Genomic DNA, 52,299 nt, shown 5'->3' with positions numbered 1-52,299 from the left:
GGGGCGGCGCCGGTGCTCCGGGGGGGGGGGGGGGGGGGGGTGGGGTGGGGGGGGGGGGGGGGGGGGGGGGGGGCCGGCGCCGGGGGGGCGCCCCCCCCCCGGCCGGGATCCACGAGCGGGGGCGCGGGGCCCTCCGCTCAGCTCCGGAAGGCGATCAGGCCTTCACGACGCCGGAGTCGGCGACCTTGATGGAGGCCTTGGTGGTGCCGGAGGCGGAGCCGAGGCCCTCGATCTTCTTGACCAGGTCCTGGCCCTCGACGACCTCGCCGAAGACGACGTGCTTGCCGTCGAGCCAGTCGGTGGCGATCGTGGTGATGAAGAACTGCGAGCCGTTGGTGTTCTTGCCGGCGTTGGCCATCGAGAGCAGGAACGGACGGTCGTGCTTCAGCTGGAAGTTCTCGTCCTCGAACTTCTCGCCGTAGATGCTCTTGCCGCCGGTGCCGTTGCCGCGGGTGAAGTCGCCGCCCTGGAGCATGAAGTTCGGGATGACGCGGTGGAACGGGGAACCGGCGTAACCGAAGCCGTGCTGGCCGGTGGCGAGCTCGCGGAAGTTCTGCGCGGTCTTCGGCACGACGTCGTCGAACAGCTGGAAGACGATGCGGCCCGCGGGCTCGTCGTTGATGGAGATGTCGAAGTAAACGTTGTCGCTCATGGGGACATCCTGTCATTACTCGCGCACCGGGTGCGCACGGGCTGCCTCCGGCCGTGTCACGGCACGCCGGTGCCCCGCCGCCCGTGGGGGCGCGGGGCACGGTCCGTGCCGTCGGGCACGGGGCGGAACGGGGTCGGCTAGAGCAGTCCGCCGGTCTCCGGGGACTGGAGGCCGCCCCCGGCGCCCTGGACGGTGTCCTGGACGACGCTCCCGACGCCGTGGTCCGGCTGGAGGAGGCCGAGGGGGCTGCCGATGGGGTTGTCGCCGACGACGGCGTTCGCCTGCGGCGGAGGCGTGACGAGGGCGGTGACGACACCGGCGGCGAGGGAGGCGATGGCGAGCATGCTGCGCTTCTTCATGCCCTGGTCAACTGCTGAACGCCCGAGGGGTTACGGGCTTCCCCTGATCGGGCGCGGATCGGGCCCCGCCCGGCCGCGCACCCAGACGAGCAGCAGCAGGGAGGCGACGGCGGCGAGGGCGCACCAGGTGGAGACGAACTCGGTGGTCCACAGGAGGGCGCAGAGGACGGCTCCGACCCCGGTCAGGAGCCCGAGGAGCCGCAGGAGCCGGTCACGGGCGAGGAGCAGGGCACCGACGGTGGCGAGGAGGTACGCGGCGAGGAGCAGCGGCGCGTACGGCAGGTCGACGACGTAGCCGAGGGTGCGGCCGCGGACCTCGGCGGTGACGGGCCGGGTGGCGAGCCGGTACGCGAGGACGCCGGCGGTCACGAGACCGGCGACGAGCGGTACGAGCAGGCGCGGCCGGTCGGCGGGGCGGGCGGCCGCCAGGACGCCGACGGGGAGCCAGAGCGGCAGCAGGGGCAGGGCGATGACGGCCCAGGCGAGGGTGGCGGGTCCGGCTCCGCCTCCGGAGTGCCAGACGGCGGCCTCGACGACCTGGTGGGCGCCGAGGAGCAGGGGCAGCGCGGCGAGCGGCGCGTCCCCGAGGCGGCGTACGGAGGCGAGAGAGGCCACGCCCACGGCGCCGATCCCGAGGCCCGCCCAGAGGTCGGCCGTCGCACTCCAGCACATAGCGCACTTTTACCGCATACCGCGTGGAACGTACGGCCATGGCGGGTGTCTCCTCCAGTGTCACCGCCGGTCCTGAGGCGTGCCGCAAGCGGGACCGTCCGTCCGGACGGTCCCGTCGGGTACGGACGGTTCCGTCGGGTACGGATACTGTCCCGATGCGGGACAAATACTCCGAGGCCGTCAGAGCCGCCCCTTCCGAGGGAGGCAGTCAGTACTCCCCGGGGCCGGCCTCCAGGTAGACAGGGGTTCCGGTCCTGCGAGCGCGGTCGATCGCCGCGAGGCGGCCGAACTCGGCCGGGTCCATCTCCCGCTCCCACTCCTCCAGCGTGCGCAGGCTGTACTCGCTGTGCTCCTCGGGATCGAGGACGACGGCGGCGATCTGCTCGTCCGTCAGCTCACCGCCGTCGAAGACGAAGCCGATGTGGTTGGCGGGCCAGTCGTCGCCCCGGTCGGTCGTGAAATGGGTGCCGAGCAGCCGGGGCTCTCCGGTGAAGACGATCCCGGTCTCCTCGCGGCACTCGCGCACCGCCGTCTCCCAGGGGGTCTCCCCCGGGTCCATGTTGCCGCCGGGCCACTGCCACGCTCCGGAGTGGTAGGTGGCGCGCATCTGGAAGGGGCGGCCCCCGGTGTCGGTGAAGTAGAGGCAGGCGTAGGCCGTCGCTCTCGGGAGGGTCGCTACATATTCGACGGACGGCAGCCAGGTGTTCGCCATGGGGCGGTTCTCTCTCGACGGGCCGATGGGATCGCCTCCATCCAAGCGGTCCGCGAGGCGCGGCCCGGCCGCTCGCCGGTGGATCACCGGATCGTGTGACCACGTCCTTTCCAAAGGCTCCCGTGCCGGGTCAGGAGGCGGAGACCAGGCCCGACTCGTACGCGATGATGACGAGTTGCACGCGGTCGCGGGCGTCCAGTTTGGCGAGCAGTCGGGTGACGTAGGTCTTCGCGGTGGCGATGCTGATGTGGAGTGCGCCGGCGAGCTCGGTGTTGGAGAGGCCGCGGCCGACGAGGGTGAGGACCTCGCGCTCGCGGTCGGTGATCCCCTCGATCCGGGGGTGCGGGACGACCGGGACGGGGCGGGGCCGGTCGGTGAAGTCCTTGATGAGGCGCCGGGTGACACCGGGGGCGATGAGGGCGTCGCCGGAAGCGACGACACGGACGGCGGTGAGGATGTCGTCCAGGGCCATGTCCTTGACGAGGAAGCCGGACGCGCCCGCGTGCAGGGCCCCGTACACGTGGTCGTCGTCGTCGAAGGTGGTGAGGACGACGACCCGGGCGCCGGTGGGGCCCTCGGTGATGAGCCGGGTGGCCTCGATGCCGTCGGTGCCGGGCATGCGCAGGTCCATGACGACGACGTCGGCTCCGGTCTCTTCCACGAGCCGGACGGCCTCGGCTCCGTCGGCGGCTTCGCCGGTCACCACGAGGTCGGTGGTCTCGGCGATGACCATGCTCAGGGCGGTGCGCACGAGGGGCTGGTCGTCGGCGAGGACGATACGAACGGGCCGTGTGGGGACCGTGGCGGTGCTGCTGCTCATGCGGAGGTGACTCCTGAGGGGAGGGGAAGGCGGGCGGCGACGCGGAACCCGCCGCCCGGGCGGGGCCCGGCGGTGAAGTCCCCGTGCAGCAGTCCGACGCGCTCCCGCATGCCGGGGAGGCCGTACCCGGAACCCCCGCCGGACCGCTCGCGCTCCCGGCCGGGAGCGGGGCCGAGGTCTTCGACGGTGAGGGCGAGGGCCTCGGGGTCGCTGTGGTCGACGGTGACCGTGCAGCGGTCGGCGCCGGAGTGCCGTACGACATTGGTGACGGACTCCTGTACGAGCCGGAAGGCGGAGAGGTCGATGTCCGGGGGCAGCGGCCGGGGCGCGCCCGTCCAGCGGACGGCGACCCGGACCCCGGCGGCCGCGGTCGTCTCGGCGAGCCGGTCGAGGGCGGCGAGACCGGGCATCTCGGGAAGCACGGACGGCTTGGGGACCACGGGCGGCTTGGTGAGTGCGGCTCCCTTGGGGAGCGGAGACGTTCCGGAGGGAGCGGGCGCCCCTGAGGTGGCGTGGGTGGTTCTGTGGTCGGTCGTGGGGGCGGTTCTGTGGTCGGTCGCGGAGCCACGGGAGCCGTTTTCCTTGGCTCCGTTCCCCTCTTCGTCGGCGGTGCGCAGGGCGCCGAGCATGCGGCGCAGCCCGGCCAGGGTTTCACGGCTGGCGGTCTCGATGGCGGCGAGGGCTTCGCGGGCCTGGTCGGGGCGGTTGTCGATGACCCGGCGTGCGGCGCCGGCCTGGAGGGCGACGATGCCGATGCTGTGGGCCACGGTGTCGTGCATCTCCCGGGCGATCCGCAACCGTTCGGCTGTGACGGCCTGCTCGGCGATCCTGAGCCGGGTCTGCTCGGCGTGCTCGCGGGTCTGTCTCTGCGCACGGCCGAGGAGCCAGGCGACCGCGGCGGTGAGGCCCACGGCGAGGGCGGTGGTGGTGCCGACGTTCCAGCCGCACGCGAGGCGGACGGCGAGGTAGCCGGCGACGGTGCCGAGGCCGAGGAACACCGCCCGGTCGGACTCGTGGTGCGGGCGGGTCACGGCGATCGCGTAGAGGGCCACGTCCACCGCGAGGTACTGGGCGAGGGGGATGGCGGTGACGCCGAGAGGCAGGGAGCCGACGACGGCCGAGCCGAGCAGATGTCCCAGGGCGGTGCCCGGGCGGCGGGTCAGGAGGAGGCTGCCGCGCAGGGCGAGCAGGGTGGCGAGGGCCAGCATGGTGAGGCCGTCCCAGCGGAGGATCACCACACCGGCGAGGACCTCCGCCTTCTCCTGACCGGGGAGACGGACCCGGAGCAGGACGGTGAAGAGGAGGCCCGCGAGCCAGGCGAGTGCGGCCCACCCGCCGGGGGTGATCTTCCTGAGGAACGGTGCTGCCTGTGCGGCTGACATGCCGGTGATCGTAGGACGGAAGGCGCCGACGGGGCATCAACCCGTGGTTGTAAGACCTGGGGTGACAAGCGGGGGCGCCGATTGTCGGCGCTGGTCCGATGCCCGGCGGAGGGCCGGGACGGCACGGTGGTGCACATGATCGAAGTCATGGAACTCACCAAGCGCTACGGCGCCACGACCGCTGTCGACGGGCTGACGTTCACCGTGCGGCCGGGCCGGGTCACCGGCTTCCTCGGGCCGAACGGAGCGGGTAAGAGCACCACGCTGCGGATGGTCCTGGGCCTGCACGCGCCGACGGGCGGGACCGTCACGGTCGACGGCCGGCCGTTCCGGGACCGGCCGCGCGGCCTGCGGCACGTCGGCGCCCTGCTGGACGCGGGGGACGTGCACGGCGGCCGGACCGGCCGGGCACACCTGAGGATGCTCGCGCGCGGCAACCGCGTCCCGTTCGCGAGAGTCGACGAGGTGCTGGAGGAGGTCGGGCTCTCGGAGGCGGCGAAGCGGCGGGTGGGCGGCTATTCGCTGGGGATGCGGCAGCGCCTCGGCATCGCGGGCGCGCTCCTGGGCGATCCGCCCGTGCTGCTCTTCGACGAGCCGCTCAACGGTCTCGACCCGGCGGGGGTGAAGTGGGTGCGGGGGCTGTTCCGACGGCTGGCCGCCGAGGGCCGCACGGTCTTCGTCTCCAGCCATCTGATGAGCGAGATGGAGCACACCGCCGACGAACTGGTGGTCGTCGGGAAGGGCACGCTGATCGCGGCGGAGAGCCTGACGGCCTTCGCAGCGCGCGGTACCGGGGAGAGCGTGACCGTCGGCACGCCCGACCGGGCGGCTCTCAGGTCCCTGCTGCTCGCGGCGGGGGCGGAGGTCCGCGAGGAGTCGGGGCTGTTGACCGTGACGGGGCTTCCGGCCGGCCGAATCGGCGCGATGGCCCTGGAGCACCTGATACCGCTCGACTGCTTGACCCCCCGTACCCCCTCTCTGGAGGAAGCCTTCATGGAACTGACCGCCGGCAGCGTCGAGTACAGGGCGGGAGGTGCCCGATGACCACTCACCACCTTCTCCCGGCCGCCGCGGGTGGGACGCCCTCCGTGACGGAACCCCGTGCGCGCTTCTGCGACCTGGTGGGGTCGGAGTGGCTGAAGCTGTGGTCACTGCGGTCGACGGTCTGGTCGCTGCTGCTGAGCGCACTGGTCGTGGTCGGCTTCAACCTCAGGACCGCCTGGGACCACTACCGCTACTGGTTCCAGTACGACGCGGCGGGCCGGGCCGAGTTCGTGGCGAGCGAGCTGGCGCTGTGGGACGCGTTCACGGGCAACGCCTCCATGGTCATGGTCCTCTGCGCCGCCGCGACGGGGGTGGTGGCGGTGGCCGGCGAGTACGGCACGGGGCTCGTCCGTACGACGTTCGCGGCGGTGCCGGCACGCGGCACGCTGATGGCGGCGAAGCTGCTGGTCATAGCCGGTGTCCAGGCCGTGTTCGGGGCCGTCGTCGCGGGACTTTCGTTCTGGTCGACGCAGGCGGTGCTCGCGGAGCGGGGCGTCGGGCTGCCCCTCACGCATCCCGGGGCGCTGCGGATCGTCGTGGCGTCCGCTCTGCTCGCGCCGGTCTGCGCGCTGGCCGGGGCGGCTCTCGGCACGGTGTTGCGACAGAGCGCGCTCTCGGTGGTCTGCTCGGTGGTACTGCTCCTGCTGGTGCCGTCGGTTCTCAGTGACGAGCGGCACCTCTCGGCGGTGTTCGCCCACGCGACACCGCTCCATGCCTGGCAGCGGCTGGTGGCCGTGGGGACGCACGGGGAGCCGTATCCGTGGACGCCGGGAGGCGCCTGGCTGGTGTATGCGCTGTGGGCACTAGGCGCGACGACGATCGCGGTGGTGGCGGTGCGGCGGAGGGACCTGTAGTCCCGTGCCCGTCCGGGCGGCCACGGGCCGCGCGAGGAGTACGCAGGGTACGGAAAGTGCGGGGTCAGACGCTGCTCGGCCGGAAACGGCGCAGGCGGCGACGGACGAGGTGTTCGTGGACGAGGCGGCCGACGAGGGCGCCCCCGTAGACGACGAAGCCGACGCCGACGAGCCAGGACTGGAGGACGAGGACGGTGCCGAATTGGCCGTAGGTCACCGCGTTCGAGGCGATGAGGGGGGAGAAGACGAGTTGGGAGAAGATCCGCAGTCCGAGGAGGCCGAGCGAGGTGAGGACGGCTCCGGGGAGGAGGGCGCGCCAGCGGATGCGCCCGCAGAGCAGGAGGCGCTGGGACCACCAGAAGAAGAGGAAGGTGCCGAGGGTGTCTCCAAGGGCGACGGCGGCGGTGGTGAGGGCAGGGGCGTCCTCGGGGGCGGGGAAGGCGACGAAGGCGAGGAGGGCCCCGACGAGGACGGCGAGCCAGACGACGTGTCGCCACATGGTGTGCCAGCGGGCCGTGGGGAGGTCCCAGACCCGTTCGTATCCGGTCTGTACGGCGGATCCGAAGGTGACACCGAAGGCGGCGAGGGCGGCGAGGCCGAAGGCGGTGGTGCGTTGCAGGGCCTGCCCCGGCCGGCCGAAGAGCTGCTCGACCTCCTCCTGGGAGACCTCGGTGACGCCGAGGCCCTGGACGAGCCAACGGGCGAAGCCCTGTCCTCTGGCGAGGTCGGCCGCCGCGACGACGATGAGGAGGGGGACGAGGGTGAGCAGGCTGAGCGCCGCGAAGCCCATGGCGCGGTGCATGAGTTCCATGGCCCGGCCGCGATTCCACGCGAGGCCGACGGAGGAGGCGGCGACGCGGTCGTGGAGCCGCCGGAACCAGTGGCCGTGTTCGGTGGGGGCACCGTCGTGCGGCGGACCGGATGTGGAGGGCATGCCTCGTGAGGTACCCGGCCCGACGGTGCGGCATCGCGGAGTGCCGCCGAACGGGTGGGGCCGGTCTTCGGAGGAGCCGGCCGGGAGTCGGGTCCCGGGAGTGCGAAAGCTTGGAAGGTGAGCGCCGGGGGTGGGTGCGTGAGTGCGGAGTTCAGTCGCCGGGAGAGCGTGTTCCTGAAGCCGGGGCGGGTTCTTGGAGCGGGGAGAGGCTCGCTGAAACGAGGACGGGCTCCTGGAGCAAGGAGAGGTTCGCTGAAGCGAGGGCGGGTTACTGGGGCGAGGAGAAGCTACTGAAGCGAGGACGGGCTCTTGGAGCGGGGTCAGGTGTGGAGGCGGCGGGCGCCGGGGCCCGGGCGGACGGCGACGTCGCGGACGGAGAGGGTGGCCCGCTCCTCGCCCTCGCACTGGACGACCACTCGGACGGGGGCTCCGCAGTCGGTGTGGCGGATGTCGAGGACGGGGCCCTCGGGGACGTCCGCATGGGTGTCGCCCCACTGCTTGAGCGCGAGGAGCACGGGCCAGAGGTCGATGCCCTTGGGGGTGAGCCGGTATTCGTACCGTGTTCGGGCGCCGGGTTCGCGGTAGGGCACGGCGCGCAGGATCTGCGCCGCGACGAGCTTGCGGAGGCGGTCGGCGAGGACGGCCTCGGAGAGTCCGAGGTGCCGGCGGAACTCGTCGTACCGGCGTATGCCGTTGAACGCGTCCCGCAGGATCAGCAGGGTCCACTTCTCGCCGACCAGGTCCAGGGTGCGCCGGACCGAGCAGTTCTGCGTGTCCGTCTCCAGCCACTTCATCTTCATACTCTAGCCACCTGCCTGCGTCGTTGACAGTCAGCTTTCAGGACGGCTAGCTTCGACATAAAGAGTCAGCTGGTCGAGTCGGGTGGAGAGTGGTCATGGGGCGGACGCGCACGGTCGAGTGGGAGGATCCCGCGGCCTCCGCGCGGGCCGCGGGAACGATGGCGGGGCTGGACTTCCTACGGGAGATCGCCGCCGGGCGGCTGCCCGGGCCACCGATCGCCGCGCTCCTCGGCTTCGACCTCGAAGAGGTGGAGGAAGGGCGGGTGGTGTTCTCCTTCGAGCCGGCCGAGGAGCACTACAACCCGATCGGGAGCGTGCACGGCGGTGTGTACGCGACGCTGCTCGACTCGGCGGCCGGGTGTGCGGTGCACTCCACGCTCCCCCGGGGCACGGCGTACACCTCACTCGACCTGTCGACCCGTTTCCTCCGTCCGATCACGACCGCCACCGGCAAGGTCAGGGCGGTCGGCACGGTGCTGACCCGGGGACGCCGCACGGCGCTCGCGGAGGCGGGGCTGTACGACGCGGAGGACCGGCTGCTCGGTCACGCGACCAGTACGTGCATGCTGTTCCCGATCCCGGTGTAGACGGCCCTCCGCGCCGCGCGGGCGCGACGCCTTCCGGCGTGGTTCGGCGGAGTCGGGCTCAGCGGATGCCGGGGACCGGGCGAGTGCGGGTGCAGCCGTCCGGGACGGTGTCGGGGACACCGCTGGCCTGGAGGGCGGCGCTCACCAGGGTGGCGAGGAGGTCGATGTCGGACCCCATGTCCAGACGGACCGTCACCCACCCGGATCCGGCGCGCAGACGGACGGCGCTCGATCCGAGGAGGGCCGGGCGCAGTTTGGCGATCATGGCGCGGGTGAGATGGACGTCGGCCTCGTGCTCACCGTGGAAGTGCACGATCTCCTGCGTCGCGGTGCCCAGTCCGACCTCGGCGCCGCAGTGGGTACGGCCGGGGGTCAGCGAGGGCCAGCTCATCAGACGTTCACTGGCATGCCTGGCCGTGTTCATACGAGGAGCGTGCCGGGCGCCGGGTCCGCGCACAAGCGTCCTGCCGAAAGAATCCGGCCGACATGCGGAACAGGCCATCGGGGAGGTCCTCGCGATCGTGCGGCGCGGCGGCGCGTGGGAGGGAAGTGACTCTGTGTCACGGTGCGGGGAGGGTGTGATCGGGTGTGGTCCGGCCCTCGGCCCCGTCCCACGGGGCGGGCGGCTTCGGGGCGCTCCCGGTTGTACGGCGGGCGGGTCGCCGAACTAGCGTGACCTCCATGGAACTCTTGGGAGAGATCACGGGCGACCGCCCCCTGCTGGTACTCGCCGTCAAAGAAGAGGCTCAGTTCCTCGACACGGGGCTTCCGGTGCTGCTCACCGGCATGGGCAAGGTGAACGCCGCGACCGCGCTGGCGACCGTGCTCGGCCGGGGGCCCCGGCCGTCCGGGATCGTGAACCTGGGAACCGCCGGAGCGCTGCGGCCGGGCCTGATCGGGACGCACGTCGTCGGCACCGTGGTGCAGCACGACTTCGACGGCCGGCTGCTCGCGATGCTGACGGGCGAGTCGTACGGGGCGCCGCTGACGCTGCCGGACGGCGGTGACATGGTCCTGGCCACCGGCGACACCTTCATCTCGGACGAGGTCGCCCGTGCCCGGCTCGCGGAGCAGGCGGCCCTCGTCGACATGGAGGGGTACGCCCTCGCCCACGTCGCCGCGGTCGCCGGGGTGCCGCTGCGCCTCGTGAAGCACGTCAGCGACGAGGCGGGCGAGGGCGCCGCGCGCACCTGGCGCGAATCGGTCGCCGGGTGCGCGCGGGTGCTGGCCGACTGGGCGGCGGCGAACGTTCCGTACCACTCCTGAAAACGCCGCCGCCCTTCGTACCGTCCGGTCAGGGGTTCTGGAAGTGCGCCTCCGGGTCGGCCGTGGACGGGCCGTCCAGGACCGGTCGCGCGAGACCGCGCAGGTGCCGGTCGAAGAAGGCGGAGACGTACGTCCGGGTGAGGGCGACGGCCCGGTCGGCGGGCAGCTCCGTCTCGGGCAGGCCGAAGTGACGTGAGATCACGGGGCCGTCCGAGAAGGAGAAGTGGTCCGATCCGGTCAGTGTGATCCAGCGCTTCCAGCCGTCGAGCGCGGACCACGTCCGGTCCCAGCTGGCGTCGGTCCCGCCGGGCAGGTGGGTCTCGTCGTGGGTGCCGAGCATCATGAACGGACGGCCCCGCAGTCCCTCCGCAGGAAGGTCCTCCCAGAAGGCGCCGTCCATGTTGATCCCGGCGTCGATGCGCCGGTCGGCCACCATCGCGGTGGCCGCGCTCGCCCCTCCGATGGAGTGGCCCGCCATGCCGATCCGGCGCGCGTCGATCACGTCGGCGTACCGCCAGACGGACCGGGGGCCGACGAGCCGGTCCAGGACGTATTTCATGTCGGCGGCGCGGGTCGAGGTGACCACGCTTCCGTGCACCCCGCCCTCGTCGAGGGCCGTGCAGGCGACGCAGGTGAGGGTGCGGCCCCCGGGGAGGCTGATCCCGTACGACTCGTAGGCGTGGTCGACGGAGGCGACGACGTAGCCGCGCGAGGCGAGGTCCTCGGCGAGAGCGGTGAGTGTCCAGCGGGAGACGCTGAAGCCCGGGGACAGCAGCACCAGGGGGTGGCGGCCCGGTGCCGGCCGGGCGTCGGCCCCGCTGTGGGTGCGCGTCCGGGCGAGCACGTCGCCGGAGACGCCGGGCCCGAGCTGCTCGGCGAGCAGCCGTGCCTCCTCCCGGGTGGCGTACGGGGCGGGGCCGCCGCCGGAGCGCGCGGCCGGGTAGTGGAGCGTGACCATGAGCGCCCGCCCGTCGGCGGTGGGCACCCAGGGGTCGGTACGGGACCGGTCGACCAGCGGTAGGACCGTACTGCCGACGGTGTGCGGTCCGGTGGGCGCGGGGAGGACGGCGGGCCGTGCCGGCTGCGCGACCGCCGTGCGCGCGCCGGGGGCGGGGACGTCGGGAACGGCCGCGGTGGCGACTCCGGCCGTCAAGGCCAGGGAACAGGTGAGAACGGTGGCCGCGACGGCCCTGGTGAGTCGAGTCATGCGGGAACGGTAGGCGCCGGGGACGGCGCCGCACGTCCGTCCGTGGGCTCACTTTCGATCAACCTCGGGTCTGAGACGGGACCCGTCCCGTCACCCACGAGTATCCGTGCCGCCGCCCGCCGGTTCCCGTGCCGCCGCCGACGGGTGCCGGTGTCCGGTGCACACGGGTCCCGGTCTCCGACGACCTCTCAACTCCCCTCCCCCGACTCCGTCCTGGCGCGCCGGCCGACCGGGGGATCCGTGCGGCGAGACGACCTTGACAGCGCGGAAGGGCGCCTGCCTAAGGTGAGGAGTCCCCGCCCGCGTCCGGGCGGGACCGGGACCCGGGGGAGGCGCGCGTGCTCACAGCGACCACGGCGCCGTACGCCCCGGCCCGGGTGGGTGCCCGGCTCGTCTGCCGTCGGCACGTCGACTTCTGCCGCACCGCGTCCGCCATCTGTCCTTCGCCGCGCGTCTGACCCCGCTCCACGGGCCCGCGCGTCCCGTCGCCCACCCGGCGAGGGACGTCGCGGTGGTCCCGTCGCGCCCGGGTCCGCGCGTCCCGTGACGCTCCGTCGCCCGGTCCCACGCAGCCGTGCCCCGCGCCGCTGCCGTGCCGCCGTGCGTCCCCGCCGTTCGGAAGGACTCCCATGCCCCGCCCCGCCCTGCACCTGGCCGTCGAGATCGACGGCGACGGTGCCCATCCCGCCGCATGGCGCCGCGCCGCGCACACCCCCGGCGAGCTGCTGAGCCCGCGCCGGCTCGCCCGGACCGCCGCCGCCGCCGAGAACGCCGGGTTCACCCTGATCACCCTGGAGGACTCGATCCTGCCGCCCGGTTCCGCCGACGGCACCGGCCCGGTGGGCCGGATCGGGGCGGTGGAACGGGCCGCGTTCGCGGCCGCGTCGACGAGCGTCCTCGGCATCGCCCCCGTCCTGGCGACCACGTACGCCGAGCCGTTCCACGTCTCCTCGCAGATCGCCTCGCTCGACCACGTCTCGGCCGGCCGGGCCGGCTGGGTGGTGGGGACCGAGGAGGACCCGGCCGCCGCGCGCGCCTGGGGACGGCCGGCCGTCGAGGGTGCCGACGCGATCGCCCGTGAGGCCCGTGACGGCCTCCGGGTCGTACGGGACCTGTGGGACTCGTGGGAGGACGACGCGGTGATCCGGTCGGTGGCCACCAGCCGCTACCTGGACCGGTCCCGGCTGCACTACGTGGACTTCGCGGGCGAGACGTACTCCGTGAAGGGCCCGTCGATCGTGCCGCGCCCGCCGCAGGGCCGGCCCGTGGTCCTGGCCCCCGCCGGTCTCGTCCCGGCGGAGCTGACCGACGTGGCCCTCGTCGGCGGTTCCACCCCGGCCGAGGCGGGCGCGGCGGCCTCGGCGGCCGGCGCGCCGCTCGTCTTCGCCGAGGTCGAGCTGGCCCTCGACACCCCGCGCGAGACGGCGCGGGAGCGGATCGCCGACCTGGAGCGGTACGCGCCGTGGGAGAACCGTGCCGGCCGGCTGCGGTACACCGGTCCGGCCGCCGGTCTGGTGGAACTGCTCACGGAACTCGGCCGGTACGTCGACGGGGTGCGGCTGCGTCCGCTCGTCCTCGACGAGGACCTCGACGTGCTCTCCCGGTTCGTCCTGCCCGAGCTGTTCGTGCGGCGGCTCGCGGCCCGGCCTCTGCCGGGCGCCACCCTCCGCACCTCGCTGGGCCTCCCCCGGCCCCTCAGCCGCTTCTCGACCGCCGGCGCCACCGCCACGCCCGTTCCGGAGGAGACCCGATGACCCGCACCGACCCGAACGACGTCCCGCGCCCGGACGCGCAGCTGCACTTCGGGGTGTTCTTCCAGGGGGTCAACCACTGGACGATCTGGTCGGACCCGTCCAGCGGCTCCCAGATCGACCCGGCCTCCTTCCTGCGGGTGGCCAGGGCCGCCGAACGCGGTTTGTTCGACGCCTTCTTCCTCGGCGACGGACTGCGGCTGCGCGAGTCGGAGGGAGGCGTCCACGAGCTGGACGTGGCGGGCCGGCCCGACTCGATCACCCAGTTGTCGGCGCTCGCCGCCGCGACCGAGCGGATCGGGCTCGTCTCCACCTCCAACACCACCTTCAACGAGCCGGGCGACCTCGCCCGGCGGCTCGCCGGCCTCGATCTGCTCTCCGGCGGCCGGGCCGGCTGGAACGTGGTGACCACGCACAACGCCTGGACCGGTGAGAACTTCCGCCGCGGCGGGTTCCTCGACCACGCGGACCGCTACCGGCGCGCCGAGGAGTTCCTGTCCGTCGCGCGCGCCGTGTGGAACGGCTGGACGGAGGACGCGGTGGCGGACTCCGCCGAGGCCCGCTCCTGGTCGGTGCCGGGGGCGGTGGGGCGCGTACGGACGGAGGGCGCCCACTTCGACGTCGACCTGGCGCCGACCCTGCCGCGCAGTGCCCAGGGCCATCCGGTGATCTTCCAGGCAGGCGACTCGGGGGACGGCCGGGACTTCGCGGCCCGCAACGCGGACGTCATCTTCTCGGCCCACGGTACGGACTTCGACGACGCCTTCGCCTTCGCCGAGGACATCCGGCGGCGGCTGCGGGCGGCGGGCCGGGCCGAGGACGCGCTGCGGATCCTGCCGGGCACGGAGATCGTCATCGGGGCGACCGAGAAGGAGGCGGAGGAGAAGGCCCGCTGGGTGCGCCTCGAACAGGTCACGCCGGCGGTGGCGCTGGGGATCGCGAGCCGGCTGTGGGGCTTCGACCTGTCCGGGCGGGACGCCGACGGGCCGCTGCCCGCCGAGGAGCCGGTGGTCGCCGAGTACCAGGGGAAGTTCGGGACGCGCTGGGTGGACGATCCCCGGGCGGTGGTGGCCGAGTGGCGGGCGAAGGCCGATGCCAACGGCTGGTCGCTGCGCGAGACGGTGATCGAGCTGGGCCCGCAGCGCGGGCACGTCGGCACTCCGGCCGGGCTCGCGGAGAAGTTCGCGCGGTTCGTGCGGCACGGGGCGCTGGACGGTTTCAACGTCTCGCCGTACCTGGTGCCGGACGGCCTCGACGACATCGTGGAGCTGCTCGTTCCGGAGCTCCAGGAACGGGGCGTGTACCGGACCGCGTACACGGGGACGACGCTCCGGGAGCACCTGGGACTCGCCCCGGTGGCGTGACGCCGGACCCCCGGGGAGTCTGTCCGGCGCTCAAGGGGCGTCGGCGGGGCGGACCACCAGGAGGGCGGCCACGTCGTCGCCGAGGCCTCCGGCGCTGTGGGCGGCGAGGTCACGGTGGAGACGGGCCAGGAACTCCGGGGCGGGTTCGCCGCTCCACTCCCGCATGCGGGTCTCCACCGGGTAGAAGACGCCGTTCCGGTCGCGGGCCTCGCTGACGCCGTCGGTGTAGAGGAGCATCCGGTCCCCTGGGCCGAAGAGAACCTCCTCGATCCGGTGGCGGCTGTCGGCGAGGCCCGTGAGGTTGACGGGCAGCGAGGGTGCGGCGAAGCGCACGCCCCTCACCTCGTTCCCGTGCTGGAGCAACGGGGTGGGGTGGCCGAGGCTGAGGAACCGTGCGACGTCCCGGTCGTCGGGGAGTTCCACGAGGACGACGGTGGCGAAGCGTTCCGCCGCGTCGGAGGCGGGGTCGCGGGGGTCGTGGCGGGCGAGGCCCTCGTCGAGCCGGTCCGCGAGGGCGGCGAGGTCCGGGGCGTCGTGGACGGCGGCGCGGAACGCGCCGAGCAGGACGGAGGCGGTCTCGACGGCGCCGAGGCCCATGCCCTGGACGTCTCCGAGCATGACGCGCACGGCCCCGGGGATCCGGGCGGCCTCGTAGAAGTCGCCGCCGACCTGCGCCTTGGCCGCGGCCGCCACGTACAGCAGGTGGAGTTCGAACCGGCCGAGGCGGTGGGGCAGGGGGCGCAGCACGACCCGCTGGACGACCTCGGCGACGGCGGTGAGTTCGCGCAGGTCCTGTTCGCGGCGGGTGCGGACCCTGCTGGCCCAGGCCGAGGCGGCGGTCACGACGGCGAGGACGGTCTCGCTGGCGAAGGACTCCGACAGGGGGTCCCCGCCCCGGTCGAAGGCGAGCAGCACGCGGACCGCCATCGCGAGCAGCCCGATGCCGATCGTCCCGCGCACGCCCCAGGTGACGGCGGCGAGCGGGGGCGCGGCGACCAGGAGGCGGTCGAAGCGCTCCTGGTCGGGAGTGAGCAGATCGGCGAGGGCCGTCAGGAGCAGGACCAGGAAGGGCAGGGTCCGGCCGATGACGAACTGGGCGCGTGCCGCCGTGCCTGTACGGCTTCGGGAACCGGCTGTGGGCATTTCATGATCGTACGCAGGACCGTCGACCGGGCCGGGGCGGCCGGGGCTCCGGGCGTGTCCCCCGGCGGGCGGTGCCGGGCAGGGCGAGGGCGGCGGGCAGCGCGAGGGCGGCGACCACCGTCAGGGCCGGGAGCGCGGCGCCCCGGGCCGGTACGAATCCTCCGTCCGGTACGAGGGCGAGCAGGAGGGCCGCGGTGGCGACGCCGAGCGCCGGGCCGACGTTCATCGCGGTCTGCTGGAGGCCTCCGGCGACTCCGGCGTGGGTTTCGGGGGCGCGGTGCACGACGACGGAGGTGGCGGTGACCATGAGCGTGACGAAGCCTGCGCCGAGGAGGGCGGAACAGCCGCCGACGGAGAGGGCGCCGGCCGTGGTGTCCAGGCGGGAGAAGAACAGGACGCCGAGCGTGAGCAGGACGGCGCCGGCCGTCGCCGTGCGGCGGGGGCCGAAACGGCGCTGGAGAGGTGGGCAGAGGGGTGCGCCGAGCACCATGAGGAGGGCGAGCGGCAGGACGCGCAGCGCACAGGCGAGGGGGTCGAGTCGCTGGACGTCCTGGAGGAAGTACGTCGCCACGAACAGCGAGCCGAAGAGGGCCGCCGAGGCGGCGAGGAGCGCGGCGACCCCCGCGACGACGGGCACGTTCCGGAGCAGCTCCGGGGGCAGCAGGGGGCGTGCGGCGCGGCGTTCGTGCCGGGCGAGGGCGACCGCGGCGACGGCCGCCCCGGCACACGCGAGCGCGCCGGGCCCGGCACCGCCGGGGCGGGCGGTCTCGGCGAGCCCGTGGACCAGCAGCCCGAGGGACACGGCGAGCAGCAGGGCGCCGAGGGGATCGAGCGCGACGGGGCCGGAGGCTGTCGGGTCATGGGGTGTCCGGTCGCGGGCTGCCTGGCCGTGGATCGCCCGGCGGTGAACCGCCCGGTCGCGGGTTTCGGCTTCCGCCTCCTCGGAGCGCGGCTCCCGGGTCGCGAGGGCGAGGAGGCCGATGGCGAGGGTCGGCGGGACGCTCAGGAGGAAGACGGAGCGCCAGCCGTACGCGGAGACCAGCGCGCCGCCCACGAGCGGTCCGGCGGCGGCCGCGAGACCGATCACGGCGGTGCGGACGGCGATCGGGGCCGCGAGCCGGTCGGGCGGGAAGGCCGTGCGCAGCATGCCGAGGGTGGCGGGTTGGAGCAGCGCCCCGGACACCCCCTGGAGCACGCGCAGTGCGATCACGGCTTCGATCCCTGGAGCCAGGGCGACACCGGCGGAGGCCGCGGCGAAGCCGAGGGCGCCGACGGCGAAGACCCGGCGGTGACCGTAGCGGTCGCCGAGGCGGCCCGCGAAGACCAGGAGGCTCGCGACGGCCACGAGGTAGCCGGTGCTGGTCCACTGGACCTGGCCGACGTCGGCGTGCAGGTCGCGCTGGAGGGCGGGTTGGGCCACGGTCAGGACCGTGCCGTCGAGGGCGACGACGGCGGCTCCGACGACGCTGCACGCGAGGACGAGAACGGGGACGGGAGCGCGGGTGAGGACGGGGGCAGGGGTGGGAACGGGAGCGCGCCGCCGGTTCACGCGGTCGGCCCCGCGGGTCCGAGGTGGGCGTCGAGGGCGGCCGCGAGCAGCGGGGCGGGGTCGGCGCTCCCGGTCGCGAGCCGGAGGCTGCCCCAGTGCCGGAGCTGGGCGATGCCGTGCAGATTGGCCCACAGGGCGCCCGCGACGACGACGGGGTCGGCGCCGGGGCGGACGCGGGCGACCAGTTCGGTGAGCCGGGCGAAGAGCGGCAGGCTCGTCTCGCGCAGTCCGAGCCTCCCGCTCTCCAGCAGGTCGTGCCGGAACATCAGCTCGTACATGCCGCGCCGCGACCCGGCGTAGTCGAGGTAGACGCGGGCGAGGAGCGTGATCCGCTCGCGCGGCCCGGCGTTCTCGCGGTCCTCGGCGGCGACACGGGCGGCCAGTTCGGCGAAGCCCTGTCGGGCGATGGCCGACAAGAGGTCGAGGTGGGTGGGGAAGTGGCGGCGGGGAGCGCCGTGGGAGACGCCGGCGCGGCGGGCGATCTCGCGCAACGAGAGGGCCTGGGCGCCCTCGGCGTCGACGAGCTCGACGCCGACCCGGACGAGCCGCCCGCGCAGCCCGCCGTCCTCGCGACCGTCGCGCGGCCCGTCATCCGTACCGCCGCCGCGCTGCCCACCGGCCGTTTCGCCGTCGCCCGCGCGGTCGTCGCGCGGTCCGCCGTCTCCCCGGCCGCGTTCCTCGTCACCCTCGTGGTCCTTGTGCATGGACGCTGTCTACCAGGGTTCAGTAGACACTGTCTACCAACTCTGACATCCGGGTCCGTTACACTGGGCCGCAGCGAAGGGGAGTAGCCCTGAGAACCGGTCGTCGACACACTGGAACCCCCGGGTTCCCGGTGGCCGGGTCCACGGACGACGTGGACGGGCGAGACCTTCGGCCAGGCATCAACCGCGTCCGCGCATCCGTGGGCGTGGTCCGTCATGCCGGGCCGAGTGGTCCTCCCGCCGCCCACCGAGGTGTCGTGCGGGGCCCGGAGGCCCGGACCGAGCAGAGAGCCCCGGTATGCACCTCGACCCCTTGGCGATCCTCACCGCCTTCGGGCTGATCTTCCTCGCCGAGCTTCCCGACAAGACGATGTTCGCGTCCCTCGCCATGGGCACGCGCATGCGTCCCCTGTACGTGTGGATCGGCACCTCCACCGCCTTCCTGGCACACGTCGCCATCGCGGTGGGCGCCGGCAGCCTGCTCGGGCTGCTCCCGGGCTGGATCGTCAAACTCGTCTCGGCGCTCCTGTTCGCCTTCGGCGCCTTCATGCTGCTGCGCGGCGGGGACGACGACGAGGACGACGACACGGGCGGCCGTACGGTCACCGGCTTCTGGCCCGTCTTCTCGACCGCCTTCACGGCCGTGTTCATCAGCGAGTGGGGCGACCTGACCCAGATCACCACCGCCAACCTGGCCGCCACCAACGGCACCTGGTCGACGGCGATCGGCGCGTTCGCCGCCCTGACGAGCGTCTCCGCCCTCGCCCTGGTCGCGGGCCGCTTCATCGCGAAGCGCGTCCCCCTCAAGACCGTCCAGCGCGTCGGCGGCGTGTGCATGGCGGGGCTCGCGATCTGGTCCCTGACCGAGGTCTTCACCGGCTGACGCCGTCCCGCCGCCCCGGCCCCACTGCCCCGCCGTCCTCCGGAGGACGGCGGGGCAGTCCGTTCGTCGGCGCCCGTCCGGACCCTTGATGAAGCAGTGAATCACTGCTTCACTCCTTCCATGCCCTACCGCCGCACCCCCGCCGTCCAGGCCCGGCTCGACGCCCAGCGCGCCTCCGTCGTCGAGGCGGCCCTCGGACTGCTCGCCGAGCAGGGCTACGCGGGGTGCACCGTGGCGGCCGTCGCCGCCCGGGCGGGGATCGCCACGGGCAGTGTGTACCGCCACTTCGACGGCAAGTCCGAGCTCGCCGTCGAGCTCTTCCGGACCGTGGTGGGCCGGGAGGTCGCGGCCGTCTCCGAGGCGGCCGGGCACCCCGGACACCGTTCGGCCGCCGAGCGGGTGGTCGCCGTCGTCGAGACCTTCGCCCTGCGCGCCCTGAAGTCGCCGCGCCTCGCCTACGCGCTGCTCGCCGAGCCCGTCGACCCGGCCGTGGACGCGGAGCGGCTCGTCTTCCGGCGCGCGTTCCGGGACGTGTTCGCCGCCCGCGTCGAGGAGGGCGTCCGCTCGGGCGAGCTGCCGCCCCAGGACCCCGTCCTGACGGCCTCGGCGCTGGTCGGGGCGGGCGCCGAGGCACTCGTCGGTCCGCTGGCGGAGGGGTCCGTCGGACCCGGCACCGTACCCGCACTCGTCACCTTCACCCTGCGAGCACTGGGAGTCCCCGATGCCGACCACGCATGAGGTCACCAACCAGGTCCCCCCGCTGACCGGTCACGACGTCTCCGCCGACCCCGCCCTCCTGGAGGCGCTGCACCGGGAGGGCGCCGGCTGGGCCGAGACGGAGGTCCGCGAGCTGGGCGTACGGGCGGGCGGCGCCGAGGCCCAGGAGTGGGGGCGGCTCGCCGAGCGCCACTCCCCCGTCCTGCACACGCACGACCGGCACGGCCACCGCGTCGACGAGGTCGAGTTCCACCCGTACTGGCACTCCCTGATGGACGTGGCCGTGCGGCACGGGCTGCACGGCGCGCCCTGGCGCGACGAGCGGCCCGGCGCCCATGTGGCGCGCGCGGCGAAGGTGTTCGTGTGGGGGCAGGCCGACGCCGGACATCTGTGCCCGGTCTCGATGACGTACGCCGCCGTGCCCGCGCTGCGCGTCCAGCCGGACCTTGCCGAGGTGTACGAGCCGCTGCTCACCTCCCCGTCGTACGACTTCGGCCTGCGGGTGCCGACGGAGAAGCGCGGGATCATCGCCGGGATGTCGATGACCGAGAAGCAGGGCGGTTCGGACGTCCGGGCGAACACGACCCGGGCGGTCCCGGCGGGCGAGCCCGGTCTGTACGCGCTGACCGGTCACAAGTGGTTCACCTCGGCCCCCATGTCCGACGTCTTCCTCACCCTCGCGCAGGCGCCCGGCGGGCTCTCCTGCTTCCTGGTGCCGCGCGTCCTGCCCGACGGCACCCGCAACGAGATCCGCCTCCAGCGCCTGAAGGACAAGCTGGGCAACCGGTCGAACGCCTCCTCCGAGATCGAGTACGAGGGCGCCCTCGGCAGGCTGGTCGGCGAGGAGGGGCGCGGGGTGGCGACCATCATCCGGATGGTCAACATGACGCGGCTCGACTGCGCGATCAGCTCGGCGGCCGGGATGCGCCTCGGGCTCGTGCACGCCGTCCACCACGCCACGCACCGCCGGGCGTTCGGGGCGCGGCTCGTCGACCAGCCGCTGATGCGGAACGTCCTGGCCGACCTGGCGGTGGAGGCGGAAGCGGCCACGCTGGCGGCGCTGCGGCTCGCCGGGGCGGTGGACCGGGCGGCGCGCGGCGACGCGGAGGAGGAGCAGCTGCGGCGGCTCGGGCTCGCGGTCACCAAGTACTGGGTGTGCAAGCGGGCGCCCGCGCACGCGGCCGAGGCCCTGGAGTGCCTGGGCGGCAACGGCTACGTGGAGGACTCGGGCCTGCCGAGGCTCTACCGGGAGTCGCCGCTGCCCTCGATCTGGGAGGGGTCGGGGAACGTGGCCGCGCTCGACGTGCTGCGGGCGATGGCCCGTCAGCCGCAGGCGGTGGAGGCGTTCTTCGCGGAGGTCGACCGGGGCGCGGGCGCCGACCGGCGCCTGGACGCGGCGGTCGCCGGGCTCCGCAAGGAGCTGGCGGGGCTCGGGGACCCGGACGCGGCGGCGTACGGGGCGCGGCGGCTCGTGGAGCGGCTCGCGCTCGTGCTCCAGGGCTCGCTGCTGGTCCGGCACGGGAATCCGGCGGTGGCGGACGCGTTCTGCGCCTCGCGGCTCGACGGCGACCGGGGCCTGGCCTTCGGCACGCTCCCGGCGGGCCTGGACACGGCGTCGATCATCGGACGGAGCGGCCCGGACGCGGCGGTCTGACGCGCCGGTCGGACCGGCTCCCCCGCCGTGCTCCCCCGGCCTCCCGGTGACAGGCTGGGGGAGCACGGTTTCCCGGAGGGCGACGGCCGGGCCACGGCGTTCGCCACAGCGAGAGGGAGGCGTCCCCTTGGACAGCGAGGCGGTGCACGGCGAACTGGACGCGCGGGCGGCCGGGGTCGAGGAGCGGGTGGTGGCCTGGCGGCGCCGTCTGCACCGGCACCCGGAGCTGTCCAACCGGGAGGTGAACACGGCCCGTCTGGTGGCGGACCACCTGCGCGCCCTCGGTCTCGACGAGGTCCGTACGGGCGTCGCGGGCCACGGGGTCGTGGGAGTCCTGCGCGGTGGAGCGGCGGGCGGGCGGGTCGTGGCGCTGCGGGCGGACATGGACGCCCTGCCGGTGCGGGACCTGTGCGGGGCGGACTTCGCCTCCGAGGTGGTGGACGCCGACTATCCGGGCGGCCCGTTCCCGGTGTCGCACGCCTGCGGCCACGACTGCCACACGGCGATGCTGCTCGGCGCGGCGACGGTCCTCTCCGAGGTCCGCGACCGGTTGCCGGGGACCGTCCTGTTCGTCTTCCAGCCCGCCGAGGAGGGGCCGCCGGTGACCGAGGAGGGCGGGGCGCGGGCGATGGTCGAGGCGGGCGCCTTCGCCGATCCGGTGCCGACGATGGTCTTCGGGCTGCACGTGACGCCGTACCCGGTGGGGTACGTGGGGTACAGGGTCGGCAACCAGTACGGCGCGTCCACGCTCGTCCGGATCGTCGTCACCGGTCGGCAGACGCACGGCTCCACGCCCTGGCAGGGCGTCGATCCGATGCCGGCGGCCGGTGCGATCCTGACGGGCATCGGGCAGCTGTACCGGCAGGTCTCGGCCTTCGACCCGGTCACGGTCTCCATCGGGCACGTGGAGGACGTCGGCCGTTTCAACATCGTCGGGGAGACGGTGACGCTGTGGGGCACGATCCGCACCGCCGTCGAGTCGGACATGGCGGAGGTACGGAGGAGGCTGACGACGCTCGTGGAGCACTCGGCGGCGGCGTACGGGGCGACGGCCACGGCGGAGTACCTCCAGCCCGTGCCGCCCGTGCACAACAGCGGGCCGTGGGTGGCGGCCGGACTTCCGACCTTCCGCCGGGTGGCCGGCGAGGGGCGCGTGGTGGAGACGGGCGGGACGCTCGGGTACGACGACGTCTCCGAGTTCGTGAAGCGGTTCGGCGGCCTGTACGTGACGCTCGGCGTCCAGGACGCGGCCCTGGACGCGTCGGGCCGGCCGGTCCCCGTGGAGGGCGGGCGCGGTCTGGTGACCAACCACAATCCCGGCTTCTACGCCGACGACTCCGCCCTCGTCACCGGTGTCCGGCTGCACGCGCACGTGGCGTACGACCACCTGAGGGGAGCCCTCGTCACCCGGGAGGAGGGTCCCGGCGCGGGCGGGCGGCTTCCGGCGCGGCGACCGCCGTCACGAAGGCCCTGAGCAGGGCGGAGTCGGCGGCCGTGGGCCGGACCAGGGCGTATTCGAGGGGCGGGGCGTCGCGCAGGGGTACGTAGGCGATGCCCGGCCGGGGATGGTAGCGGGCGCCGCGGGCCGCACCGGGGGTGACGCCCCGTCCGGCGGACACGTGGGAGAGGGCCTCCTGCCAGGTGGCGGCGGCCGGACCCCGGCCGACGGGGGCTCCGGAGGGGGTGCGGCGCGGGTAGTGGTGGTCGAGCCGGTACCGGGGGTTGGCGCCCCCGGTGGTGATCAGGGGCAGGCCGGCGAGGTCCTCCGGGCCGAGGGAGGGACGGCCGGCCAGGGGGTGGGCGGCGGGAAGCAGCAGGACCCGGTCGTCGCGCAGGACGACCGGGCCGGTGGTGAGTCCCGGCTCGCGGACGGGGAGGGTGGCGAGCCGCACGTCGGGCGCGCCGTCGAGCAGGGCCCGGACCCCGCCGTCGAGAGGGACCTCGCGGACGGTGACCTCGCAGCCGGGGTGCGCGGCGAGGAGGGCGTCCGCGGCGCCCGGCGTCGTCACCCTCGCGCTCGCGACGCTCGCGCTCTCCACGACGACGGTGCTGCCGCAGATCCTCACCCCGGTGGCGGCGGTGCTCGCGGGCCCGGGGCGGCGGGGGCGGATCGTGGGTCTGGTGGGCCTCGGCCTCACCCTGGGCTCCACCCTGTCGCGTACGGTCCCGGGGGCCGTCGCCGACGCGACCGGCACGTGGCGGGCGGCGTACGCGGTCGCCGCCGTGGCGACGGCCGCGCTGCTGTGCGTGCTGCCGCGCCGGCTGCCCGAGCGGCTGGGCGCTCCCGGTGAGCGCGGCGGCAGGTCGTACGCGAGGCTCCTGGCCGGGCTCCCCCGGCTCCTCGCGGCCCACCGCGAGCTGCGGATCCCGGCGGCGCTCGGGGCCTGTGTCTTCGCCGCGTTCACGTCTTCTGGGCCGTGCTCGCCTTCCGCCTGGCGTCTCCGCCGCTGGGGTACGGGCCGGGGACCGCCGGTCTGTTCGGGGTCCTGACCCTGCCGGCGGCGCTGCTCTCGGCGGTGGCCGGGCGCCTCGCGGACCGGTGCGGGCCGACGGCCGTGAGCGCCGGGGGCCTGGTGTGCGCGGGGCTCGGCCTCGCGGTGGCGGGGCTCCTCCCGTACTCCCCCGTGGCCCTGGCGGCCGGGGCGAACCTGCTGGTGGCGGGGGTCAGCTCGTGCCAGGTGGCGAACCAGACGAGGATCTTCGGGATCGGCCGGGCGGTGGCGGCCCGGGTCAACACCGTCTTCATGCTGGCCACCTTCGGCGGAGGGGCGGCCGCTTCCCTCGTCGGGACGTGGCTGTACGCGGCGTACGGCCGGCGGGCCGCGCTGCTCGCGACGGGGGCGTGCGTCGCCGCCGGCGGTCTCGTCACGGTGGTGGCACGGGCACGGCCGGCGGCCTCGACTTGCGTCCCCGTCGTCAGACGGGAGGCTGGGGGTATCCGCCCGCGCACCCCGCAGGGAGAGACATGACGCCGGACCTCACCGCCCTCGCCGACGAGCACCTGGCCGCGGCCCACGCCGCACCGCACGGGCGGAGCGCCCGTCTGGTGATGCACGACGGAGTGCTCCGGCAGACCGTCATCGCCCTGACGGCGGGCACGTCCCTGGACGAGCACAACGCGCCTCCGGCCGCGAGCCTCCAGGTGCTGCGGGGCCGGGTGAACCTGACGGCGGCCGACCGGGCGGAGGAGCTGCGGGCGGGCACGCTCCGCATGATCCCCAAGGAGCGGCACGGGCTCACCGCCCTGGAGGACGCGGTGGTCCTCCTGACCGCCGTGAACGACTGACCCGGCCCTCTCCGCACCCGGTCACCCGGTCACCCGGCCTCCCGGCCATCCGGTCACCCGGTCGCGTCGAGGTCCTCCGCGTAGTGCTCGACGGCCGCCCGGTACGTGCGGACGGACGGGTCCTCGCTGGTCGCGGCGAGCAGGCGCAGCAGCAGGGCGACCGACTCGTGGTGCCGGCCCGTGTTGTAGAGGGCCATCGCGAGGAAGGCGCGCAGGGAGCCGTCCTCGGGGAACTCCCCGACCGCGCGGGTCAGGAGGGCGACCGCCTCCTCGTACCGGCCGAGCACCCGGTAGGTGCTGCCGAGGCCGAGGAGGGCGCCGCGCCGGTCGTCGGGCGCGAGCCGCCCGGTGGTGTCGGCGAGGGCCCGTTCGTAGTACGGCACGGCCTCCGCCTCCCGACCCAGGACGTCGTGCGCCCAGGCCGTCTGGTAGGCGACCCCGGGGTCCTCCGGCCAGCGGGCGGCGAGCCCGGCGAGCCGCTCGCGGGCCTCCTCCCGGCGGCCCCCCTCGCGCAGCGCGACCGCCTCGGCCAGCAGGCCGTCCCTCTCCCCGTGATGCTCCATGGCGCCATTCTCGCAGTTCGCGCCGGATGCCCGTGCGCCGACTGCCAGGTGACGGGCCGCCATAGCGGACGGGCCGGATTGTGGCGTCCTCACCCATGGAGGACGGCTCGGGAGAGGCCGTAGCGTCCCGGCCGATCCCCCGTCAGGAACGAGCCGCCCGGGAGCCCCCATGCGTTCACCCCGTCCCGCCCGCTTGCGCGGGCCACGCCGTCTCGCGGCGCTGCTGCTGTGCGCCGCCGCGACCCTCTTCCCGACCGCGCCCCCCGCCGGGGCCGCCGCTCCCCCGCCCGTGCCCGGCACGCTCCGGGGGTACGACATCGGCTCCGTGTTCAGCGCGGGCGTCTCGTCCGGCGGGTACATGGCCACGCAGCTGCACGTGGCGTACTCGGGGACGTTCGAGGGCTCGGCGGTGTTCGCCTCGGGTCCGTACGACTGCGCCCGGGGCCAGCTCGCCACGGCGCTCAACGCCTGCATGGACACCGTCCAGGACCTCCAGCTCGCCACCCTTGAACAGGCCACCCGCGACCGGTCGGCGCAGGGGCAGGTCGACCCGGTGGCGAACCTGGCCGGAGACCCGGTGTACGTCTTCAGCGGGTCGGCGGACACCACGGTGAAGCGGCCGGTGGTGACCGCGCTCTCCGACTACTACGGGCGGTTCGGCGCCCGGGTCCTCTACGACCGGTCCACGGCGGCGGGACACGCCTGGATCACCCCGCTCGGCCCCAACTCCTGCGGGGTGACGCAGACCCCGTTCCTGAACAGGTGCGGGACCGACGCGGAGGGGGCGCTGCTCGGGCACCTCCTCGGGTCGGTCGCGGCGCCCGGTTCCGGGACGGGCGGCTCGCTGATCCGCTTCGACCAGAACGCGTACGCGCCCGGCGGTTCGGCCTCGGCGGTCTCGATGGGGGCGGAGGGCTTCGCGTACGTGCCGAGGTCCTGCTCCGACGGGGCGCGCTGCCGCCTGCTCGTGGCGCTGCACGGCTGCAAGCAGGGGTACACGTACCAGGGCTTCGGGACCCGGTTCGTGGAGGGCGCCTACCTCAACGAGTACGCCGACACCAACGACATGATCGTGCTGTACCCGCAGGCGGCGGCCACGGGGACCCTGGAGAACCCGAACGGCTGCTGGAACTGGTGGGGCTACCTCGGTGACACGGCCTACGCCCGGCACGGCGGGAAGCAGATCGAGGCGATCATGGGGATGGTGCGGGCGCTGCGCGGCTCCGGGACGACGCCGCCACCCGCGACCGACCGGACGGTGCTGTCCAGCACGGACGCCGAGGACGGGTACGTGAAGGCCGGGGCGGACGGTTCGGGGGCGGCGGTCGGCACCCTGGAGGATCTGTCCGGGCTGGCGCTCGGCCGGGGGACGGACGGGAAGGTGAACCGGGCGGTGGTCTCCTTCGACACCTCGCGGATCCCGGCCGGCAAGGAGGTCTCCCGGGCCTGGCTGACCGTCACGCGGTCGAGCGGCTCGGGCGACCCCTGGGCCTCGCCCGCCGGGAACCGGCTCCTGGTGGACGTGCGGACGGGCTGCTTCGGCGGGTGCGCGGTCGAGCCGGCGGACTGGTCGGCGCCGGCCACGGTGGCGGGCGGCGCGCGGATCGACGCGTTCTCGTCCGGGAGCGCGGTGTCGACGGACCTGTCGGCGGAGGCGGTCGCGGCCCTGAACCGGGGCGGGACGACCCAGTTCCGCCTCGGGTTCGCGTCGGCGCCGACCGGTACGGCGTACCTCTTCGTGAACCGGGACGCGCCGGTGACGCTGACGGTCGAGTACCGGTAGGCGGCGGAGGTTCGCCGACGGGGGCGCGCCGACGGGCGTTCGCTCAGAGGGCCGGGTCGAGGCCGCCCGCCGCGGGTCCGGTGTCCGCGGCGGGGCGGTGGAGATCCGGTCCGAAGGCGCTGCCCCGCAGCCACGCGGCCCGGTCCGGGTTCCAGTCGCCGAAGCCGTTGCCGAAGGGGGCCATGGGCTCCCCGTGGCCGTTGACGACCCGGACGAGGTCCTCCTCGCGCACGGTGCGGAACAGCCAGGCGGCGTCCTCGGTGCTCATGCCGGTGCAGCCGTGGCTGACGTCCTCGCTGCCCTGCGCGTCGAGGGACCGGGGGACCGGGTGCAGGTACTCGCCGCTCCAGGTCACCCGGGTGGCCCAGTGGACCTTCAGGTCGTAGAAGTCGTCGCTGCCCCGGGCGATGCCGATGGAGTCGCCCCGCATGCGGACCACGGGCTCCTTCCCCGGGACGACCTTGGTGCCGCTCCGGGTGCGGTGTCCGGCCTTGCCGGTGGTGACCGGGAGGATGTGGAGCAGTCGCCCGTCGCGGTACACGCGCATCCGGTGGGCGGCGACGTCGGTGACGGCCTCGATCCGGGCGCCGGTGGTGAAGGTGAGGGGGCGCGAGGGGCCGCCGTACAGGCCGTCGGTGATCCGGGTCCCCGAGGCCGCTGTGGACGCGGACGGTGGCGCGGGCGGGCCAGTAGCCCCGGGGCCGGTGGTGGAGCGTGGTGGGACCGGCCCAGTACCAGGAGCCTTCGACGTGCGGCTCGGCCCGTACGTCGAAGGCGCGTTCGACGGCCCGGCGGGCGCGGGGGTCGTCCGCCGGGACGGGGTGGCTGAGCTCGGCGGTGACCGGCCGGCCGACCCCGTACGTACCGCCGTCGTCCGGTCCGAAGGAGACGGTGAGCCGGTCCCCCTCGGGCGCCCCGGCGGTACGGAACTCCAAGCGGGCGAGGGCGCGGCGGGGGCCCTCGGTCAACGGGACCGTGCGGTCCGGCGCACAGTTCTCCGGCGCCCACGCAGCCGTCCACCAAGACGACGGCGGGAGGGGTGGAGTCCGGGGCCGAGGCGGCGGGTACGTCCCGGTCGGCGTCCGCGGCCGGGTCCGGCCCCGTGGGCGAGGGGGCCGCCGCGCCGGCGAGGACGGCACCGATCGCGAGGGACAGCGCGCCCCACCCCCGTGCGTATCTGCGTGACGACACGTCGGACACTCTCCCCCTTCGCGTTTCGCGTTTCGCACGGTGGTGTCGGCGGGCGGTGCCGACCCGGGCATCAAAGCCGATGGGAAGAGAAAAAGATGATCAAGACACCGGGCGTGGCGGAGGAGTCGGGCGCGAGACGACTCGAATGGGCCAGCGGGATCGCCGGTCCGGCGGGACGGCCGGTGGATCAGCGGATCGGCGCCGGGTCAGCGGGGTGGCGACGGGAGTTCCTCGCCGGTCTCCAGAAGGGACTTGAGGCTGGAGACGAGTGCGGGCCAGCCTTCGCCGATGAGTTCCTTGATGGTGCCGTCGGGTGCCAGGCCGCCGTGGGTGACCGTCAGCCTGACCGTGTCGCCCGACGGTTCGATCGCGAAGGCCACCCGGGACCGGGGCTCCGCCGCGAGGCGTTCGTACGCGTCGTGCCCGAGACCGACGGCGTCCGCCCAGGCCGGGGTGAAGGTGTGCCAGGTGTACGAGAGGAGCCGGCCGGGCTCGGCCTCGAGGACCACCTGCTCGGGGTCGGCGGTCCTGCGACCGCCCTCCTCCCAGACCATGGGGGCGCCGGGGGACCAGTCCGTCTCGAAGGCCACGCCCCAGTAGCGGCGGGTGAGCCGCGGGTCGGTGAGCGCCTTCCAGAGCTCGTCGGGGGTGGTCCGGATGTAGGTGGTGTAGACGAACGTGTCGCTGTCCATCGCGCTGCCCTCGGATCTGCTCCCCCGTGGCTTCCCCTCCCCTCCAGCCTAGGCGGGCGCCGGACGTACGTGCCAGTGAAGGAAGCCGGGGCCCACGAGCGGGCGGCCCCGCCCGGTCCGATGATCCTTCTTCCGTTGAATAGGTGCGGAAGAAACTATTCAACGGACTGCTAGCGTGTCCGGATGTCCCTCAAGCACGCCGTCCTCGCAGCTCTCCTGGAGGGCGAGGCCTCCGGATACGACCTGGCCAAGATCTTCGACGTGTCCGTCGCCAACTTCTGGGCCGCCACCCCGCAGCAGCTCTACCGCGAGCTCGACCGGCTGGCGGAGGCCGGTCTGATCGCGGCCCGGGTGGTGGAGCAGGAACGGCGTCCCAACAAGCGGATGTTCAGCCTCACGGAATCGGGCAGGCGGGATCTGGCCGCCTACACGTCGACGTCCCCGCGTCCGAGCGCCGTCCGCGACGAGCTGTTGGTCCAGGTGCAGGCCTGCGACGAGGGGGACACCGCGGCCGTCCGCGCGTTCGTGGCCCGGCGGATGGAGACGGCCCGGGCGAAGCTCGCCCGCTACGACCGTCTGCGGGAGCGGATGCTCGCCGGCCGGGACGAGGAGACGTACCTGGACGAGGCGGAGCGCGTCGGGCCGTACCTCACGCTGATGCGGGGCCGGTTTTTCGAGGAGGAGAACCTGCGCTGGGGCGCCCGCGCCCTCGCCGTGCTCGACCGGCGCACCGCTGCCGCGCGGGCCCCGGAGAGGGAGACGGGGAGGACCACTGCCGAGGCGGCGCGGGGAGCGTGACGGCCGCCGGGGAGGAAGGCGGGAAGGGTCGTGACCGAGGCGGTGCGGGGCATGTGACGGGGCCTTCCGGGTGACCGGGGCTTCTACTCTGCGGTAACGTCACCGGCCGGCCGCCGGAGGCTCCGGCGGCGCATCGGAACGGATCGGGGACGGACCTCCATGAACGTCGGTGACCTCGTCGAGGACTTCAGCCTTCCGGACGAGACGGGCGCTCCGCGCTCCCTGACCGGGCTGCTGGCCGAAGGGCCGGTCGTCCTCTTCTTCTATCCCGCGGCGCTCACTGCGGGCTGCACCGCCGAGGCCTGCCATTTCCGCGACCTGGCGGCCGAGTTCCGGGCCGTCGGCGCGCTGCCCGTCGGGATCAGCTCCGACGGGGTGGAGAGGCAGCAGGAGTTCGCCGAGCGGCACTCCCTCGGGTACCCGCTCCTGTCCGACCCGGACGGTGTCGTACGGGAGCGGTTCGGCGTCAAGCGCGGGTTCTCGCTGGCGCCGACGAAGCGGGTGACGTTCGTGATCGGCCCGGACCGGCGGGTGCGGGAGGTCGTGCGCAGCGAGCTGCGGATGAGCGCGCACGCGGACCGCGCGCTGGCCGCCCTGCGCGGCGCCTGAGCCGCACCCGGTCCACGTCCCCGTCCGGACACGGGAGGCGGCGGTCCGCACGGCGGGCCGCCCCGACGTGCGGGAGCGCGTCGGCCGGGTGAGACTCGCTGCACACGTCCGGCCCTCCCCGGCCGGCGCCGGAACGGAGCGTGCGGGAATGGACGACTACCCTCTCCTCGACCTCTTCTGGACCATGCTGTGGTTCTTCCTCTGGATCATGTGGCTGTTCCTGCTGTTCAAGGTGATCACCGACATCTTCCGGGACCACGACCTGCACGGCTGGGGCAAGGCCGGCTGGCTGGTCTTCTGCATCCTGCTCCCCTACCTGGGGGTGCTGGTCTACGTCATCGCCCGCGGCAAGGGAATGAGCCGGCGTGACGTCAAACAGGCGAAGGACACCGAGGCCGCGTTCCAGGACTACATCCGCAAGACCGCCGGGACGCGGGGCGACGGCACGAGCGCCACGGACGAGCTGGCCCGGCTCGCCGACCTGAAGGACAAGGGCGCCATCACGGCGGAGGAGTTCGAGAAGGCGAAGGCCAAGGTGCTGTCCTGAGGCACCGCCGACATCACACCCCCTTAATACGTATCTGAAATACCTTTTTGATACGTTCATGCCGTGAGGCTGACGAAGTTCACCGACCTGGCGCTCCGTGCCGTGATGCGCCTGGCGGTCACCGCGCAGGAGGAGTCCGTCACCACGCGCGAGGTGGCGGAGTCGATGGACGTGCCGTACGCCCACATGGCGAAGGTGGTCACCCGACTCCAGCACCTCGGTGTGGTCGAGGCGCGCCGCGGACGCGGCGGCGGCCTCGCCCTGACGGAGGCGGGCCGGCGCTCTTCGGTGGGCTGGCTGACCCGCACCCTGGAAGGCGAGGAGGAGGTCGTCGCCTGCGAGGGCTACCCGCCCTGCCCGCTCAGGTCCGCCTGCCGGCTCCGGGGGGCGCTCCGCGAGGCACAGGAGGCGTTCTACCGCGTGCTCGATCCGCTGACCGTGGCGGAACTCGTGTCTTCGCCGACCGGCCCGCTCCTCCTCTCGCTCTCCCCCCGCCCCACCCCCTGACCGCGCGCACCACCGGGTGCGCGCTTCCTTCCAGCTTTAAATAGGTAGATCATTTACCAGATTGGAAGTCCGCATGCTGTCCGAGCAGGCCGTCCCGGTCGTCCGCGCCACCCTGCCCGCCGTCGGCGGCGCCCTGGACCGGATCACCGAGCGCTTCTACGGGCGTCTCTTCGACGCCCACCCCGAGCTCCTGCGCGACCTGTTCAACCGGGGCAACCAGGCCAACGGCGAGCAACGGCAGGCGCTCGCCGGCTCCATAGCGGCCTTCGCCGTGGCCCTGCTGGAGCACCCGGACCGGCGCCCGGACGCGATGCTGTCGCGGATCGCGCACAAGCACGCCTCGCTCGGGGTCACCTCCGAGCAGTACAAGGTCGTGCACGAGCACCTCTTCGCCGCGATCGTGGAGGTCCTCGGCGACGCGGTGACGCCCGAGGTCGCGCACGCCTGGGACGAGGTGTACTGGCTGATGGCCAACGCCCTCGTCGCCGTGGAGACCCGGCTGTACCAGGAGGCCGGTGTCCCCGAGGGCCAGGTCTGGCGGTCGATGGAGATCGCCGAGCGGCGGGACGAGACGGCCGACGCGGTCTCGTTCGTCCTGCGCCCCGTGGACGGGAGCCCCACGGCCGCGTTCCGGCCGGGTCAGTACGTGAGCGTCCGGGTCGCCCTGCCCGACGGCGCGCGGCAGATCCGCCAGTACAGCCTCTCCTCCGCCCCCGGGCGTCCGCAGTGGCGGATCACGGTGAAGCGGGTCGCCAGCGACCCGGCGGGCGAGGTCTCGTCCTGGCTGCACGCCCACGCCCGCGAGGGGGACGCGGTCGAGGTGTCGGCCCCGTTCGGCGACCTGGTCCTGCCCGAGGGCGACGGCCCCCTGCTGCTCGCTTCCGCCGGGATCGGCGGCACCCCGATGCTGGCGATGCTCGGCCACCTCGTGGACACCGGGTCGACCCGCCCCGTCGTGGTCGTGCACGCCGACCGCGCGCCCGCGTCCCACGCGCACGCCGCCGAACTGCGGCGCCTCGTGGACGCGCTGCCGCAGGGGACCCTGCACCTCTGGTACGAGGAGCCGGGCGACTCCGGTGTCCGGCCGGGCCGCGCGGACGTCACGGCGCTCGACCTGCCGGCGGGCACGACCGCGTACCTCTGCGGGCCGCTGCCCTTCCTGCGCGCCGTGCGCGGCGACCTCCTCGGCCGAGGCGTCGCCGCGGCCGACATCCACTACGAGGTGTTCGGTCCCGACCTGTGGCTGGGCGCCGAAAGCTGACCCGTTCCCCTCGAACCCCCTTCGATCTCCAAGCATCATGGCGCTGTCTCTACGGATACTGCATAGTGAGGTGCCATGTCGGCCTCGCATTCAGCGGGTCCGAGAGGAACGCACGGAAGCGACGGAGACGATGGGATCGTTCGGGTCAGCACACGGCGGCCGGAGTGCCGGGCGGCCGGTGCGCGGGATCGCCCTCGACATCGGCAGTTCCCGGACCCGCGCCTGGGCCCCGGGGGCGGGTGTCTTCGCGGACGTGCCGAGCGGTCCGGTGCTGCGCGGCCGCGTGACCGACGCGGACTCCCAGCTCCGGCTGCTGCGGCGCCTGACGGCCGGGGCTCCGGGCGGGGACGGGCACGACACCGTCGTGATGCTGACCCATCCGGTGCTCGCCGGCCGGGAGGAACGGGAGGCGGCGAGGCGGATGGCGGACGGCCTCGGCGCGGTGCGGGTCTTCGCCGTGGACAGCGCCCGCGCCGCGGCGGCCCACGCGGCCCCGCCCGGCGACGGCCCGCTGCTCGTGGTCGATCTCGGCGCACAGCTGACCGAGGTCACGCTCGTCGTGGACGGCCGCGTCGTGGACGCCCGGCTCGCCGAGGTCGGCCTCGACGACCTGCCGGACCCGGGAGGCTCCCCGGACCCGGTCGCCGGGACGGCCGCCGACCTGGTGGGCGACCTGTGGCGGCGCGACCGCACGGGCGCCGCGCGCGGGGCGCTGCGCCGGGGTGTCCTGGTGACGGGCGGCGGGGCCCTGAGCCTCGACGTGACCGGCCGGCTGGCCCATCTCCTGCGGGCCCGCATCCGCCTGGCCAACGACCCGTCGACCAGCGTCGTCCGCGGCGCGGGCCTGATGCTGGCATCCGCCCTCCGCCATCCGGCCGCCTCCCCCGCCGGAATCTGACCCCGAACGACAAGGCCCCGGTTGGACGGGGGGTTCCAACCGGGGCCGATCGTCGTGACGGGCGAAGGGCGGTCACCTCTCGGGGGGGAACCTCGGGGACCGGGCCCCTCCGCCGTCACATACATATGAACGGTAAACCTTTCCTGAACGTTCCGAGAGGTCCCGGGTGGGCGATGTGAGACAACTCACCCCATTTCGGGTGGGCCGTCAGTCCTTCTCGGGACGGTAGACCGTGCCGGGCTCCGCCTTCCCGGGGGCGAGGAGCTCCGGCACGGTCACGAAGGTGAAGCCCCGCCGCTTGAGCTCGTCGATGATCGGGGGGACGGCCGGGACCGTGCCGTCGTAGATGTCGTGGAGCAGGATGATCCCGTCGCCGTGCGCCTGTTCGAGGACGCGCTGCTCGATGAGGGCCGAGTCGTCGGTCGAGTAGTCCTTGGCCGTGATGCTCCACAGGATCTGGGCCAGTCCCAGTTCCCGGCTGACCTCGGACACGGTGCCGTCGGTACGGCCCTGCGGCGGGCGCATCAGGGTGGGCTTGCGGCCCGTGATCCTCTCGACGGCGTCCTGGGTGCGCGACAGCTCCTCACGGATCTCGGCGGCGTCGAGATCCGTGAGGATCCGGTGGGTCCAGGTGTGGTTGGCGACCTCGTGGCCCTCGTCGGAGATGCGCCTGACCACCTCGGGATAACGGTCGACGTGCTTGCTTCCGAGCAGGAAGAAGGTGGCGGGGACCTGCTTCTCCTTGAGGATGTCGAGGAGCCTGGGAGTGTCCTTGCCCGGCCCCGCGTCGAAGGTCAGCGCGATGCACTTGACCTCGGCGCAGTCGACGCGGCGGCCCGTCCCGCCCGGCTTGTCGTCCGATCCGGCCTTCTCCCGCGCCTCCTGGGGAGTGAGCGGGTCGACGCCGCAGCCGCTCAGCGTCGTCATCAGCGACGCGGCGGCCAGCAGGGCGACGACCGTTCCCCCGCGTCGGCGCAGCCTGGATCGGAACATGGTGGAACCCGCTTTCCCCGGTGACGTTCGACAGGGCCGCCGCCGTCGCCTGGTCAGGGCGGGCCTGCGACCGAACATGCACACTACACAGGGTGTATACCGGGGACGACGGTGGGGCGGGCGACCGCTCACGGGCACGCGGGAACCCCGGGAGCGCCCGTCCGCGCCTCCCGGGGCGTTCTTGACGGCGACGCGTCTCCTACGGCGACGGGCCCGGGCGGGAGACGCCCCCCGCTCAGCGGGAGGCGAGCAGCAGGCGCGCCTCCCGCTCCTGGTCGCCGGAGACGGTGTGCCGGGACCGGACGTCGAAGCCGGTGGCCAGGACCTTCTCGACCTCGTCGACGGCGTGGTAGCCGCCGGTGAGCGTGACGCCGACCGTGGCGGACAGATGGGCGGGAGACACCTGCCGGTGCTCTCCCCCGGCCGTGTCGAACGTGGCCGTCCAGACGGTGGGGGACGGTTCCGTCGCCGCCTGCGGGCCGGGTGCCGTCATGTCCTCCAGCCGGTAGGCCGCGTCGAGGACGTCGAAGACGGCCTGGGCGTCCTCCCGTCCGCAGTCGCTCAGCTGGACGGTGACGTCGGTGTCGATGTGCAGGTCGTACACGTCGCTCATCTCCTCACGGCCCCCCGGTCGCCGGTGACACCTCGCGCTCCTCGTGCCGGGCACTCGTCGCGCCACCCCTCCAGCATCCCTCCGGTGCCGCCGCACCGCGAGGGCCGCCGGGCGCTCGACCGCATCCGACGATCCCGGCGCTCCCCGCGATCCCGGCGACGGCCGGGCGTCCCGGCGTCCTGATGCCGTGTCCGGCCGGGCACGGCATCAGGGCCACGCCACGGGACGCCTCCGTCGCCGGGCGCGCGCCTCACCGCCCGCCCTCCCCCGGCGGAGCCGGTCGAGAAGCCGGATGCGGGCCGGCCGGGAGATCCGGCGGGAGGCCTGACGACCGGACGCCGCCGCCGGACGCTCGGCGGAAGCGGGAAGCATTGGAGGCCCAGCCGGGGCGCTCTCCCGGGGCGGCGGGACCGTCGGCGGCGTCTCGGGCAGGGAGGGTGCCTCCGTGGAGGGCCCCGCCGTCGCAGAAGACGGTGCCGACGGCAGGGACCGCGCCGACAGGGCCCGTGGGCCGCCGCGTACCGTCACCGGAAAGGCCCACGGATCCGCCGCTCCGGACAGTACGGAAGACGTGGGGACGGGGGCGGGGACGGACCGCGTTGAAGACACAGCGGCTGCCCTCCGCGCGGCCGGGGCGACCGGGGTGACCGATGTGGCCGATGTGGCCGATGTGGCCGGCACAACCGAAGCAACCTCCCCCGGATACGGGGCCGGGCACGTGGCCCGCGCCTCGTCCAGGGCGAGTGCCAGGCTCAGCCGGTGCCAGAGGATCTCGTCCGGATCGTCGGCCCGCGCGAGCCGCTCGGCGATCTCGCGCGCCGCCGCGGGCGTCGGCATCCCGGGCGGCGGTGGCGGACGCAACCGGTCGAGGTGCGCGCGCTCGTACGGATCGTCCACGACCTCGGCCACCTGAAGCGGATCGAGCAGGGAGGCGACGGCCGCGGCACGCGCCCACGGGTCCTCGGCGGCGCGGAGCAGCAGGGCGAGCCGTCGCGCCCGCCAGTTCCTCGGCCGCAGGTCCTCACGCGCGGCCAGGCGCTCGCGGAGCGCCGGCGGCAACCGTCCCGCGAGCAGCGCCGGGCAGGAACGGCCGAAGTCGGCGACCTCCTCCGCCAGGTACGTCCACACCACCGCCCGGTAGCGGTTCAGGGAGAACCCCACCGGGCTGAGGTGCCCCGTCCGGGCCAGCCTGGTGAACCGGTCCGGAGTGATCCCGAGGAGCGCGGCGGCCTCCCCCGTACCTACAGCGCGCACCCGGTCGCGCAGACCGGCGGGGAAGTCCGGCGCGGCCCTGAGCCGGTCGAGCTCGCACCGCTCGACACGCCTCCGCCCGCCCTCTCCCACCGATACCGTCCGCACCAGACCGAGCTGGACCGCGAGCCGGAACTCGTCGCGCTTCAGATCCAGTTCCTGCGCGGCCCGCCCCGGTGTCACCGTGCGCGCCCCTTCGTCCGCCGTCCTGCCGTCGCCCTCCGTCGTCATCATGCGACCCTCCCCCGTGTGTCCGTACTCCGTGTGTCCGTACTCTCCGTGGCGCGGATCCGTCCGACCCGCCGAAAAGAACGTAACGCAGAGTGACCACGCCCGCACCATCTGTGGACAACCGCCTGTGGACAACTCGCGGCGGAACGGCGTGGCGGAGCGCGGGGGCGAACCGTCAGAACGGGCCGTCGTCCGGATGGCCGGGCTGTCGTGCCTCCACGCCGAGGTGTTCGCCGACCCGGTTGACCAGCAGTGTCATCTCGTACGCCACTTGGCCGACGTCGGCCTCCGCCGCGCTCAGGACGCACAGGCAGCTGCCCTCGCCCGCGGCAGTCACGAAGAGCAGCGCCTCGTCGAACTCCACCATCGTCTGCCGTGCCCGGCCCGCCTTGAAGTGCCGGCCCGAGCCCCGGGCGAGGCTGTGCAGACCGGAGGAGACGGCGGCCAGGTGCTCGGCGTCCTCGCGCACCAAGCCGCTGCTCGCGCCCGTCACCAGGCCGTCGTTCGACAGCACCAGCGCGTGCCGTATGTGTCCGACCCGCTGCGTCAGGTCGTCCAGGAGCCAGTCCAGTCCCTTGTCCAACGCCATCAGTCGTCCTCCCCCTACGTGGTGCGTCCCCGTCGATCCGGATTCCCGTGCTCCCCGTGTCACCGTGGTCCGCGTGTCGGCGCAAGCCTTACGCACTGTCGTGGACAGGGCAAGCACTGCACCACGCCCGCGTGTGCCGCAGGATGGGGGCATGACGAGGATGACCGACGACCAGTGGCGGGCCTTCGTGTCCGCGGGCACCCGCACCGGCAAGCTGGCGACCGTCCGCGACGACGGCAGTCCCCACGTCGTGCCGATCTGGTTCGTGCTCGACGGCGACGACTTCGTGTTCAACACCGGGAAGGCGACGGTGAAGGGCCGCAACCTCGCCCGCGACGGACGGGTGTCCCTGTGCGTCGACGACGAGGCCCCGCCGTTCTCCTTCGTCTCGCTGTTCGGACGTTCCGAACTCAGCGAGGAGCCGGGCGCGTTGCGCCACTGGGCCACCCGTATCGGCGCCCGCTACATGGGCGAGGACCGGGCGGAGGAGTTCGGCGCGCGCAACGCCGTCCCCGGAGAACTCCTCGTCCGGGTGAGGATCGACAAGGTGATCGCCGAAGCCGGCCTCGCTGACTGAGGACCGGACCGGACAGAACGGACGAAGACCTGAACGTCCGAATGCCCGAATGCCCGAATGCCCGAACGCCCCAACGCCCGAACGCCCCAACGCCCCAACGCCCCAACGCCCCAACGCCCCAACGCCCCAACGGGTGGAACACCCGGCCCCACTCCCCCACCCGCAGCTCAGCCGACGGTGTCGAGGAGCCGGGCGGTGTGCATCCGTCCGGCGTACTCGACCAGGCGGACCAGCACCTCCTTCCCCGAGTCCCGGTCGCGCGCGTCGCACAGCACGACGGGCGTGCCCCGGTCCAGGTCGAGTGCGTGGGAGACGTCGTGCGCGCTGTGGGTACGCGCGCCCGTGAAGCGGTTGACGGCGACCACGAAGGGGATCCGTCGGTGCTCGAAGTAGTCGACCGCCGGGAAGCAGTCCTCCAGGCGCCGGGTGTCGGCGAGGACGACCGCCCCCAGCGCTCCCCGAGCCAGTTCGTCCCACAGGAACCAGAACCGGTCCTGACCGGGGGTGCCGAAGAGGTGGAGCGAGAGCCCGGAGCGGATCGTGACGCGGCCGAAGTCCATGGCGACGGTCGTGGTGGTCTTCCGGTCCACGCCGCCGGTGTCGTCGAAGAGTTCCCCGGCCCGGCTGAGCCGCTCCTCGGTGCGCAGGGGCCGGATCTCACTGACCGCGCCGACGAGGGTGGTCTTGCCGACGCCGAACCCTCCGGCGACGAGGATCTTCAGGGCGAGGGCGGTGTCGTCCGTGTCGTCGTCCACGCCGGTTCTCTCGGAGTGCTCGTAGGCCATCGGTTACTTCCCTCGGGATTCTTTCGTCGGGGAGCCGCGCGGGCGGCACGAGTCGGCCGACACGGACGAACGCCGGCACGGGGGTGAGCCGGCCGGAGGCGGCGTGGTCCAGGTGTCCCATGACCCGGGGACGCTAGTGCGCATCGGGGGGCGTGCCGGGGGCGCTTTTCGAAAGCCGATGGAATGTGGCGGATAGCTGCCACCGAACGATCGCGCAGAGTTCGAACGCTCACCCAGAAAGCGCGGGGCGAGCGTTCGTCCCTCCGGGCGGTACGGGTGCCGGGCCGCCGCCCTTCCGGAAGGCACCCACGCCGGACCGCCGCCCCTCCGGGTGAGGGATCATGAGCGTATGAGCGACGACCCCACACGCGTCCGAGAATTCTTCGGTGCCCGCGCCGCCGACTGGGACAGCCGGTTCCCCGACGACGGTCCCGCGTACGCCGCCGCCGTGGCCGAGCTGGGCCTGCGCCCGGGGGGCTCGGTCCTCGACGCGGGCTGCGGGACCGGCCGTGCGCTTCCGCCGCTCCGCGCCGCCGTCGGCCCCTCCGGCACCGTCGTCGGGGTGGACCTCACCCCCGAGATGCTCGAACGGGCCGTCCTGGCCGGGCGCGGCGGCGCGGACGGCGGGACACTGCTCCTCGCCGACGTCGGCCGGCTGCCCGTCCGCGACGGCGCGCTCGACGCCGTCTTCGGCGCGGGACTCGTCTCGCACCTCGCGAACCCCGCCGAGGGTCTGCGGGAGCTCGCCCGTGTCGTACGGCCCGGCGGCAGGCTCGCGCTGTTCCATCCGATCGGGCGGGCCGCTCTGGCGGCCCGGCACGGCCGTGCCCTCTCACCGGACGACCTGCGCGCCGAGCCCCGGCTTCGTCCCCTGCTCGCCGGGGCCGGCTGGCGGCTCGTGGACTACGTCGACGAGGACACGCGGTACCTGGCCCTGTCCGTCCGCGAGGGCTGAACCGCAGTAGGCGTCTTTCCGGCGGGGAGTCCCGTTCCCTGCCGGAAAGACGCCCCCCCCGCACCCGGCCCTCGGGCACCGACGCGCTCTTCTGCACCGGCACTTCCCTGTCTACGGTGGATCTGCCGGGCAGTCGTGCCCGGGAAAGGCGGCGGGCCGTGACGCAGATACCGGAAAGACTCCGCAGACTCCTCCTCTTCGCCCGGAAGCCCTCCGCGGCCGCGCCGGCGCCCGCGCGGCCCGCCCGGCAGGGACACAACCTCTTCGAGGCGGCGGCGGTGTACGTGGCCGCGTGCGCCGAGGACGACCAGGCCCGGGCGGAGGAGGCCGCGAACCGCGTCTCCCCCGGCGCGCTCTCCTTCGGCGTGAACGAACTGGCCTGCCGGGCCCTCGTCGCGCTCGCCCGGGAGCGGAACGAGCCACCGCTCACCGTGGCCCGCTCGCTGCTCGGCCTGCGGAACGACCCGGCGTGACGCCGGGCGGACGGGCGGGGACTTCCGAGGCGGGGACCCTCGACGCGTGGGTTACTCACTGGTTAAGGTGCGCCGACGACCGGATGGGGAGGCTGCCGTGGCTGGGACGGACCCGATCGCCGAGGAGGCCGGCGACGCGGACGCGCTGTTCGTGCTGACCGCGGCGCTGCTGACGCCCGCGCGCTTCCCGAGCGTGCTCGGTGACGACTATCCGGCGGCCTGTGCGGCGCTGGGACTGGGGCCGCATCCGGAGGGCTACGGGCTCGTCTTCGGCCAGGACGGTCTGGGGGCGCGGTGGACGGTGGTCGTCGACGACGTGTCACTGGTCGCGGTGGCGATCTCCTCCTGGGACTGCGGCATGGCCTACGACCTGTCCCCGGACGAGCGGTCCGTGGTCGCCGGGCTGCCGGGCTGGCCGCTTGCCGTGGCCACCGCCGCCCCGGGGGTGCCGGCCCCGCACGACCCGGAGCCCGAGGAGGGCGACCCCGCTCTGCTGACCCCGCCGTCGGGCGACGTGTGGGGACCGGCCCAGCGCCGGCTGGGCGCCGACCAGGTGGCGCTCCACTGGACCGCCTGGCGGTCCCGGATCAACGACGACGGCACGTACGCGGAGGACGCACCGGCTTCGGAGGACGAGCCGACCCCGGAGGGCGCGCCGGAGCCGGGGGCGGCGGTCGGCGGTGGTGCGCCGCCGACCGTGCCCGCCGCGCCCGCCCGGGCCTCCGGGGCCGCGCCGTACGACGGTGTCAGGAGGGTCCTGGACGAGCTGCACGCCTATCTGGAGGAACCGCCGCCGCTGGGACGGGTGCGGTCGTCCTCCGGCGCGGAGGCCGGCGCGCCGCTGCTGCGGGCGGACGGCCCCGGCTGGTCGTTCGTGGCGAGGGCCGGCGACATGGCGTTCGTCCTGCTCGACGAGGTGCCGCGCGAGGTGCTGCCGGTGGCCCGGGGGGAGAGGCTCCCCGCTCTCCTCGACGGCCTCGACGCGATGGCCGTACGCCCGGCCTGAGCCGGACCCGCTTCCCGCCACCGGCTCCCGGGGCTCCGTACCTCAGGTCAGGGCGTGCCCGTACGCGGCGGCCAGGTCGTCGAGCTCCGGGTCGCCGTACGCCGTGCGCAGCGCCCCGAAGGCCGCGACCTTGTCCTGGCCGAACCGGCTCACGGACACCGTGCAGGTCTCCGGGGAGAGGAACTTCGGCGGCGTGCTCTTGCTGTGGAACTTGTCCGCGTACATGACCAGCCGTTCCTCCGGCGTGACCGCCACGTAGTCGGCCGGCGGCAGCGGCAGCCCCTGCGCGATCACGTCCTCCTCGGTCAGCCCGACACCCGTGTGGCACGAGCAGAACCTGCACACGGCCTCCGGGAGTCCTTCGGCCGCCAGGAGTTCGTGTCCCAGGATCCCGTGGCGGATGTAGTTCCGGCCGTCGAGGCGTCCCTCGGCGTCGTACAGGCGGTACACCCCGATGTCGTGCAGCAGGCACCCGGCGCGTACGAGCTCCGGGTCGAGGTTCCCGCCCACGCGCGGGAGCAGTCGCTCGGCGATCCGCCACACGATCTCGCAGTGGGTCAGGACGAGTGCGAACGCCTCCTCGTGAGGAGCGTGTTTCCTGTGCAGCGCGCGGATCTCGTCGACCGAGGGAATGTGCATCCCCGCAGCCTAGGGCCCCTCCTCGTCGCGGCTGCGGATCCCGTCATCCGGAGCGGAGGACATGCCGGTGAGTGTCCGGTGGGCCCGCAGGCACCTCCTTATCCTTCAGGGTCGACAGAAGTGCGTTCGTAGTGACACGGGTAGGGACAAGGATCGCCTCCGTCCGCATGGACGGTCCCATCCATCCGAAGCTCCCCGTGCTCCAGAAAGAATGGGAGACTCTGCGTGTCGTCGTGACCCTTGAAAGCGAGCACCGGATAGGGCGACAAGCCGGGATCTTCATTTACACCGTGCCATTTCCCTTCGGACGAACGGCGCGTCACCTGCGCGTCCGGCACGGGGCCGTCCCACTCGACCGGAAAGTCTTCGCCGGAGAAGGTGTCATCGTCCCGCAGGCGAAGTACCGGTGATCCGGAAGGGACGACCCGAGGGCTGTCCCGTGACGGAAGAGGCGGACCCCATGGAGCGGCGGTCCGAGATGTGTTCTCGGACCATGGTCCGGCGGAAGGGGCGCGCCGCACGATGTGGCGCCGCTTCACTTTCCGCCGTCCCACCGGAGGCCCACCATGCGCCTGTCCCCGGGCGTCTCCCTGTTCGCCGCGTTCCTGGCCGGGATCACCCTCCTCGCCCCCGCCTCCCCCGCCGGAGCCGACCCGGGGGCCGCCGCGCACTGCGCGCGTCAGGACCGGCTCCACGTGCCCGGCGCCGGGCACCAGCAGTCCGCCTGTCTGGAGGACCTGACGACCGCGGGGCTCGCAGGCACGCCGTACACCGACATGGCGGACCAGGCCGGTCTCGCCGCGAAGGGGACCCGCAACCCCTCGGGGGTGCCGGGCGTCCAGATCGACGGCTACTTCCCCGACGACTCGCGGCTCAACGCCACGCACGGCTGGGCCCACGACGCGCAGTTCGTCATCCGGCTGCCGGACCGCTGGAACGGCGGGCTCGTCGTCACCGGCGCGCCCGGCACCCGCCGCCAGTACTCCACGGACGCCCTCATCTCCGACCAGGTGCTCGCCCGGGGCTTCGCCTACGCCTCGACCGACAAGGGCAACACCGGCCCGGACTTCTTCACCGACGGCCGGAGGCCCGGCGACGCGGTCGCCGAGTGGAACCGCCGGGTGACCGAGCTGACGCTCGCCGCGAAGAAGGCCGTGCGGCAGCGGTACGGGCGGACCGCGGACCACACGTACATGACCGGCATCTCCAACGCCGGCTATCTGACGCGCTGGCAGTTGGAGAACCGGCCCGAGCTGTACGACGGCGGGGTCGACTGGGAGGGGGTCCTGTGGACCGCGGACGGCCCCAACCTCCTGACCAGCCTGCCCGTCACCGTGGCGCGCTCCCTGGGGCGGGCCACCGACGAGGACCTGATCGGGGCCGGTTTCGCGCCGGGCTCGCGCTTCCTCTGGCCCTACCACGAACAGGCGTACTGGGGGCTGACGCAGAAGATCTTCCGGGCCGAGTTCGACCCCCCGTACGACCCGGCCTGCCCCGGCTCCACCGCCGGCCGGACCGCGGCGGAGATCTTCGCGCCCTGCGCCTCGGACGCCTCGTACGACTACGCCTCCCGGCCGGCGTCCGTCCACCGCGCCGTCGCGAAGGTCGCGCTCACCGGGCGGATCGGCAAGCCCCTCGTCACGCTCCACGGCGACCTGGACACCCTGCTGCCCGTCGCCACCGACTCCGACGTGTACGCGCGGATGATCGACGACCGGGGGCGGGGCCGGCTGCACCGGTACTACACGGTGCGGGGCGGGACGCACACCGACGGTCTGTACGACACGTATCCGGACCGGCTGCGGCCGATCCTGCCGTGCTACCGCTCGGCGTTCGACGCGCTGACGCGCTGGGTCGAGGAGGGCACGGCCCCGCCCGCGGACCGCACGATCGCACGGCCGGCGGACGGGGACGTGGTCAACTCCTGCGCGCTGGAGGGCTGAGCGTCCCGGGTCGCCGGAGGGCGGCACAGCCCTCCGGCGACCCGGTCCCGGTCCCGTTCACACGCGCAGGGGCGCACCCACCTCGTGCAGGTGACCGAGGGCCTGGCGGTACGAGTCGACGAAGCCGGTCTCCGTGTACGGCACGCCGAGCGCGGCGCAGTGGGCCCGTACGGCGGGCTGGGCGAGCCGGAGGTTCGGGCGCGGCATGCCGGGGAAGAGGTGGTGCTCTACCTGGTAGTTGAGCCCGCCGAGGAACCAGTCGGTCAGGGCGCCGCCACGGATGTTGCGCGAGGTGAGCACCTGGCGGCGCAGATGGCCCCAGCTGTCGCCGTCCTCGTGCTCGTCCGGCCGTTCCATGCCCTTGTGGTTGGGGGCGAAGGCCATGCCCAGGTGGACGCCGAGGAGCATCTGGTGGAGCAGGGCGAAGACCAGGGCCTGGGCGGGGGTGAGGAGGGTGAGCAGCAGGGCCGCGTACCCGGCGAAGTGGGCGAGGAGCAGGCCGCCCTCGACGAGCCGTTCGCGCCGGGTGCGGCAGGGGCCGTCCTTCGCGAGCAGGGCCCGGATCCCGTACGCCTTGAGGGCGATGCCCTCCAGGCTCGTCAGGGGGAAGAACAGCCCGGCCTGATGGCGGGTGAGGAAGCCGCGCAGACCCGTGCGGCCCGCTGTCTGGTGCTCGGCGAACACGAGGACGTCGGCCGCGACGTCCGGGTCCTTGTCGAGGTGGTTGGGGTGGGCGTGGTGACGGTTGTGCTTGTCGTTCCACCACTCCCGGCTCATGCCGAGGAGGAGGTTGGCGTGGACGAGCTGGACGGCGCGGCTCACCTTGCGGTCGGCGGTGATCTGGGCGTGCCCGGCGTCGTGGCCGACGAAGGCGGCGCGAGCGGAGAGCAGGGCGAGGGGGACGGCGAGCGGGAGCGCCCACCAGGAGGGTCCGACGAGGGCGAGTCCGGTCACCACGGCGGCGATGCCGAGGAGGTTGAGGGCGATGACACGGGCGTACCAGCCGGGCCGGTGTGCGAGGAGGCCCTGTTCCCTGACCGTCCGCAGGAGCGGGGTGAACTCGCTGCCGCGCCCGGCGCGGACGGGCGCGGTGGCGGGTGCGGCGGCCGGGGGCAGGACGGTGGCCTGGGACATGGCGGGCTCCGGTTTCTGTCGGGCGGTGGGCGACCGGGGGCGGGCCGGTCGGCGGGGCGGCGGGTCGGCCGGTGGGTGCCCACTGAACGTACGGACGCGTGACCTGCCGGAGCCATGGCGTCACCACCCGTCCCGGGTGGGGGGTGCCCCAGGGGGTCGGGGTGAGGGAAGCCCCACCGTGGAGAGCTCCATCCCGGAGGACGCCTCCCGAAAGAGACGAACGAACTGTGGCGTGGATCACTCGAAATGAAGGAGCGTCACAGAGTTCGGTGGGGTACTCTCGGCGACTCGGTCCCCAGTAGTCAAATTTGAGGAATGCGTTGTCGCTGTCGCACGGACCCGATGATTCGGCCCGCGAACCCGCCCGGAACCTCTCCCGCCACTCCGCCGTCTTCCTCCCCGCCGACCCGCCCCGCGCCGGACGGATCGCCTTCTGGTCCCCGGACGGCGAGCCGCTGCCGGACTCCCCCGGCGCCCCCGCGACCGTCGGCGAACTCACGGTCGTGGACGGTGACGACCTCAGGGCCGTGACCGTCCCCGCCCGCACCCTCTCCGTACGGGACGCCCTGCCGCTGCTCGTCCGTGCCCGGTCCTCGGACACCGCCTCCCCCGCGACCGCCTTCTGGGGCGCCGCCGCACTGCTCGCCCTCGACCTCGTGGCACGCGGTCTGCTCCTGCCCGGCCTCACGCCCGGCGACCACGACGCGTGGCGGGCCGGGCCGCTCGGCCCCGAGGAGCTGGAAAGGCTCCGTACGCTCGCCGCGTCGATGCCGCCCACCGCCCATGCCGTACCCCTTCCGCCCGACGCCTCCGCCTCCCCCGGCGAACCGCCGCTGCTGCCGGAGCCCGAGGCGCTGCTCCGGGCCTTCGCCGACGCCGTCGCGGACACCCTGCCGCGCACCCCGGCGGCTCCCCTGGCGGCCGGCGGGCCCGCCTTCGCGGCCGAGGAGCCGCAGGCCGTTCCCGCACAGCGTGCGTGGGCGGCCGACGTGGCCGCCGTGCACGACGCGGGCGTCCGGCTCTCGCTCCGCCTCGAACTGCCCGGTTTCACCGCCGAGTCGCGGGAGGCGCCCGGATTCCGGGCGGTGCTCCAGCTGCACGGCGTCGCCGATCCGACCCTGGTCGCGGACGCGGCCGAGGTGTGGTCCGGCTCGGGACCGGCCGGAGCGGCGCTCGGACCCCGCGCCCGCATGGACGCCCTCCTCGCCCTCCGGCGCGCCGCCCGCGCCTGGCCCCCGCTCTCCCCGCTCCTGTCGGCGGCCGTGCCCGACGCGGTCGAACTGGCCGACGAGGAGGTCTCGGAGCTTCTGGGCCCGGCGGCCGACGCCCTCGCGGCCCTGGGCGTCCGGGTCCACTGGCCGCGCGAACTCGACGCGCGGCTGACGGCCCGGGCGGTGATCGGCCCGCGCACGCCCGGCGCCCTCGTGGACACCGGCGCCGACGACGGCTTCGGCGACGGCGGCACCCGTACCGACGCGGGCTCCTCCTCCCTGCCCTCCCTCCTCGCCTCCGACTCCCTCCTCGCCTTCAACTGGCGTTTCGCCGTGGGGGACCACGAGGTGTCCCGCGCCGAGCTCGACCGGCTCGCCGAGGCCGGGCGGCCCCTCGTGCGGCTGCGCGACCGGTGGGTGCTCGTCGATCCGGCCGAGGTGCGCCGCGCCAGGACCCACCAGGACCGCAAGGTCACACCGGTGGACGCCCTCTCCGCCGTCCTCACCGGTACGACCGAGGTCGACGGGCACACCGTCGAGGTGGCGGCGACCGGCCCCCTGGAGCGCCTGCGCGAACGGCTCGCGCACCCCGGGGACGGCCGGCCCGAGGTGGTCCAGCCCGCCGCGCTCGCCGCGACCCTGCGCGACTACCAGCTGCGTGGACTCGACTGGCTGCACCGGATGACCTCGCTCGGTCTCGGCGGCTGCCTCGCCGACGACATGGGCCTCGGCAAGACGATCACGGTCATCGCCCTGCACCTGCACCGGCAGACCGATCCGGCCTCGGCGGGACCCACCCTCGTCGTCTGCCCGACCTCGCTCATGGGCAACTGGCAGCGGGAGATCGAGAAGTTCGCGCCCGGCACGCCGGTGCGCCGCTTCCACGGCACCGCCCGCGACCTGGAGGGGGTCCCCGACGGCGGTTTCGTCCTCACCACGTACGGCACCATGCGGCTCGACGCCGAGCGGCTCGCCGGGCGGGACTGGGGACTCGTCGTCGCGGACGAGGCGCAGCACGTCAAGAACCCGTACTCGGCGACGGCACGCCGGCTGCGGACCATCGGGGCACGCGCACGTGTGGCGCTCTCCGGCACGCCGGTGGAGAACAACCTCTCCGAGCTGTGGGCGATCCTCGACTGGACCACGCCGGGGCTGCTCGGCGGCCTGGCCGCCTTCCGCACCCGGTTCGCCTCCGCCGTCGAGGGCGGCCGCGACCCGGCCGCCGCCGCGCGCCTGGCCGCGCTCGTCCGGCCGTTCCTGCTGCGCCGCCGCAAGTCGGACCCCGGCATCGCGCCCGAGCTTCCGCCGAAGACGGAGACCGACCGGGCCGTGTCGCTGACGCCCGAACAGGCCGGTCTGTACGAGGCGGTGGTGCGGGAGACGCTGGCGGCGATCTCCGCGGCCGACGGCATGGCGCGCCGCGGTCTGGTCGTCAAGCTCCTGACGGGGCTCAAGCAGATCTGCAACCACCCCGCCCAGTACCTCAAGGAGGAGCGGCCGAGGATCGGGGGGCGGTCGGGCAAGCTGGAGCTGCTCGACGAGCTCCTCGACACGATCCTCGCCGAGGGCGCGTGCACCCTGGTCTTCACCCAGTACGTGGGGATGGCCCGGCTCCTGGAGGCGCACCTCGCGGCCCGGGGCGTGCGGACGCAGTTCCTGCACGGCGGCACGCCGGTCGCGGAGCGGGAGGCGATGGTCGCCCGCTTCCAGAACGGGGAGATCCCGGTCTTCCTGCTCTCCCTGAAGGCCGCGGGCACGGGGCTCAACCTCACCCGCGCCGAGCACGTCGTGCACTACGACCGCTGGTGGAACCCGGCGGTCGAGGCGCAGGCCACCGACCGCGCGTACCGGATCGGGCAGGACCGGCCGGTGCAGGTCCACCGGCTGATCGCCGAGGGCACGATCGAGGACCGGATCGCCGCGATGCTCGACCGCAAGCGGGAGCTCGCGGACTCTGTCCTCGGCACCGGCGGGGACGTGTCGCCGGAGCTGACCGAGCTGACCGACGCCGAACTGGCGGAGCTGGTGCGACTGCGAGGGGACGGACGATGAGCGGGTACGGACATGGGGACGACGAGCGGACCTTCGCGGCGCTGCCGCCGGCCCGGGGCGGGGCGTTCACCCGGACCTGGTGGGGCCTGACGTGGCTCAAGGCCCTGGAGGACACCGCGCTCGACAACCAGCAGCTCAAGGCGGGGCGGCGGCACGCGCGCGCGGGGGCGGTGGGGGCCGTGTCGGTGCGGCCCGGCCGGATCACCGCGGTGGTCAAGGACCGGGACGGCACGGCGCACCGGAGCGACGTGCTGGTGCGGGAGTTCTCCGAGGAGGAGTGGGAGCGGCTGCTCGACCTCGCGGTGGACAGCGCGGGCCACATCGCGGCCCTGCTCGACCGCGAGATGCCGCCGCACCTGGTGGAGGACGCGGCGGCCGCCGGTCTCGATCTGCTGCCGGGCATCGGCGACCTCGATCCGGAGTGCGGCTGCGAGGCCTGGGACCACTGCCCGCACACGGCGGCGCTCTGCTACCAGGTGGCGCGGCTCCTGGACGAGGACCCCTTCGTGCTGCTCCTGATGCGCGGGCGCGGCGAGCGCACCCTGCTCGACCAGCTCCAGGCGCGCAGCGCTTCGCGTGCCGCCGCTCCCCCGGGACGTGACGGGAGCGACCGTGACGGCGCTCCCGGGGGCGTCGGCGGGATGCCGGGCGTGCTGGCCGAGGAGGCGTACGCGTCGGCGTTCCTGCTGCCGCCGCTGCCCGCTCCCCCGGACCTCCCGGCCGCACCGGGCCGGGCCCCCTCCCTGGACACGGACACCGAGCCGGAGCCGGGGGTGGACCCGGCGGCCCTCGAGTTCCTCGCGGCGGACGCGGCGGCCCGTGCGCACCGGTTCCTCGCCGGGGCCCTGGGGCCGGGCGGGGACGTGCCGGAGTTCACGGGGGCGGACCTGACGGAGACGGATCCGACGGGGTCGGCCCTGACCGCGGCTCAGGACGCGGTACGGCTCGCCGCGGGCTCTCCCGCCCCGCGGATCGCGGCGCGGCTCGCCACCGGTTCGGGCCGGTCGCGGGCGGACCTGGACCTCGCCACGCGCGCGTGGCGGTTCGGAGGCGCCGCCGCCCTCGCCGTACTGGAGGAGGAGTGGACACCGGACGCCGGGGCGTCGGCCCGCGCCGGGGCGCGGCTCGCGGAGGCCTGGGAGGACGACGAACGGCCGGTGCTGCGACGGGCGGGCGGCGCGCGGTGGACGGTCGTGGGCGTGGAGGCGCAGCTGCGGCTCGGCGAGGACGGCCGCTGGTGGCCGTACCTCGGCTCCGCCGGCCGCTGGACTCCGGCGGGTCCGCCGGACCGGGACCCGGCGGCGGCCCTGGCGACGGCGTTCGCGGCGGGCGCCGCCTGATCCCGGGGCACCGCCCGCGTCGGAGACGACCGTACGGACGCGTCGTGGGCGCCGGACGGACGCGTCCATGGGTGCCGCGTCGCGTGAACCGGCGTGCGCTACCTGAGCCGGTGGCCGATGCTGCCGCCGGCGGTGGAGGGGGCGGCCAGACTGCAGGCGGCGGTGTCCGAGCCGAGGAGGTGGCTCGTCCGGTACGGGTACTGGACGAAGGTCGTCCAGCGCGTGCCGGACGGCTGCCGGGCGGCCTTGCGGCGCAGCGGTTCGCGGCAGAGCTCCGTGGCCGCCTCGCGCACCGCCCGGTCCGTGGCGTAACGGCCGGTCAGCCGGGGCCGGGCGACGAGTTCCGCGGAGTGCGGCGTGTCGCAGGGGCGCGGGACGGCGGTGCCCGGCGCGTCGCGGTCGATGTCGAAGCAGTCGCCCACGCGCAGCGCCTCGAAGGAGACGGGCCGGCCGGGGCGCCGACCGTCCTTCGGAACGCCGGAGGGTGCCGGGGCGGTGCCGCTCGTCCGGGACGGCGCCGGTGACGTGCTCGCCCGCGGGGTCCGATGCCCGGGCTCCGCGCGCGTCGGCGTGGCGCCCCGCGCGGCCGTGGTCGCCGGCGTGCCGTCCCGTGTCGTGCCGTCGCCTGTCGTGCCGGGCGTCGGCGTGCCGGTGGTCCCGGTGCCGGACGCGCCGGACGTCGGACCGCCCGTCGGAGGAGGGGCGGCGTCCCCGGTGGCGACGGGGGACGGCGCGCCCGTCGGGTTGCCGTCGTTCCCCTCGCCGTCCCGGACGGTCAGGAAAGCGGTGGCCACCAGGGCCGCCGTGAGCAGCGGGACGAGCGGCGTGCCGAACCGGGAGGTGCGGCGCGCCGCCGGTCGGCGGCCCCGGCGCGGACGTTCCCGGTCGCCCGGGCGCCGTCCGCGCAGCACTCCGCCGACCGCCGAACGCGCGCCCTGCCGCCTCCCCGTCACCGTCGTCCTACAGACCCAGCTGGCGCTCGGCGCCCTCGACCGTCTGGGCGAGGAGCACGGCGATGGTCATGGGGCCGACACCGCCGGGGACCGGGGTGATGAGGGAGGCGCGCTCGGCGGCCGACGCGAAGTCGACGTCGCCGACGTTGCCCGGGTTGTAGCCGGCGTCGACGACGACGGCGCCGGGCTTGATGTCCTCGCCCTTGATGAAGTTCGGCTTGCCGACGGCGGCGACGAGCACGTCTGCCTCGCGGACGACCGAGGAGAGGTCCCGGGTGCGGGAGTGGCAGTAGGTGACGGTGGCGTCGCGGCCGAGGAGGAGCAGGCCGGCGGGCTTGCCGAGGATGGCGCTGCGGCCCACCACGACGGCCCGCTTGCCGCTCAGTTCGACGTCGTACGCGTCGAGGAGGCGCATGATGCCGCCGGGCGTGCAGGAGACGAAGCCGGGCAGGCCGAAGCCCATGGCGGCGAAGGAGGCCGTGGTGACGCCGTCGACGTCCTTCTCCGGAGCGATGGCCTCGAAGGCGGCGCGCTCGTCGATGTGGGGGCCGACCGGGTGCTGGAGGAGGATGCCGTGGACCTCGGGGTCCCGGGAGAGGGCGGTGATCGCGGCGACGAGTTCCTCGGTCGTCGTGGTGGCGGGCAGCTCGACGTGCCGGGAGCGGATCCCGGCCTTCGCGCAGCGGTTCTGCTTCATCTTCACGTACGTCACGGAGGCCGGGTCGGCGCCGACCAGGACGGTCGCCAGACAGGGGGTGACGCCGGTGCGGCGGGTGACCTCGGCGGCGCGGGCGGTGGTCTCCTCGACCGTGCGGCGGGCGAGGGCCGTACCGTCCATGAGGGCGGCGGTGCTGGTGGACATGGCAACTCCTGGGCGTCGTCTCTGACCGGTGGTTCGCCCAGGCGCACGGCATTCGGCACGGGCGCGCCGAGGGGCGCGCTCCGCCGGGCCGCTCCCCGGTGGTGATCCACCTCAAGCGCCAGTCACGGCCCGGGCTCCACTCTACGTGAGGGTCCGGGGGCGAGTCTCGGACAGGTCCGGGCCGGTCCGCGGCGGGCGGCGGCGGTCCGTACGGGACGGATCGTCGCTGACCATCCCCGGGCTCCGCTCCGGCGTTCGACGGCCCGGCCCCGGTGGCGCCGATCCGGAATCGATCCCCTTGCTGTTCCTGGCAGTTAGTGATCAATTCAAGTACTCTTCGATCGCGCCGGGGGGCGTTGGGGGCACCCGGGCCCGATGCCCTGGGGGTGCCCGTGTTCCATGCCGCAGTGCTCGACCTTCCGTTTCCGCCGCACGGTCATCCGGACCGGGAGCCCGTCGCGCGGCTCCACCGGGAGTGGCTGGAGCGTCACGAGGGGCTCGCCGGAGCCGTCGACCGGGCGGTGTACGACCGGTGGGACGTGCCCCGGCTCGCCGCTTTCACCAGTCCCGACTGCGCCACCGGCGAGCTCGCCCTCGCCGCGGACCTGCTCGGCTTCTACTTCCTCTTCGACGACGGGTTCGACACCGGTCTCGGCCGGGCCCCCGCGCGGGTGGCGGAGGTCTGCACCCGGCTGACGGCCCTCCTGCACGGGGACGGTCCCGCGCCCGGCGCCCGCACCCCCGTCGAGCTGGCCTTCGCCGACCTGTGGGAGCGCAGCGCGCACGGCATGTCCGCCCGGTGGCGGGCCAGGAGCGCCTACAACTGGGAGTGGTACTTCGCCTGCCACCCCGCCGAGGCCGCCGGCCGGCTCTCCGGGCGGCTCCCCGACCGGGAGGGCTACCTGGCGCTCCGCCGGGGCACGGCCGCCATGGAGACGCTCTTCGACATGATCGAACGACTCAACCGGTTCGAGGTGCCGCAGGAGGTGCTGCACCACCCGACCCTCCGCCTCATGCGTCAACTGGCGGCCGACATACCGTCGTTCACCAACGACGTGCACTCGTACGCGCAGGAGCTCGCGCGCGGCGACGTGGCCAACATGGTGATGATCGTCCGCGAGGAGCGCGGCGGGACCCCCGAGGAGGCGGCCGCCGAGGTGATGTGCGAGGCCCAGACGATGGTCGACCGCTTCGTGGAGCTGTCCGCCCGGGTCCCCGGGATCTGCGACCTCCTCGGCCTCTCCCCGGCCGGACGCGAGGCGGCCCACCGGTACGTCGACGGCCTCGCCCGCTGGATCGCCGGCTACCACCGCTGGGAGGTCGACACCGGCCGCTACCGCGACTGAGGGGTGGGGGCGGGCGGGGGCGGGGGGGGGCCCCCCCCCCGGGGGGGGGGGGGGGCGGGGGGGCCCCCCCCCCGCCCCGGGGGGCGGGGGGGCCGCCGCCCCCCCCGCGCCCGCGGCGGGCCCCCCCCCCCCCGGGGGGGGGGGGGGGCCGGCGCCC

At 74.2% G+C, this 52,299-nt stretch carries 55 protein-coding genes, 2 pseudogenes and 1 riboswitch; of the genes and pseudogenes, 29 read left to right on the top strand and 28 right to left on the bottom strand.

Annotated features, from left to right (window positions below; genetic code table 11):
- Window positions 1-154: 154 nt before the first annotated feature.
- From ACFY7E_RS31035 to ACFY7E_RS31010, 6 genes are all read right to left on the bottom strand, one after another.
- Window positions 155-652 (bottom strand): peptidylprolyl isomerase, encoded by a 498-nt coding sequence (locus tag ACFY7E_RS31035; RefSeq protein ID WP_389490733.1) that lies wholly within the window; start codon window positions 650-652, stop codon window positions 155-157.
- Between the two features lie 137 nt (window positions 653-789).
- A complete protein-coding gene (locus tag ACFY7E_RS31030; RefSeq protein WP_125667446.1) occupies window positions 790-1,011 on the bottom strand; it encodes a hypothetical protein in 222 nt (73 codons plus the stop codon).
- Window positions 1,012-1,041: 30 nt separating this feature from the next.
- On the bottom strand, window positions 1,042-1,683 hold the full coding sequence (locus tag ACFY7E_RS31025) for a DUF6629 family protein (protein ID WP_389490730.1): 642 nt from the start codon (window positions 1,681-1,683) through the stop codon (window positions 1,042-1,044).
- A gap of 208 nt (window positions 1,684-1,891) precedes the next feature.
- Window positions 1,892-2,395 (bottom strand): NUDIX domain-containing protein, encoded by a 504-nt coding sequence (locus ACFY7E_RS31020; RefSeq protein WP_383440584.1) that lies wholly within the window; start codon window positions 2,393-2,395, stop codon window positions 1,892-1,894.
- A 130-nt stretch (window positions 2,396-2,525) separates the two neighbouring features.
- Window positions 2,526-3,215, bottom strand: coding sequence for a response regulator (locus ACFY7E_RS31015; RefSeq protein WP_389490727.1), 690 nt, complete (start codon window positions 3,213-3,215; stop codon window positions 2,526-2,528).
- Window positions 3,212-4,597: a sensor histidine kinase gene (locus tag ACFY7E_RS31010; protein ID WP_389490724.1), complete on the bottom strand. Its 1,386-nt coding sequence runs from the start codon at window positions 4,595-4,597 to the stop codon at window positions 3,212-3,214. Before ACFY7E_RS31010 ends, ACFY7E_RS31015 begins: the two co-directional genes overlap by 4 nt.
- 135 nt (window positions 4,598-4,732) lie before the next feature.
- On the opposite strand from ACFY7E_RS31010, the gene ACFY7E_RS31005 reads away from it, so the two are divergent.
- The gene (locus ACFY7E_RS31005) at window positions 4,733-5,641 is read left to right on the top strand and encodes an ABC transporter ATP-binding protein (RefSeq protein ID WP_389490721.1); all 909 of its coding nucleotides are present in this window, start codon (window positions 4,733-4,735) and stop codon (window positions 5,639-5,641) included.
- Between the two features lie 44 nt (window positions 5,642-5,685).
- On the top strand, window positions 5,686-6,495 hold the full coding sequence (locus tag ACFY7E_RS31000; protein ID WP_389490719.1) for an ABC transporter permease: 810 nt from the start codon (window positions 5,686-5,688) through the stop codon (window positions 6,493-6,495).
- A gap of 64 nt (window positions 6,496-6,559) precedes the next feature.
- Here the strand turns inward: ACFY7E_RS31000 and ACFY7E_RS30995 are convergent, their stop codons facing one another.
- A complete protein-coding gene (locus tag ACFY7E_RS30995) occupies window positions 6,560-7,429 on the bottom strand; it encodes a YhjD/YihY/BrkB family envelope integrity protein (protein WP_389490717.1) in 870 nt (289 codons plus the stop codon).
- Window positions 7,430-7,749: 320 nt separating this feature from the next.
- Entirely contained in the window at window positions 7,750-8,223 is a 474-nt protein-coding gene (locus tag ACFY7E_RS30990; RefSeq protein ID WP_389490714.1) for a winged helix-turn-helix transcriptional regulator, read from the bottom strand.
- A gap of 101 nt (window positions 8,224-8,324) precedes the next feature.
- On the opposite strand from ACFY7E_RS30990, the gene ACFY7E_RS30985 reads away from it, so the two are divergent.
- Window positions 8,325-8,816 (top strand): PaaI family thioesterase, encoded by a 492-nt coding sequence (locus ACFY7E_RS30985; RefSeq protein ID WP_389490711.1) that lies wholly within the window; start codon window positions 8,325-8,327, stop codon window positions 8,814-8,816.
- A 58-nt stretch (window positions 8,817-8,874) separates the two neighbouring features.
- Here the strand turns inward: ACFY7E_RS30985 and ACFY7E_RS30980 are convergent, their stop codons facing one another.
- Window positions 8,875-9,240: a luciferase family protein gene (locus tag ACFY7E_RS30980; RefSeq protein WP_389490707.1), complete on the bottom strand. Its 366-nt coding sequence runs from the start codon at window positions 9,238-9,240 to the stop codon at window positions 8,875-8,877.
- A 257-nt stretch (window positions 9,241-9,497) separates the two neighbouring features.
- Between ACFY7E_RS30980 and ACFY7E_RS30975 the strand changes: the two genes are divergently transcribed.
- On the top strand, window positions 9,498-10,082 hold the full coding sequence (locus ACFY7E_RS30975) for a nucleosidase (protein ID WP_389490704.1): 585 nt from the start codon (window positions 9,498-9,500) through the stop codon (window positions 10,080-10,082).
- 28 nt (window positions 10,083-10,110) lie between these two features.
- Here ACFY7E_RS30975 and ACFY7E_RS30970 read toward each other — a convergent pair whose 3' ends face one another.
- Window positions 10,111-11,289, bottom strand: coding sequence for an alpha/beta hydrolase family protein (locus ACFY7E_RS30970; protein WP_389490701.1), 1,179 nt, complete (start codon window positions 11,287-11,289; stop codon window positions 10,111-10,113).
- Window positions 11,290-11,918: 629 nt separating this feature from the next.
- Here ACFY7E_RS30970 and ACFY7E_RS30965 point away from each other — a divergent pair.
- Window positions 11,919-13,043 (top strand): LLM class flavin-dependent oxidoreductase, encoded by a 1,125-nt coding sequence (locus tag ACFY7E_RS30965; RefSeq protein ID WP_389490698.1) that lies wholly within the window; start codon window positions 11,919-11,921, stop codon window positions 13,041-13,043.
- Window positions 13,040-14,404 (top strand): NtaA/DmoA family FMN-dependent monooxygenase, encoded by a 1,365-nt coding sequence (locus ACFY7E_RS30960; RefSeq protein ID WP_389490695.1) that lies wholly within the window; start codon window positions 13,040-13,042, stop codon window positions 14,402-14,404. The genes ACFY7E_RS30965 and ACFY7E_RS30960 overlap by 4 nt, the downstream gene beginning before the upstream one ends.
- Window positions 14,405-14,434: 30 nt before the next feature.
- On the opposite strand, the gene ACFY7E_RS30955 is transcribed toward ACFY7E_RS30960, so the two are convergent.
- From ACFY7E_RS30955 to ACFY7E_RS30945, 3 genes are read right to left on the bottom strand one after another with little or no spacing between them, the layout of a single operon-like run.
- The gene (locus ACFY7E_RS30955) at window positions 14,435-15,547 is read right to left on the bottom strand and encodes a PP2C family protein-serine/threonine phosphatase (RefSeq protein WP_389490692.1); all 1,113 of its coding nucleotides are present in this window, start codon (window positions 15,545-15,547) and stop codon (window positions 14,435-14,437) included.
- 1 nt (window position 15,548) lies between these two features.
- A complete protein-coding gene (locus ACFY7E_RS30950) occupies window positions 15,549-17,096 on the bottom strand; it encodes an MFS transporter (RefSeq protein WP_389490689.1) in 1,548 nt (515 codons plus the stop codon).
- Window positions 17,093-17,800 carry a TetR/AcrR family transcriptional regulator gene (locus ACFY7E_RS30945; protein WP_389490686.1) on the bottom strand — a complete coding sequence of 236 codons (708 nt, stop codon included), beginning with the start codon at window positions 17,798-17,800 and terminating at the stop codon, window positions 17,093-17,095. Before ACFY7E_RS30945 ends, ACFY7E_RS30950 begins: the two co-directional genes overlap by 4 nt.
- Window positions 17,801-18,098: 298 nt before the next feature.
- On the opposite strand from ACFY7E_RS30945, the gene ACFY7E_RS30940 reads away from it, so the two are divergent.
- From ACFY7E_RS30940 to ACFY7E_RS30925, 4 genes are all read left to right on the top strand, one after another.
- Window positions 18,099-18,683 (top strand): TMEM165/GDT1 family protein, encoded by a 585-nt coding sequence (locus tag ACFY7E_RS30940; protein WP_389490683.1) that lies wholly within the window; start codon window positions 18,099-18,101, stop codon window positions 18,681-18,683.
- Window positions 18,684-18,803: 120 nt separating this feature from the next.
- Entirely contained in the window at window positions 18,804-19,421 is a 618-nt protein-coding gene (locus ACFY7E_RS30935) for a TetR/AcrR family transcriptional regulator (RefSeq protein WP_356545323.1), read from the top strand.
- Window positions 19,405-21,054: an acyl-CoA dehydrogenase family protein gene (locus ACFY7E_RS30930; protein WP_389490681.1), complete on the top strand. Its 1,650-nt coding sequence runs from the start codon at window positions 19,405-19,407 to the stop codon at window positions 21,052-21,054. Before ACFY7E_RS30935 ends, ACFY7E_RS30930 begins: the two co-directional genes overlap by 17 nt.
- A 127-nt stretch (window positions 21,055-21,181) precedes the next feature.
- Window positions 21,182-22,528, top strand: a complete 1,347-nt coding sequence (locus tag ACFY7E_RS30925; RefSeq protein WP_389490678.1) for an amidohydrolase — start codon at window positions 21,182-21,184, stop codon at window positions 22,526-22,528.
- Here ACFY7E_RS30925 and ACFY7E_RS30920 read toward each other — a convergent pair.
- The gene (locus ACFY7E_RS30920) at window positions 22,458-23,093 is read right to left on the bottom strand and encodes a LysR substrate-binding domain-containing protein (RefSeq protein WP_389490676.1); all 636 of its coding nucleotides are present in this window, start codon (window positions 23,091-23,093) and stop codon (window positions 22,458-22,460) included. The genes ACFY7E_RS30925 and ACFY7E_RS30920 overlap by 71 nt on opposite strands.
- Before the next feature lie 7 nt (window positions 23,094-23,100).
- On the opposite strand from ACFY7E_RS30920, the gene ACFY7E_RS30915 reads away from it, so the two are divergent.
- From ACFY7E_RS30915 to ACFY7E_RS30905, 3 genes are read left to right on the top strand one after another with little or no spacing between them, the layout of a single operon-like run.
- A complete protein-coding gene (locus tag ACFY7E_RS30915; protein WP_389490673.1) occupies window positions 23,101-23,544 on the top strand; it encodes an MFS transporter in 444 nt (147 codons plus the stop codon).
- A complete protein-coding gene (locus ACFY7E_RS30910) occupies window positions 23,472-24,023 on the top strand; it encodes a hypothetical protein (RefSeq protein WP_389490670.1) in 552 nt (183 codons plus the stop codon). Before ACFY7E_RS30915 ends, ACFY7E_RS30910 begins: the two co-directional genes overlap by 73 nt.
- The gene (locus ACFY7E_RS30905; protein WP_389490667.1) at window positions 24,020-24,340 is read left to right on the top strand and encodes a cupin; all 321 of its coding nucleotides are present in this window, start codon (window positions 24,020-24,022) and stop codon (window positions 24,338-24,340) included. The genes ACFY7E_RS30910 and ACFY7E_RS30905 overlap by 4 nt, the downstream gene beginning before the upstream one ends.
- Before the next feature lie 53 nt (window positions 24,341-24,393).
- On the opposite strand, the gene ACFY7E_RS30900 is transcribed toward ACFY7E_RS30905, so the two are convergent.
- Complete coding sequence (locus ACFY7E_RS30900) at window positions 24,394-24,903, bottom strand: tetratricopeptide repeat protein (RefSeq protein WP_389490664.1); 510 nt, start codon at window positions 24,901-24,903, stop codon at window positions 24,394-24,396.
- A 169-nt stretch (window positions 24,904-25,072) separates the two neighbouring features.
- Between ACFY7E_RS30900 and ACFY7E_RS30895 the strand changes: the two genes are divergently transcribed.
- Window positions 25,073-26,686: a poly(3-hydroxybutyrate) depolymerase gene (locus ACFY7E_RS30895; protein ID WP_389490661.1), complete on the top strand. Its 1,614-nt coding sequence runs from the start codon at window positions 25,073-25,075 to the stop codon at window positions 26,684-26,686.
- Between the two features lie 43 nt (window positions 26,687-26,729).
- Here the strand turns inward: ACFY7E_RS30895 and ACFY7E_RS30890 are convergent, their stop codons facing one another.
- The 3 genes and pseudogenes from ACFY7E_RS30890 to ACFY7E_RS30880 all read right to left on the bottom strand — a co-directional run bounded on the left by ACFY7E_RS30890 (window position 26,730) and on the right by ACFY7E_RS30880 (window position 28,569).
- The gene (locus ACFY7E_RS30890) at window positions 26,730-27,227 is read right to left on the bottom strand and encodes a L,D-transpeptidase (RefSeq protein ID WP_389490659.1); all 498 of its coding nucleotides are present in this window, start codon (window positions 27,225-27,227) and stop codon (window positions 26,730-26,732) included.
- Between the two features lie 169 nt (window positions 27,228-27,396).
- Window positions 27,397-27,948 (bottom strand): annotated as a pseudogene (locus tag ACFY7E_RS30885) (Ig-like domain-containing protein); the annotation flags it as partial.
- Between the two features lie 135 nt (window positions 27,949-28,083).
- Complete coding sequence (locus ACFY7E_RS30880) at window positions 28,084-28,569, bottom strand: SRPBCC family protein (protein ID WP_389490657.1); 486 nt, start codon at window positions 28,567-28,569, stop codon at window positions 28,084-28,086.
- A gap of 183 nt (window positions 28,570-28,752) precedes the next feature.
- Here ACFY7E_RS30880 and ACFY7E_RS30875 point away from each other — a divergent pair, with 183 nt between their 5' ends.
- The 6 genes from ACFY7E_RS30875 (at window position 28,753) to ACFY7E_RS30850 (ending at window position 33,189) form a co-directional block, all read left to right on the top strand.
- Window positions 28,753-29,367 carry a PadR family transcriptional regulator gene (locus ACFY7E_RS30875; RefSeq protein ID WP_389490655.1) on the top strand — a complete coding sequence of 205 codons (615 nt, stop codon included), beginning with the start codon at window positions 28,753-28,755 and terminating at the stop codon, window positions 29,365-29,367.
- A 159-nt stretch (window positions 29,368-29,526) separates the two neighbouring features.
- Window positions 29,527-29,976 carry a peroxiredoxin gene (locus ACFY7E_RS30870; RefSeq protein ID WP_389490653.1) on the top strand — a complete coding sequence of 150 codons (450 nt, stop codon included), beginning with the start codon at window positions 29,527-29,529 and terminating at the stop codon, window positions 29,974-29,976.
- Between the two features lie 148 nt (window positions 29,977-30,124).
- Window positions 30,125-30,523, top strand: a complete 399-nt coding sequence (locus ACFY7E_RS30865) for an SHOCT domain-containing protein (RefSeq protein WP_389490650.1) — start codon at window positions 30,125-30,127, stop codon at window positions 30,521-30,523.
- 63 nt (window positions 30,524-30,586) lie between these two features.
- Window positions 30,587-31,030, top strand: coding sequence for an RrF2 family transcriptional regulator (locus ACFY7E_RS30860; protein ID WP_389490648.1), 444 nt, complete (start codon window positions 30,587-30,589; stop codon window positions 31,028-31,030).
- Between the two features lie 73 nt (window positions 31,031-31,103).
- A complete protein-coding gene (locus ACFY7E_RS30855) occupies window positions 31,104-32,291 on the top strand; it encodes a globin domain-containing protein (protein ID WP_389490646.1) in 1,188 nt (395 codons plus the stop codon).
- Window positions 32,292-32,421: 130 nt separating this feature from the next.
- Complete coding sequence (locus tag ACFY7E_RS30850) at window positions 32,422-33,189, top strand: rod shape-determining protein (RefSeq protein ID WP_389490643.1); 768 nt, start codon at window positions 32,422-32,424, stop codon at window positions 33,187-33,189.
- 207 nt (window positions 33,190-33,396) lie between these two features.
- Here the strand turns inward: ACFY7E_RS30850 and ACFY7E_RS30845 are convergent, their stop codons facing one another.
- The 4 genes from ACFY7E_RS30845 to ACFY7E_RS30830 all read right to left on the bottom strand — a co-directional run bounded on the left by ACFY7E_RS30845 (window position 33,397) and on the right by ACFY7E_RS30830 (window position 36,866).
- Entirely contained in the window at window positions 33,397-34,182 is a 786-nt protein-coding gene (locus tag ACFY7E_RS30845; RefSeq protein WP_389490641.1) for a polysaccharide deacetylase family protein, read from the bottom strand.
- Window positions 34,183-34,417: 235 nt separating this feature from the next.
- Window positions 34,418-34,795, bottom strand: coding sequence for a hypothetical protein (locus ACFY7E_RS30840; RefSeq protein WP_389490639.1), 378 nt, complete (start codon window positions 34,793-34,795; stop codon window positions 34,418-34,420).
- 207 nt (window positions 34,796-35,002) lie between these two features.
- Window positions 35,003-36,280: a DUF6397 family protein gene (locus tag ACFY7E_RS30835; protein ID WP_389490637.1), complete on the bottom strand. Its 1,278-nt coding sequence runs from the start codon at window positions 36,278-36,280 to the stop codon at window positions 35,003-35,005.
- A gap of 172 nt (window positions 36,281-36,452) precedes the next feature.
- Entirely contained in the window at window positions 36,453-36,866 is a 414-nt protein-coding gene (locus ACFY7E_RS30830; protein ID WP_383444959.1) for a roadblock/LC7 domain-containing protein, read from the bottom strand.
- 151 nt (window positions 36,867-37,017) lie between these two features.
- Between ACFY7E_RS30830 and ACFY7E_RS30825 the strand changes: the two genes are divergently transcribed.
- Window positions 37,018-37,443, top strand: a complete 426-nt coding sequence (locus tag ACFY7E_RS30825; protein ID WP_389490634.1) for a PPOX class F420-dependent oxidoreductase — start codon at window positions 37,018-37,020, stop codon at window positions 37,441-37,443.
- 167 nt (window positions 37,444-37,610) lie between these two features.
- On the opposite strand, the gene ACFY7E_RS30820 is transcribed toward ACFY7E_RS30825, so the two are convergent.
- Entirely contained in the window at window positions 37,611-38,228 is a 618-nt protein-coding gene (locus tag ACFY7E_RS30820) for an ATP/GTP-binding protein (protein WP_389490632.1), read from the bottom strand.
- A pseudogene (locus tag ACFY7E_RS30815) lies at window positions 38,212-38,295 on the bottom strand (DUF742 domain-containing protein); the annotation flags it as partial. The gene ACFY7E_RS30820 and the pseudogene ACFY7E_RS30815, both read right to left, overlap by 17 nt.
- A gap of 282 nt (window positions 38,296-38,577) precedes the next feature.
- Between ACFY7E_RS30815 and ACFY7E_RS30810 the strand changes: the two are divergent.
- The 3 genes from ACFY7E_RS30810 (at window position 38,578) to ACFY7E_RS30800 (ending at window position 40,662) form a co-directional block, all read left to right on the top strand.
- Window positions 38,578-39,183 carry a class I SAM-dependent methyltransferase gene (locus tag ACFY7E_RS30810; protein ID WP_389490630.1) on the top strand — a complete coding sequence of 202 codons (606 nt, stop codon included), beginning with the start codon at window positions 38,578-38,580 and terminating at the stop codon, window positions 39,181-39,183.
- Window positions 39,184-39,341: 158 nt separating this feature from the next.
- On the top strand, window positions 39,342-39,656 hold the full coding sequence (locus tag ACFY7E_RS30805) for a hypothetical protein (protein WP_389490627.1): 315 nt from the start codon (window positions 39,342-39,344) through the stop codon (window positions 39,654-39,656).
- A 97-nt stretch (window positions 39,657-39,753) separates the two neighbouring features.
- Window positions 39,754-40,662 (top strand): hypothetical protein, encoded by a 909-nt coding sequence (locus tag ACFY7E_RS30800; RefSeq protein ID WP_389490625.1) that lies wholly within the window; start codon window positions 39,754-39,756, stop codon window positions 40,660-40,662.
- 42 nt (window positions 40,663-40,704) lie between these two features.
- Here the strand turns inward: ACFY7E_RS30800 and ACFY7E_RS30795 are convergent, their stop codons facing one another.
- Window positions 40,705-41,301 (bottom strand): HD domain-containing protein, encoded by a 597-nt coding sequence (locus ACFY7E_RS30795; protein ID WP_389490622.1) that lies wholly within the window; start codon window positions 41,299-41,301, stop codon window positions 40,705-40,707.
- Window positions 41,302-41,468: 167 nt separating this feature from the next.
- Between ACFY7E_RS30795 and ACFY7E_RS30790 the strand changes: the two genes are divergently transcribed.
- Window positions 41,469-41,711, top strand: a complete 243-nt coding sequence (locus ACFY7E_RS30790; protein WP_389490620.1) for a hypothetical protein — start codon at window positions 41,469-41,471, stop codon at window positions 41,709-41,711.
- A gap of 156 nt (window positions 41,712-41,867) precedes the next feature.
- On the top strand, window positions 41,868-43,244 hold the full coding sequence (locus ACFY7E_RS30785; RefSeq protein ID WP_389490617.1) for a tannase/feruloyl esterase family alpha/beta hydrolase: 1,377 nt from the start codon (window positions 41,868-41,870) through the stop codon (window positions 43,242-43,244).
- A gap of 57 nt (window positions 43,245-43,301) precedes the next feature.
- On the opposite strand, the gene ACFY7E_RS30780 is transcribed toward ACFY7E_RS30785, so the two are convergent.
- Complete coding sequence (locus ACFY7E_RS30780; protein ID WP_389490615.1) at window positions 43,302-44,378, bottom strand: fatty acid desaturase family protein; 1,077 nt, start codon at window positions 44,376-44,378, stop codon at window positions 43,302-43,304.
- A 326-nt stretch (window positions 44,379-44,704) separates the two neighbouring features.
- On the opposite strand from ACFY7E_RS30780, the gene ACFY7E_RS30775 reads away from it, so the two are divergent.
- Window positions 44,705-47,641, top strand: a complete 2,937-nt coding sequence (locus tag ACFY7E_RS30775) for a DEAD/DEAH box helicase (protein ID WP_389490736.1) — start codon at window positions 44,705-44,707, stop codon at window positions 47,639-47,641.
- Window positions 47,638-48,981 carry an SWF or SNF family helicase gene (locus ACFY7E_RS30770; RefSeq protein WP_389490612.1) on the top strand — a complete coding sequence of 448 codons (1,344 nt, stop codon included), beginning with the start codon at window positions 47,638-47,640 and terminating at the stop codon, window positions 48,979-48,981. Before ACFY7E_RS30775 ends, ACFY7E_RS30770 begins: the two co-directional genes overlap by 4 nt.
- 98 nt (window positions 48,982-49,079) lie before the next feature.
- Here ACFY7E_RS30770 and ACFY7E_RS30765 read toward each other — a convergent pair whose 3' ends face one another.
- Window positions 49,080-49,934: a hypothetical protein gene (locus ACFY7E_RS30765; protein ID WP_389490610.1), complete on the bottom strand. Its 855-nt coding sequence runs from the start codon at window positions 49,932-49,934 to the stop codon at window positions 49,080-49,082.
- A 7-nt stretch (window positions 49,935-49,941) separates the two neighbouring features.
- Window positions 49,942-50,796, bottom strand: a complete 855-nt coding sequence (locus ACFY7E_RS30760) for a bifunctional 5,10-methylenetetrahydrofolate dehydrogenase/5,10-methenyltetrahydrofolate cyclohydrolase (RefSeq protein WP_389490608.1) — start codon at window positions 50,794-50,796, stop codon at window positions 49,942-49,944.
- A gap of 28 nt (window positions 50,797-50,824) precedes the next feature.
- A riboswitch (ZMP/ZTP riboswitch) is annotated at window positions 50,825-50,932 on the bottom strand.
- Between the two features lie 271 nt (window positions 50,933-51,203).
- On the opposite strand from ACFY7E_RS30760, the gene ACFY7E_RS30755 reads away from it, so the two are divergent.
- The gene (locus ACFY7E_RS30755; RefSeq protein WP_389490606.1) at window positions 51,204-52,142 is read left to right on the top strand and encodes a terpene cyclase; all 939 of its coding nucleotides are present in this window, start codon (window positions 51,204-51,206) and stop codon (window positions 52,140-52,142) included.
- Window positions 52,143-52,299: the final 157 nt, after the last annotated feature.

This window comes from Streptomyces sp. NPDC012825 (assembly GCF_042900925.1).
Taxonomy (GTDB): domain Bacteria; phylum Actinomycetota; class Actinomycetes; order Streptomycetales; family Streptomycetaceae; genus Streptomyces.
This window is presented reverse-complemented; position numbering and strand designations above follow the sequence as displayed.

Excerpts from the sequence above, each read along its gene's own strand:
- ACFY7E_RS31035 (WP_389490733.1), bottom strand. The coding sequence starts at position 652 with ATGAGCGACAACGTTTACTTCGACATCTCCATCAACGACGAGCCCGCG.
- ACFY7E_RS31030 (WP_125667446.1), bottom strand. The coding sequence starts at position 1,011 with ATGAAGAAGCGCAGCATGCTCGCCATCGCCTCCCTCGCCGCCGGTGTC.
- ACFY7E_RS31025 (WP_389490730.1), bottom strand. The coding sequence starts at position 1,683 with ATGTGCTGGAGTGCGACGGCCGACCTCTGGGCGGGCCTCGGGATCGGC.
- ACFY7E_RS31020 (WP_383440584.1), bottom strand. The coding sequence starts at position 2,395 with ATGGCGAACACCTGGCTGCCGTCCGTCGAATATGTAGCGACCCTCCCG.
- ACFY7E_RS31015 (WP_389490727.1), bottom strand. The coding sequence starts at position 3,215 with ATGAGCAGCAGCACCGCCACGGTCCCCACACGGCCCGTTCGTATCGTC.
- ACFY7E_RS31010 (WP_389490724.1), bottom strand. The coding sequence starts at position 4,597 with ATGTCAGCCGCACAGGCAGCACCGTTCCTCAGGAAGATCACCCCCGGC.
- ACFY7E_RS31005 (WP_389490721.1), top strand. The coding sequence starts at position 4,733 with ATGATCGAAGTCATGGAACTCACCAAGCGCTACGGCGCCACGACCGCT.
- ACFY7E_RS30995 (WP_389490717.1), bottom strand. The coding sequence starts at position 7,429 with ATGCCCTCCACATCCGGTCCGCCGCACGACGGTGCCCCCACCGAACAC.
- ACFY7E_RS30990 (WP_389490714.1), bottom strand. The coding sequence starts at position 8,223 with ATGAAGTGGCTGGAGACGGACACGCAGAACTGCTCGGTCCGGCGCACC.
- ACFY7E_RS30985 (WP_389490711.1), top strand. The coding sequence starts at position 8,325 with ATGGGGCGGACGCGCACGGTCGAGTGGGAGGATCCCGCGGCCTCCGCG.
- ACFY7E_RS30980 (WP_389490707.1), bottom strand. The coding sequence starts at position 9,240 with ATGAACACGGCCAGGCATGCCAGTGAACGTCTGATGAGCTGGCCCTCG.
- ACFY7E_RS30975 (WP_389490704.1), top strand. The coding sequence starts at position 9,498 with ATGGAACTCTTGGGAGAGATCACGGGCGACCGCCCCCTGCTGGTACTC.
- ACFY7E_RS30970 (WP_389490701.1), bottom strand. The coding sequence starts at position 11,289 with ATGACTCGACTCACCAGGGCCGTCGCGGCCACCGTTCTCACCTGTTCC.
- ACFY7E_RS30965 (WP_389490698.1), top strand. The coding sequence starts at position 11,919 with ATGCCCCGCCCCGCCCTGCACCTGGCCGTCGAGATCGACGGCGACGGT.
- ACFY7E_RS30960 (WP_389490695.1), top strand. The coding sequence starts at position 13,040 with ATGACCCGCACCGACCCGAACGACGTCCCGCGCCCGGACGCGCAGCTG.
- ACFY7E_RS30955 (WP_389490692.1), bottom strand. The coding sequence starts at position 15,547 with ATGCCCACAGCCGGTTCCCGAAGCCGTACAGGCACGGCGGCACGCGCC.
- ACFY7E_RS30945 (WP_389490686.1), bottom strand. The coding sequence starts at position 17,800 with ATGCACAAGGACCACGAGGGTGACGAGGAACGCGGCCGGGGAGACGGC.
- ACFY7E_RS30940 (WP_389490683.1), top strand. The coding sequence starts at position 18,099 with ATGCACCTCGACCCCTTGGCGATCCTCACCGCCTTCGGGCTGATCTTC.
- ACFY7E_RS30935 (WP_356545323.1), top strand. The coding sequence starts at position 18,804 with ATGCCCTACCGCCGCACCCCCGCCGTCCAGGCCCGGCTCGACGCCCAG.
- ACFY7E_RS30930 (WP_389490681.1), top strand. The coding sequence starts at position 19,405 with ATGCCGACCACGCATGAGGTCACCAACCAGGTCCCCCCGCTGACCGGT.
- ACFY7E_RS30905 (WP_389490667.1), top strand. The coding sequence starts at position 24,020 with ATGACGCCGGACCTCACCGCCCTCGCCGACGAGCACCTGGCCGCGGCC.
- ACFY7E_RS30900 (WP_389490664.1), bottom strand. The coding sequence starts at position 24,903 with ATGGAGCATCACGGGGAGAGGGACGGCCTGCTGGCCGAGGCGGTCGCG.
- ACFY7E_RS30895 (WP_389490661.1), top strand. The coding sequence starts at position 25,073 with ATGCGTTCACCCCGTCCCGCCCGCTTGCGCGGGCCACGCCGTCTCGCG.
- ACFY7E_RS30880 (WP_389490657.1), bottom strand. The coding sequence starts at position 28,569 with ATGGACAGCGACACGTTCGTCTACACCACCTACATCCGGACCACCCCC.
- ACFY7E_RS30875 (WP_389490655.1), top strand. The coding sequence starts at position 28,753 with ATGTCCCTCAAGCACGCCGTCCTCGCAGCTCTCCTGGAGGGCGAGGCC.
- ACFY7E_RS30870 (WP_389490653.1), top strand. The coding sequence starts at position 29,527 with ATGAACGTCGGTGACCTCGTCGAGGACTTCAGCCTTCCGGACGAGACG.
- ACFY7E_RS30865 (WP_389490650.1), top strand. The coding sequence starts at position 30,125 with ATGGACGACTACCCTCTCCTCGACCTCTTCTGGACCATGCTGTGGTTC.
- ACFY7E_RS30855 (WP_389490646.1), top strand. The coding sequence starts at position 31,104 with ATGCTGTCCGAGCAGGCCGTCCCGGTCGTCCGCGCCACCCTGCCCGCC.
- ACFY7E_RS30850 (WP_389490643.1), top strand. The coding sequence starts at position 32,422 with ATGGGATCGTTCGGGTCAGCACACGGCGGCCGGAGTGCCGGGCGGCCG.
- ACFY7E_RS30845 (WP_389490641.1), bottom strand. The coding sequence starts at position 34,182 with ATGTTCCGATCCAGGCTGCGCCGACGCGGGGGAACGGTCGTCGCCCTG.
- ACFY7E_RS30840 (WP_389490639.1), bottom strand. The coding sequence starts at position 34,795 with ATGAGCGACGTGTACGACCTGCACATCGACACCGACGTCACCGTCCAG.
- ACFY7E_RS30835 (WP_389490637.1), bottom strand. The coding sequence starts at position 36,280 with ATGATGACGACGGAGGGCGACGGCAGGACGGCGGACGAAGGGGCGCGC.
- ACFY7E_RS30830 (WP_383444959.1), bottom strand. The coding sequence starts at position 36,866 with ATGGCGTTGGACAAGGGACTGGACTGGCTCCTGGACGACCTGACGCAG.
- ACFY7E_RS30825 (WP_389490634.1), top strand. The coding sequence starts at position 37,018 with ATGACGAGGATGACCGACGACCAGTGGCGGGCCTTCGTGTCCGCGGGC.
- ACFY7E_RS30820 (WP_389490632.1), bottom strand. The coding sequence starts at position 38,228 with ATGGCCTACGAGCACTCCGAGAGAACCGGCGTGGACGACGACACGGAC.
- ACFY7E_RS30810 (WP_389490630.1), top strand. The coding sequence starts at position 38,578 with ATGAGCGACGACCCCACACGCGTCCGAGAATTCTTCGGTGCCCGCGCC.
- ACFY7E_RS30795 (WP_389490622.1), bottom strand. The coding sequence starts at position 41,301 with ATGCACATTCCCTCGGTCGACGAGATCCGCGCGCTGCACAGGAAACAC.
- ACFY7E_RS30790 (WP_389490620.1), top strand. The coding sequence starts at position 41,469 with ATGGACGGTCCCATCCATCCGAAGCTCCCCGTGCTCCAGAAAGAATGG.
- ACFY7E_RS30785 (WP_389490617.1), top strand. The coding sequence starts at position 41,868 with ATGCGCCTGTCCCCGGGCGTCTCCCTGTTCGCCGCGTTCCTGGCCGGG.
- ACFY7E_RS30780 (WP_389490615.1), bottom strand. The coding sequence starts at position 44,378 with ATGTCCCAGGCCACCGTCCTGCCCCCGGCCGCCGCACCCGCCACCGCG.
- ACFY7E_RS30770 (WP_389490612.1), top strand. The coding sequence starts at position 47,638 with ATGAGCGGGTACGGACATGGGGACGACGAGCGGACCTTCGCGGCGCTG.
- ACFY7E_RS30760 (WP_389490608.1), bottom strand. The coding sequence starts at position 50,796 with ATGTCCACCAGCACCGCCGCCCTCATGGACGGTACGGCCCTCGCCCGC.